A 55792-nucleotide genomic window follows, 5' to 3' on the forward strand; every position below is an offset into this window, starting at 1 on the left:
ACGGTGGCACGACGCACGGTGCAGGTCCGGGCCTATGCCGACCGCATTGTCGTCCGATGCGATGATGAGGTCGTTGCCGAACATCCCCGCTTCTTCGGGCGTAACCGCACGATCTATGATCCCTGGCACTATCTGCCGGTGCTGGCCCGCAAGCCCGGCGCTTTGCGCAACGGCGCCCCTTTCCAGGACTGGGAGCTGCCGCCAGCACTGGCTCGGTTGCGCCGCAAGCTGGGCAATGGCGATGATGCCGATCGGCGGTTCGTGCGCGTGCTGGCGGCCGTGCTGACCGACGGTCTGGAACTCGTCGAGGCCGCCGTGCGGGAGGCGCTGGCGACCGGCACGGCGAGCGATGATCTGATCCTCAATATCCTGGCGCGGCGCCGCGAACCGCCGCGACCGCTGACGATCGTCACTTCGGAGGACAACGCCCTGCGGCATCCGCCGATCGCAGACTGTGCCCGTTACGACCAACTGAGGAACTTCCATGCAGCGGCATGACATGATCGACGCGATGCGCGGGCTCGGTCTCAAGGGGATGGCCGGCGCGTTCGATGAGGCCGTCACCACCGGCCTTCAGCGGCAGCGCACGACGATGGAGATACTGACCGATCTGCTGCGCGCGGAGGCAACCCATCGCCACGCAGCCTCGATCCGATACCGGATGGCAGCCGCCAAGCTGCCGGTGGTGAAGGACATCGATGCCTTCCACTTCGAGGGGACGCCGATCAACGAGGCGCTGGTCCGTTCGCTACACAGCGGCGCGTTCCTGCCTGCACGGCGCAATGTCGTCCTGGTCGGCGGCACAGGCACCGGCAAAACCCATCTGGCCATCGCCATCACCGCCAATGTCGTCCGCGCCGGGGCGCGGGGGCGTTACTTCAACACCGTGGATCTGGTGACCCGCCTCGAAGAAGAGGCCCGGATCGGCAAGAGTGGCGCGCTTGCCGCCCAGCTCTCCCGGCTCGATCTCGTCGTTCTGGACGAGCTTGGCTATCTGCCGTTCGCCCGCTCAGGCGGGCAGTTGCTATTCCATCTGGTCAGCAAACTTTATGAGCAAACCAGCGTCGTCATCACCACCAATCTGGCGTTCGGGGAATGGCCCACCGTGTTCGGCGATCCCAAGATGACCACCGCGCTCCTCGATCGCGTCACTCATCATTGCGACATCATCGAGACCGGCAACGACAGCTGGCGCTTCAAGAACCGCAACTGATCCCACCGCATGCCGGGATTAAGATGCTTTGCGCTGCGCGCGTCTCCGGTCGGGCTCCGCCCTCCCTACGCCGCGCGCAGCGCAAGGAGCGTTCCTCGACCGTCGCCCCATCCTTGAGAGGGGGTCCCTTTTGCGCGCCGATCGGGGGTCCCGTTTGGACGCCGATTGACATTGATAAAGCTGCGCTCGACATTTGACCGCCATGGCATCGATCTGGCGATCGAGAAACCCGTGTTCGACACCTTGACCCCGATCGGTCCCTGCCGGCCGGATTTCCTGCTTGAGGCCCGATCGAGATCCACGGGTGAAATCCGCCAGATCGTGGTCGAAGCCATGGACTCAAACGATGAAACCTACCGGCTCTCGAAGGCCGCGACGCATCCGCGAATGGAACAGCTCGCTCCGCTCGTCTGTGTCTCGCCGCTCGATCTTGAGAGAGACCGGATTGCACTGACCGTCCTGCGCCGGTTCGGCCTCTAGCTCCAACTCATCGACGCGGCGAACAGGGTGACGATCGCGAGGGTCACGGGCATTGAGGTCAAATAGAGCTTCTGCCAACGCCACCAGGTCTGCGGCACAAACATCAGCGCCGAGCGCACCGAGTTGATCGCGGCCCAGCTCCGTTCACGATAAAGCTCGCATATGATCATCCCGCTGGAGAGCACCAGGGCCATCGCACAACAGATCCCAGCCGCAAGATACAAGGCCATCCAATTGGCCGCTTCGACTGTCGTCAGCTGTCCCATCTCGGCTCCACCGCACAGGATCCATCGTACAAGAGAAGCCTAGTGCAACGGGCAAATCCAGGCAATCGGCTCGGACCGATCGCAATCCTCCGGTATCCCGCACCATACTCGACCACCATGGCGGCGATGATCGAGCTGTAAAAACGCAGAAGTGGATGTCCCGCCGCAACACTGGGCGTCCCTGAGTTTGCTCAGTTGTGATGTCCCCGCTATCGCGATGGGCAGCAAGAAGGCGAGCGGTGCGCTCCTCAGGGTCTGTGAAGGGCGCACACTAGGGGTCCCGCCGCAACGCCTCCGGACCGAGTGGTCCCGTCTGAAGCCTACGAGGCGGCGACTGAAATCCTGCGGACCGCCGCCAAGCCATTCGCGCTGGCGCATGTGTTGGCTCTCTCTCCTCCATTACACCGTGTGGCCGTAAAGGCGTAGGCGTCGGACCGGTGTGGCCGGGCGGTCGGGTGTTGTGGTAGTTGGACTGCGTGAACTCCCAAGCCGACAACTTTGACGACGACCAGGAAGCGACCGCCGAGGGCATTGCCGACATTGAGGCAGGCCGGACTATCAGCCACGAGGCTGTGAAAGCCTGGCTATTGTCGTGGGGAACGCCGAACGAACTGCCGCCCCCCAAGGTTGGCGATTAGCTGACGGCAACATCGGAAGGCATGTCGCTGAGCTACCCTTTTGGCGGCCCCCAAGCACCTCATGCGACCCCTTTTGGCGTAGGCCGATGCGAGCGTCTCCTTGGAGGCATCGCATGCAGCAAGGCACATTATTCACCCGGCGGACGGTCGAGCGACATTTTCGCAAACATCAAGCTCGCTGCCCGCCGGAATACCGCGAGATCCTCATCGAACGGATTCTGGCCAAACGGTGGACAGAAGCCTCGCTAGGCAAGGTCGTCGGCATTGTGGCCTCAACCTTCGCCCGCCACCAACTTACCGACTACGATCGACTTTTGGCGATCTCCGGTATGGCTCGCGCCGAGGCGCGGTTAATTGTCAGCCGCGAAGTAAGCGACATTCTAGAAAGCTGGCGCAGCACCGCGCTCCCCTAGCCAAATCGGTGGAGCGAGCCGCGCGCACGCTTATCCGCCGGTGCATGGCTATGCACCCCCGCCCCGTCCCAGCGCCCAATGCGCTAGGAGTAGCTTAAGCACTCCGCTGGCATCGTCGAGACATGGATGCCGTCGCTGCAACTCGCGACTAGGAGCTCGGATCTCAGGACGAAGGTCTCCGCGAATGTCCGGTCGATCCGCGCGACGTCCCAGGCGGGCGTTCCCTTGGCGGACATCCACGCCGCAGCGTCGTGCATCAGCCGCACAACCTCGTCGATATCACCCGAGCAGGCGACCCGAACGTTCGGAGGCTCCTCGCTGTCCATTCGCTCCCCTGGCGCGGTATGAACCGCCGCCTCATAGTGCAGTTTGATCCTGACGAGCCCAGCATGTCTGCGCCCACCTTCGCGGAACCTGACCAGGTCCGCTAGCGGGCGGCCGGAAGGTGAATGCTAGGCATGATCTAACCCTCGGTCTCTGGCGTCGCGACTGCGAAATTTCGCGAGGGTTTCCGAGAAGGTGATTGCGCTTCGCAGATCTCCAGGCGCGTGGGTGCGGACGTAGTCAGCGCCATTGCCGATCGCGTGAAGTTCCGCCGCAAGGCTCGCTGGACCCAGATCCTTTACAGGAAGGCCAACGGTGGCGCCCAAGAAGGATTTCCGCGACACCGAGACCAATAGCGGAAGCCCCAACGCCGACTTCAGCTTTTGAAGGTTCGACAGCACGTGCAGCGATGTTTCCGGTGCGGGGCTCAAGAAAAATCCCATCCCCGGATCGAGGATGAGCCGGTCGGCAGCGACCCCGCTCCGTCGCAAGGCGGAAACCCGCGCCTCGAAGAACCGCACAATCTCGTCGAGCGCGTCTTCGGGTCGAAGGTGACCGGTGCGGGTGGCGATGCCATCCCGCTGCGCTGAGTGCATAACCACCAGCCTGCAGTCCGCCTCAGCAATATCGGGATAGAGCGCAGGGTCAGGAAATCCTTGGATATCGTTCAGGTAGCCCACGCCGCGCTTGAGCGCATAGCGCTGGGTTTCCGGTTGGAAGCTGTCGATTGAAACACGGTGCATCTGATCGGACAGGGCGTCTAAGAGCGGCGCAATACGTCTGATCTCATCGGCCGGCGATACAGGCCTCGCGTCCGGATGGCTGGCGGCCGGTCCGACATCCACGACGTCTGATCCGACTCGCAGCATTTCGATCGCCGCGGTGACAGCGCCGGCGGGGTCTAGCCGCCGGCTCTCATCGAAGAAGGAGTCCTCGGTGAGATTCAGAATGCCGAACACCGTCACCATGGCGTCGGCCTCCGCAGCGACTTCCACGATGGGGATCGGGCGAGCAAAAAGGCAGCAATGACGCCGTGGCACATTGGCGACTTCCACGTGGAAGTTTCACCGAGCTGACTCGGCTGGAGCATGGGCTTGGTCATGATGCGGTCCTTCGAGTCGAAAAGCCCGGCAACCGATAATGGCTTCCGGGCAACCTTATATGAAGAAATGTCGCATGAACGGCCGACTATGGCAAACATAAACGCCAATTTGGTAGCAAAAAGCCCGCGCGAGAGTAGCGTCGCAACTGTTTGAGATTCATGATGAAAGGCGTCGCGTTAATGAAGACTCACCGTGGCGCAGCGGCAACGCATCCAACACCCAGCGACGAACAGGCGACCGCCGTCAGGGCGTCAGGTAACGGATCACTGGATCGGCATAGGCGAACGGTGATCGGCCATAGCGCCGGTCCGCAAACGCCCAGGACTTCCAGACCCGGGCGTCGGCGCAGTGGCCCACAAACAGCCACGGCCACCCGCGCATCGCCCGGGCGGTGAGGCCTGATAGTCGATGTCGATCAGCGGCCGAAGCGGTCTCGATCTGCTTGGCGGCGTAGGGCGCGGGATCACCGCCCCAACTGCGCGCGACCTCGTCGCGCAGACCCTGCGACCGCTCGCCGCCGCTGAGCACGGTCATCACCTGACGAACCAGGCCGAAATAGGCCAGCGGGTGAATGGCCTCCAAGTCGGTCCGCGGGACGACGTCGGGCGCGAGCATTTCGCTGAGCCGAAACTCGAACTGTAGCGCCTGGCTCTCGGCCGCCATCACCGGGTGGTCGCGCCGATCGGCGGTGCAGATGTGGCACCAGGGATCGGCGCCCCGATGAGGGACCGCGGGCGCGCCGCAGTCATGGCAGCTGTCGGCCAGCACCAAGCCGTGGCGAGGACAGGTGCTGGCGATCGCCAGGCGCCAGCGACGCCGATAGTAGGGCTCGGCGTCCTCGGTCAGGCAGAGGGGGCACCACTGCTGGCCCGGCCGCCGGCGGGTGCGGTGATGAATGCCCACGGGCAGCAGCCACTGGGTCGCCCCCGTGACCCGGACCTCTTCGAACAACGTGCCGACCCAGGGCCGGAAGGTCGTCAACTCCGCGACCTGCGCATCGACCCCGGTATGCGCGACCAGCCCCTCCATGAGCCGAGGCGGCGCCAGCCCGTCGATGTCGCGATTCCAGATCTGCAGCCCGGGCCAGACGGCGTGACAAAAGCTATGCAGCTTGGCGGAGTTGCCGAGCGCGATCCGCCGCAGCCAACTAGAGAGCAGTTCGTCGGCCTGCGGGCGGGGACGCCAAGGCCACAGACGCAGGTCCGACATCTCAGAGCGGCGGCAGCGAGGCGGCTCTGAGGAGGACGTCCTCCCGCTGCCGCCGAACCGATGGCCTCACATGGTTCAGCGAGCGCAGCAGCGGAAGATCAATGCGCTCTTTCTCTGAGCGGATGGCCATCAGGGCGGCGCGGCGCACCAGATAGGCGATCTCGCGCGTGGTCCCCTCCGACTCGTTGATAATCCAGGTCGCGATCTTGTCATCGGAAAGCCCGGAAGCGTGGCGAAGCGGCAGACAGGTCTCCAGGCTGTTGAGCAGGCCATAGGTCTGTTCGTTATGACCCCAGACCTCGAGTCGATGCGGCTCGAACCGGCGCTCGATCTGCGGGTCCCACCGAAGCGTGCGCAGCGCGGCGATCGTGCCGCACCCGACGATGGTGATGCCGAGGTCATTGCCGAGCAGCTTGATTGTCGCCAGCGCCTCTTCGCGTTGTTTGCGATTGCCCTTCTCGATGTGATGCAATTCGTCGATGACCAGGATCTTGACCCCGCTGGTTCGGAGCAGTCTGAGGACGTCAGGATAAAGGGTGTCGGTGCTCGCGCTCTTGCCGTAGGGCGCGTTGAGTTGCCCAAGGATCCGCACCAGCAGCCCTCGGGCAGAACCGGTCGGCCCCATGCTCACGACCAGCACCGGGACGTTGGCCTTGGACGCCCTCGGATCGTCCGGGAGGTTCTGCAACTTGGCGAAGCGCTTGACGATTTGGCTTTTGCCGATGCCCGACGGCCCCCAGATCAGGATGTGGCTGTCGCCTTCGGTCGGATAATCCTCCAGCGCCTCCTGAAGCCGCTCGGTGATCGCATCGGCGGCGGCGTAGCGGATGAAGACTTTCTGCCGGATCAGGTTGAGCCGCTGGGCGGTGTTGTCCGCCTCAAGCGCCTCGCGGGCGGCCTTGGTGAGGCGGCGGTCCTGCGAGATGAGGATCATTCGTCGATCTCATAAAAGATGTCGCGACGAACCGGAGCCTGCGGCGCTGGCGGTGCGTCTTCGGAGATGGGCGCATGCGGCGTGAGTTCGGCGGTGACTTGTTCGCCGACCCGCCGACGCTCCTGCTTCAAGCGACTCCTGTGTCGCTTCTTCGCGTTCTGTGCGTCCTGCTCCAGCAGGCGTTGGCGCTCCATTGACGCCATGATGGTCGCCATGTCCGGCTTGTCGCCGATTTGGGCGACCAACCGCTTGCGGGTCTCGTTGAACTCCCACACCGACACGTTGGGAAGGGTAATCTGCTCGCAGCGCAGCTCGCAATAGGTCCCCTCGATTGGGTGGAGGAAGTAGATGCGTGAGGCGTCGTAGGGGTTTCGGCGGACGACGAACTTGCGTTGCTCTCCAGCGTCCAGGAACGGCCGCAACACCTCGTCCCAGTATTCGATATTGTCCCAGCGCATGCCGTAGCGCTCGATCGTCCGGTCTTCGATGTCGGCGAAGTCGAGATAGAGCTTCTGCTTGTCAGCGATGATCGGCGGGAGGCCGGCGCCTGCACGCTTCTCGGTGCCATAGATGCCGCGCTCCCAGGCCAGATCCGGGCGCTGCTTGGTCGTGCTGTGCGGCCGGACGTGATACTGGCCGCAGATGAACTCGAGCATCCAGACCTCTAGCTCATCGAGGGTCATCTCGGCCGCCTCGTTCGGATTGCGGGTCTTGACCTTGTCGAAGCCGCGATCACGGGCGGTTGCTGCGGGGAGCAGCCGCATCTGGTCCATCGCCGTGCCCATGAAGCGTTCAATGATGCCGCCGAAATGGACCAGCCCTGGCGGGCGATGCTCGGGCGGCGCGATGCCGTATTCCCTGCACCCATAGAACAGGGCGCGTGACCAAAACTCAGCTGCGTTGTCGAGATAGACGCTATTGGGCGTGCCATACATCGGCCATGGGAGTGGAACGCCGACGCGCTCCAGCCACTCATCCTTGGGCGTCATCACCCGCGTCATGCACTGAGCGACGGTCGAGGCGTTTGGATATTCCCAGGTCAGCACGAACGCGAGGACGGCTCGGGTGCATTCGTCGAGCGCGATAGTGATCCAGGGACGGCCGACATGCTCACGGTCGAAAGCGCTCGCGCAGACCACGTCGACGAGCGTGTGGTCGATCTGGATACGCTCAAGTGGAAACGTCGTTTCGGGCGTCTTGCCTCGGATATGCTCGTATCGCTCACGAGCCACCTTCTTTCCGTACTTCAGGCCGACGCGCTCACGCGCCGGAACGCCGGCGAAGCGGCTTCGCAACGTGTTGTGCGAGGGCGGTATCAAGCCCCGCCGCACGCAGCGGTTTCGAATCTCGGCGAATGCGTGATGGTTCTTGGCCTCCTTGCGATGACGGCTGAACTCCAGCCGCACCTCGGTGATGACTTCCTCGACGCGGAGGTCGAGCCGCAGCCGCCCCCGCCCGCCGCTCCGCCCGCGCGGCAACAGGCAGGTCAGCGCGCCGGTATTTCGGAGGCTTTTGCGGTAGCGGTTAAATTGCCGCTTGCTGGCTCCGAACTCGGCGGCGGCAGCCTCCACGGTCGCGCTGTCGAAACGACCGCCGGCTTCCAGGCGCGCGATGATGTCGCGCCGGCGCTCGGCTTCGGCGACCTGCGCCTCATCCATCGTCGAAATGTCGAGCGGCGCCCCTGGCCCGGGTAGTGCGCGCTTCGCCTCATAGTCGCTTCTGCGATCCAACAACGGCAACCCACGTCTGAGGTCCAATCGGCTGACCGCGGTCGAGGGAGAGTTGGCCTCGCGCGACCATACGGTAGAGCACGGGCAGTAGAGCTTGAGGATTAAGACCTCGTTGTTGCGCCAGCGCGAGAATCTCGCTGATGCGGTAGCTGTCACGTTGTTGCAGGAACGCGACGCAATCCTGCTCGAATTGCACATCGAAAGGCTTGTCGAGGTGGCCTGACAACAACCGGGTGCTGGACAACCATTCGCCGCTCATCATCCGGTCGGTCACCACTCGGAAGATCGTGCCTTCTTGCCCCGCCGCCCACGTTCGCGCGGCGGCATAGGGCGCGCGCATCAGCCTGCGGGAGCGCCAAAGATCGCGATGGGTCTTCACCTCAACGACCGCCCTTCGCCAGGAGAGCCCAGCATCGGCTGCGACCTCCACCACGAAATCAGGCGTGTATCGACGAGCGGCTCCGCGCTTCACATCCTGGAAATCAATCACCAGGCGTTGGGCGTGAACGGCGGTGACGCGATGGCTCGTCCTGCAAAACATCAGGAAGTCGCGCTCGATCGACGACTCGAAGGGTACTAGCGGGCCTCGAGGTGGAACTGAGATTGAGCCGCGGACGGCGCTCAGGGGTCGAGGCGCGAGCTGCTCGTCGGTCCACCTGGACGCCACTTCAGAAACCAGGGACGTCAACTGTCGCCGATTGCGAACTGGGGACGTCTTCTGTGGGTACGGGGTCATCTTCTTTTGCCTATTTCGAGCGCCGAAGAGCCCCGGAGGGACATCATCTTTTGCGCGTTCACACGAGCCGATCAGACACCGGGCCATTGGGATAGAGAGATAAGCTTCGATTCATAGAATATTATGAATATAAAATCAGAATTTCTAACAACATATTAACTATATGCTGAATACTATTTTCAGCGTTCTATCGCGGTAGGTCGAACTTTTCCCAATTCAAGATTGGGAACATTACTTATTGAGGATGGGATCGAGCCAAACTTAGCAGGCAAGGCATCCCTAGGCGCCGGATCGGCGCAGCCGACTGGACGCGCGCATGCAGGCAACGGTTCTCATCATCCTCTATCATGGGCAAGAGACCCTTGCCCTGTATGATACCGATTCCGCAGCCTGGAATGCCCTGCTGGAGTTTGTCGATCAGCATTGGCAGGACCGCTTCGGCCAAATTCCTCGCCCAGACAACGACGACGAGCGCGTGCAGGCCTTCTTCGACGGAGAAGATATTTACCTGCTTGCCTCAACCGACATCATCGATCCCGAACCGGTTCGGCGGAAGTTGTCCCACCGCGCTTCATCATCGGTGCGATAACGACCCTGGACGATGCTCGAGCGCCTCGCCCTCGGCGACAGACCCGGGCATGGAAGCACCCAGAGCCTCTTCCGTGAGCGCAGGAAGCCTTGCTATGCTCACCGTGATCTTCGTTCTCATATCTGCTCCAGACACCGTTCATACCAGCTAGTTCCAGCTTCAAAGTCAGTGTCGGCTACCTGCTGGCCTGATCACAGGCGCCAGACGCGCGCCGACCGCTTTGACCAGTTCGAAGGCCCCGAGCAGCGCAACACCTGTCAATATGATCAGGCCGGCCTCGACCCAGCCCAGTGGCGCAAAACCCAGACGCTGCTGAAGCGGCTCGACCCCGAAGATCAGAATCGTCCCGGCAAGGATGAACCCGAGGACATAGCGGAACGCCACATTGTGCCTGACTACCGCCTTGCTGATACGCGCGCTGAATGATCGATGGGCCAGAATCAGGGCGATCACCGAGGCGACAAGAGCAAAGAAAATGAATGTCCGCAGTTCTTCAACCGGCAATGATGTGCGGCCCGAGGCGATGAGGATCGCACCGAGCACCGCAAGCGCCAGCCCGCCCTGAAACACCGAACTTACCACCAGGGGCAGGTTGAACAAACGCTCCTGCGGCGCACGCGGCGGCCGCTGCATCAAATTCTCTTCTTCCGCCTCTGCTTCGAACACAAGAGCGCAGACCGGGTCGATGATCATCTCGAGAAGCGCGATCTGGATGGGCCCCAGCAAAATCGGCATGCCCAGGAGCAGCGGCAACAGTGCCAGCCCGGCGATCGGCACATGAACCGCGAAAATGAAGCCTGTCGCCTTGCGGATATTGTCATAGATTCGCCGCCCCAGCCGGATCGCCGAGACGATCGCGCCAAAATCATCCTCCACCAGCACGATCGATGACGCCTCCCGCGCAACGTCAGTGCCTCGCTTGCCCATGGCGACGCCAATATGTGCGGCCCGCAGTGCAGGCGCATCGTTGACGCCGTCACCTGTCATGGCGACGACGTCACCGCCAGCCTTGAGCGCCGAGACGATCCGCAATTTCTGATCGGGCATCGTCCGCGCGCAGATCGAGACGGTCTTGATCCGCTCCAACAATTCCTCATCGCTCAAGGTGCTGATAATCGGTCCTGTGAGCGTTTCACCGGCATCGAGACCCGCTTCCCCGCCAATCGCCTGTGCTGTCGCCGCATAGTCGCCCGTGATCATGATCACGCGGATTCCGGCCGTCTGGCATTGGGTGATCGCCTCTTTGACACCGGGACGAAGCGGATCCCTCAATCCGACAAGTCCAAGCAGTTCAAAGCTATGCTCGAGATGATCTTTCGGCGCCGCCTCGCGCGGAACGCGTCCGGTCGCTACACCTAGGACGCGCATGCCGCGCTCTGCCATTGCCGTGGCGGCCGCATCGAGCCGGGCCTCACCCTCCTTATCGAGCCGGCACAGGCGGCCAATCGCCTCGGGCGCGCCCTTGGCCGCCGCCACGAACATCATCTCCTTCCCGGGGCTCTCCCAGATATTCGACATCGCCAGCAAGTCAGGCCGCAGGACGTTGGTATGGACCAGTGTCCACCCGCGTACATCCTGGCAGGCCGCCGCTGTGGCGGCTTCGTGGAAGGCCACCTCCATCGGATCGACGGGGACCGGAGCGCTCGCCATCGCACCTGATCGCAAAAGCTCGTCGAAGCGGTCGCTGGCCATCCCGGCCCCGAGGTCGGCCGTTTCGCCGGAAGCCAACCAGAGACCGGCTACAACCATCCTGTTCTGGGTCAGCGTCCCGGTCTTGTCCGTGCAAAGGACCGTAGCCGCACCCATGGACTCGATTGCCGACGCCTTCCGGGTGAGCACGCCGACCTGCGCGATACGCCAGGCGCCCATGGCCATGAAAATCGCAAGGACGACCGGGAACTCTTCGGGCAACATCGACATGCCGATCGCGATCCCGGCGAGCAATGCATCGAGCCATCCGCCGCGCATCAACCCATAGAGAAGAAACACCAAAGCAGCGACCGCGAAGCCGCCAATCGCGCAGATCCGCACGATCCTGCCCATCTCTTGCTGCAACCGGGGCGCTTCGGTCTCGACGCCGGACAACGACCTGCCAATCTCGCCGATACGGCTGCGCGGGCCCGTGGCCATCACGCGCGCAAGACCGCCGCCGCGCGTGACGATCGCACCGCCAAAAACATATGGCAGATCATCCCCTCCGGGCTCGCACGCGGCCGCGTCCTCCTGGAGCGCGCTGCGCTTGCGCACCGGGACGGATTCCCCTGTCAGGAGCGATTCATCGCATTCGAGACCCTGCGTACGCAGCACCAGCGCGTCCGCCGCGATCCTGTCCCCTTCATCGAGAACGAGGATATCGTCGACAACGACCTCGCGGCCAGGCACCCGCACGGTCCCGCCATCGCGCACGACAAGCGCACGTGGCGCCGAAAGATCCTGCAGCGCTTCCAGCACATTCTCGGTCCGGGCTTCCTGCACGACGGTCAGCAGTATCGAGAAACACGCGAACAGAAGCAGGATCAACGCCTCTCCCTTGTCACCGAGCAGGAGGTAGGTGATTCCTGCGGCAAGCAGCAGCGCCAACATCGGCTCGCGAAGCACCTCGAGCGCAATCCGCCATGGCGAGCGCTTCTTCTGCCGCGGAAGTTCGTTCGGCCCGTCCCGATCCAGCCGCTCACGAACCTGTGTTGCGGACAAACCGTCCAGGGCGCTCTCATTCAGGGTTTCAGTGGCCATATGCTGTCCAGTTTTCGATGCCTGCAGTGTGTGGAGTACGGGCATGCAGTTTGGGCTCGGTACATTGCACATCGACGAAACCCGTGAGGCGCAGCGCCCTTCGGCCGTCGATCGCATCTAAGCGCGTGCTCCGTCCGGGTAATTAAGCAATATCCCCAGTGGAACGCTTGTCAGACACACAGCCAAGGGCCCTCAATGGAGCAGACAGAGTCCTCTTCCCATTGTGACGCCATTGGTCTGCCTTGGAAAAACTGGTCCAATTCTAGAGAGAGCCCATTGTGGCGAGAGAATTGGAGAAAGTTATGGGACGTCAACGTTTTACGCCGGAACAGATCATCGCGAAGCTGCGTGAGGCGGATGTGCTGGTCGGGCGGGGATCGACAGCGATCGAGGCTTGCCGGCAGATCGGGATATCGGAGCAGACGCTGTATCGGTGGCGCAAGGAATATGGCGGCTTGAAGGTCGATCAGGCGCGGCGGATGAAGGATTTGGAGCGAGAGAACGCGCGGTTGAAGCGGCTTGTCGCGGACCTCGCGTTGGACAAGGCGATCCTGCAAGAGGCGTCGAAGCTGACTTTTTAAGCCCCTCCCGCCGCCGCGAAGCGATCGAGCAGGTCCGTCGTGCGTTGCCGGTATCGGAACGACGGACCTGCCGCGTACTCGGCCAGCATCGCTCGACGCAGCGACATCCCCCGAAGGATGATGCCGACGAACGGCGCCTGACGGCCGACATCATCGTGCTGGCGAAGGATTATGGCCGTTACGGCTATCGCCGTATCCATGCGCTGCTCGGACATGCTGGCTGGCAGGTCAGCCTGTCGGTGGTCGAGCGCATCTGGCGGCGGGAGGGTTTAAAGGTGCCGAAGAAACAACCGAAGCGGCGCCGGCTCTGGCTTGGTGACGGGTCGTGCATCCGGCTGCGCCCGTTTCATCGCGGGCATGTGTGGTCCTATGACTTCGTCGAGGATCAGACGCACAACGGAAGGAAGTTCCGGATGCTCAACATCATCGACGAATACAGTCGCGAGTGCCTGGCAATGGTGCCGCTGCGGCGGTTCCGTTCGAACGATGTCATCGACGTGCTCGCCGATCTGTTCATCGAACATGGCCCGCCCGAGTATATCAGGTCCGATAACGGCCCCGAGTTCGTCGCCCATGCGGTGCGCGAATGGCTCGGCCGGCTTGGCGTCACGACCCTCTATATCGAGCCCGGCAGTCCGTGGGAGAATGGCTATATCGAGAGCTTCAATGCCCGCCTGCGGGACGAACTGCTCAACGGCGAAATCTTCTACAGCCTCGAGGAAGTCCGTTGCGTCACCGGCTGGTGGCGGGAGCACTACAATCGCGTCCGGCCTCATAGCAGCCTTGGGTACCGCCCACCGGCTCCGGAAACGATCAAGATGCCAGCCTGGCCGCTCGGCTCCGCTGCGCTCCGCCTCCCGCCCAGGCTGGCATCGGAGGCGATCTTCAACTAACTATGCAACCGGACCAGTCATCGCGGGCAGCCCAGACATTTGTGCATCACGAACCAGGGTGATGATGAGCGGCGCCATCAGATGGCCTGTCACGAAGATCGAAACGTAAGCCGGAAAATCGTCTGCTTGCTGGTGCCTCCAGTCCTGGCCGCAATGCGGACAATGCGGGATCGGTTTCAGGAACCGCATGAACAGGCGCGCCTCGCCGCACCGGGGGCATCGTCCGCGCAGGCCGCGCAGGATCGATGCCCAACCAGTGGCAGGCAAGGCAGGGTTCCCGGTTACCGATCCCGGTTCATGAGCGGGCATGGGCTTTGGCATCTCGTGTAACTTGTCAAAAGGAAACCGGATGAGATCAGGCATCGAATAGTCCGGGAGGGGCGGCTGCACGGATGCTTTCGTCGACATGGGCGACGAACTGCGTGAAGTTGCGCTTGAAACGGTCGACCAGGGAACGGGCAGTGCTGTCATAGGCGGCACCATCCGCCCAGGTTGAACGTGGATCGAGAATGCTCGAGTCCACACCCTCGACAGCGACGGGAACTGCAAAGCCGAAGTTGGGGTCGGTGCGGAATTGCGCGTCCTTCAGCGTCCCGGAAAGCGCTGCATTGAGCAGTGCGCGCGTAACCTTGATCGGCATCCGCGTACCCGTTCCATATTGTCCCCCGGTCCAGCCGGTGTTGACCAGCCAGCAATCCACGCCTCCTGCTGCGATCCGCCTGCGCAGCAGATTGCCGTAGATGCTCGGATGGCGCGGCATGAACGGTGCACCGAAACAGGTCGAGAAGGTCGCTTCAGGCTCGGTGACGCCCAGTTCGGTTCCCGCGACCTTGGCCGTATAGCCCGAAAGGAAGTGATACATCGCCTGCTCGGGCGTGAGTTTCGCAATTGGAGGAAGCACACCGAAGGCATCGGCCGTCAACATGATCACGTTCTTGGGCACCGGCCCCATGTTGTCGCGGGACGCATTGGGAATGAAGTGGATCGGGTACGCGCCCCGGCTGTTCTCGGCCAGGCTCGCATCGCCGAGATCGAGCGCGCGGGTCTCGGGATGCATCACCACGTTTTCGAGGATGGTGCCAAAGCGCCGCGTCGTCGCATGGATTTCCGGCTCGGCTTCCGCCGACAGACGGATCATCTTGGCGTAACAACCGCCCTCGAAGTTGAATATGGCCGTATCCGACCAGCCATGCTCATCGTCGCCGATCAGGGTGCGGGACGCATCCGCCGAAAGCGTGGTCTTGCCCGTGCCCGACAGGCCGAAAAAGATCGCGGTATCTCCTTCAGGACCGATGTTGGCCGAACAATGCATCGGCATCACCCCTAGCTGGGGCAGGACAAAGTTGAGGATGGTGAAGACCGCCTTCTTCATCTCGCCGGCGTAACCGGTGCCGCCGATCAGGATCAGGCGCTGCATGAAATCAATGGCGATCACGGTCTCGGAACGGCAGCCATGCCGTTCGGGATCGGCCTTGAAACTCGGCAGGTCGATGATCGTGTAGTCGGCGCTAAAGTGCCTGAGCTCGTCAGCGGTCGGACGCACCAGCATGGTGCGCACGAAGCTCGAATGCCAGGCGAGCTCGGTGATGATGCGAACGCCGACCCGGTGCTCAGCTTGCGACCCGCCGAACAGATCCTGCACAAATACATCGTCCAGCGTGGCAACGTGCTCGAGGAAGTCCGCGTGCAGGCTCTCGAATGCCGCGCCGTTCATCGGCTTGTTCGAAGGGCCCCACCAGACGTCGTCCTTGGTCAGAACGTCGCGGACGATGAACTTGTCCTGGGCTGAGCGGCCGGTGTGCTTGCCGGTTTCGACGACCAGTGCGCCATGTTCCGACATCCGGCCTTCGCCCCGTCTCAGGGCGAGTTCAACCAGATGCGGCGTATCAAGGCTCTCATGCAGCCGGCCGCCAGGTTTCAGGGTGATGTTCGGGAGAGTCTTCGAGGTCATAGGGACAACGGTCTTTCTCAGGTCAAAAGTGCGAGCAACACGGTTGCGTCAATGGTCGCTCGCGCGCCCTTGAGGGGCGTAGCGAAGCGAGAGCTTGGGACGCCGGACGCGGGCAAGGTGCGGGGCGACGCCGGTCGCGAACTGGCTGTCAGGCACGGGGTCCGCCTTGGCGGGATCCTCCTGCACATCGAAGCGCGCCCGGCGCGTCCGGTTCGCGCCTTCAGTCACAACGGGCACCCCGTTCCCGGCCCGATGCTGCATTCGGGGCGTTGGCGCCGCCATGATCCATGACATGCGCGATCTCGGTCAGCAGCCCGGAAGCTGCGATCGGCTTGGTCTTTTGCCTGGCACAGCCCTCCATCAGTGTGACGAAAGGCCATTACGACCCGAAAACCTCGGGGATTGCGGGAAAGCCGTCGAAAACGTGCCTTGATCCCACTGACGCTTGAACGGTCCCCGCTCACGTCGCCAGCGGGGCCTTCCTTCGCAGGAACTGATCCAATGATTGGCATAAGACATATATACAACCTCATTCTAAATTGATAAGACTCATATTTGATGTATTAAACATCATGGAGCCTTCATGATCACATCGCAGCAAATGCGGGCCGCGCGCGCCCTTCTGGGGATTGACCAGCGCCAGCTCGCAGCACTTGCCGGGCTGTCCTTGCCGACCATCCAGCGCATGGAATCATCTGATGGCCAGGTGCGCGGTGTTGTCGACACACTGGTCAAGGTGATCACCGCGCTTGAGTGTGCCGGCATCGAGCTGCTTGGCGAGAATGCCCCCAGTACGGGCGTAGGCCGCGGGGTGCGCCTGCGCGAAACGACATCGGGAAAGCCGGGCGGCCGGGGGCAGTCGATTCTCTATGACAAGGCGGCGAGCGGGGAACCGGTCCGGTGAACGCAAAAGCAGCCTTCACGCCCAAGCTCATCACGGCATTGCGCGAAGGCTATGATGCCCGCACCTTCCGGGCTGACGCGATCGCGGGGCTGACGGTCGCAATTGTCGCGCTGCCGCTGGCCATGGCGCTGGGTATCGCCAGCGGGGCTTCGCCCGACAAGGGGCTTGTCACGGCGGTGGTGGCAGGGTTCCTGATTTCAGCCCTTGGTGGATCGCGGGTTCAGATCGGCGGGCCGACCGGGGCCTTTGTTGTCGTCATTTTCAATGTCATTGCCCGGCACGGTTATGATGGCCTGCTGATAGCGACGCTCCTGGCCGGCCTGATCCTTATTGCGGCCGGGGTGTTTCGCCTCGGGCAGATGATCAAGTTCATCCCTCACCCGGTCGTAACCGGGTTTACGGCGGGGATTGCCGTTATCATCGCCTCGAGCCAGGTGAAGGATTTCCTCGGGCTTTCGATGGCTGAGGTTCCTGCCGAGTTCCTCCCGAAATGGCAGGCCTATCTGGCAGCCATGTCGAGCACCAGCTGGCCCACACTGGGCATTGGCATCTTCGCACTCACAATCATCATCGCGCTGCGCAAACTCGCACCCAAGCTGCCCGGATTCCTGATCGCCGTCGTCGTGAGTTCGGTCGCGGTGGCTGTGCTCAAGCTCCCGGTCGATACGATCGGTTCTCGTTTTCCCGATATTCCCGCCGGCCTGCCCATGCCCTCCTTCCCGGAGATTTCCCTCGCCAAGGTCAATGCCGTGTTGCCGTCGGCATTCACCATTGCATTTCTGGCCGGCATCGAAGCCCTGCTCTCAGCCGTCGTCGCCGATGGCATGATCGGGACACGACATCGTTCAAACCAGGAACTGATTGGCCAGGGCGTGGCCAATATCGGATCAGCTCTGTTCGGCGGCCTGCCCGCAACTGGCGCGATCGCCCGCACCGCCACCAACATCCGCTCCGGGGCCAAAACCCCGGTCGCCGGGATCATGCACGCGATCTTCCTGCTCCTGTTCATCCTGTTCGCCACCAGGCTCATGGCGTTCGTACCCATGGCCGCGCTTGCCGCGATCCTGTTCATGGTCGCCTGGGGGATGAGTGAATATGAACGGTTCATCGCCTTGCTGCGTATGCCCAACAGTGACCGGGCCGTCCTGCTTCTGACCTTCGGCCTGACAGTGCTCGTCGATCTCACGGTCGCGATCGGCGTCGGCGTGACCCTGGCGTCGCTCCTGTTCATGGCCCGCATGAGCGAGACCGTCGAAGTCGACAGCAGCGGCAGACAGGATACCGATCTCGATTCCGAAGACATTCACCAGCGCGACGCCTTGCCGCAAGGCGTCGAGGTATTCCGCATAACCGGACCGTTCTTCTTCGGCGTCGCGGGCGAACTGCTTGATACGCTGCGCCGCGTCGGACAGTCCCCCAAAGTCATCATTCTGCGCATGCGGCTCGTTCCATTGCTCGATGCCAGCGGTGTTCAGGCGCTCGAGGAGTTCGTTGAGCAGGCGCATGTCGCTGGCGCAACAGTCGTGCTGTCCGGCGTCCAGGCGCAACCGCGCTCGATGCTCGAGCGGGTTCATCTCGGGAGCGGTTCGGGCAAGGTCTTCTACGCAACAGACTTCGCCAGTGCACAGGCGCTGGCGGTTGGCTTGCTCGAGGCCCCCGAAGCTCAACTGCACTGATCGGCACGCTCTTGTCCGGTTCGGACGAGCCTATTGTTGAATGGAGGAATGCTTGAACGACGTCGTGATCTTGTCGGGTGTCCGCACCGCGATCGGCGATTTTGGGGGAAGCCTCAAGGATGTCGCGCCATGGGAGCTCGGGCGCGTCGTCATTGCCGAAGCCATCAAGCGGGCCGGAATCGAACCTGGCGATGTGGAGCATGTGGTCCTTGGCCAGGTTATCCAGAGCGAGCCGCGCGATGCCTATGTCTCCCGGATTGCCGCGATTGCAGCGGGGATTCCTGATCGAACCCCGGCGCTCACCCTGAACCGTCTGTGCGGATCGAGCGTTCAGGCCATTGTTTCTGCCGCCCAGATGATCGCCTTGGGCGAGTGCAGCATCGCCGTTGCCGGCGGTGTCGAGAGCATGAGCCAATCGCCACACGTCCTCAAAGGTCTGCGCTGGGGTCGCAGGATGGGCGATGAAATGATGATCGATGCGATGAACGCGACACTAAGCGATCCCTTCGGCGCAGGCCACATGGGGGTTACTGCCGAAAACGTTGCCGAGCGTCATGGCATCACCCGGGCCGAGCAGGACGCACTGGCGGCCGAAAGCCATCGCCGGGCGGCAAGAGCCCAGCAGGAAGGCCGCTTTCGCGAGCAGATCGTCCCCGTGGAGATCAAGGGCCGGGGCGGCGCCCATATGTTCGAAGTCGACGAGCATGTGCGCGCCGACGTTTCCAGTGAAGCGCTCGGCGTGCTCCAACCCATCTTCCGCAAGGACGGCGGGACCGTGACAGCGGGCAACGCCAGCGGGATCAACGACGCTGGCGCGGCCCTGGTGCTGGCCTCCGCCGCCACTGCCGAGACCTGTGGACTGACACCCCGCGCCCGGGTGGTCAGTTGGGGGCATGCCGGTGTCGCCCCCGAGGTCATGGGGCTGGGGCCGGTCGAAGCCGTGCCCATCGCCCTCAAGCGGGCCGGCTTGTCACTTGACGATATCGACGTGATCGAAGCGAACGAGGCTTTTGCCGCACAGGCTTGCGCGGTGGCCAAATTACTCGATTTGCCACCCGAAAAGGTCAATCCCAATGGCAGTGGCATTGGACTTGGGCACCCGGTCGGCGCAACCGGCGCCATCATCACCATCAAGGCGCTTTATGAACTCGAGCGCATTGGCGGCCGCTATGGGCTTGTGACCATGTGCATTGGCGGCGGACAGGGGATCGCGCTCGTGATCGAGCGATGGCCGGCCGGTGAGGCATGAGAGGCAAGCCATGAGCGAACCCGGCCGGATACGCAGACGTCGCAGTTCGCTGGATATCGGCAGGGCGGAACGCGCACTGGTGCAACTGGCCGCCATGCTGGCGCTGCTTGCAGGCTTTATCAATGCCGTTGGTTTTCTGGCTTTCGGTAATGTTTTCCTGGCATCGCCTGAGGCCAACACCACGGTGCTGGGCGTTAACCTTCCGGGTAGCGTGGCTATCGCGCAATTTGCCGCAGGCATGGTGGCCAGTTTCGTTGGAGGTGTCGTGCTTGCGACCCTGGTCGCACACGGCACGAGCCATTACCGGCGCACGGTGACGCTCGCCTGCACCACGGTTGCCCTGACTGGCGCCTATCTTGTGTTCCGGTTGAATGTCGCGATCGTCCCGGCCATCCTCCTCGCCATGGCGATGGGTGCCGCCCATTGCCTGTTCGAGAAGGACGATCCCGACCTGCGGGAGGCCATGTCGCCCTCAACGCAGATCGTCCGGTTCGGGGAGGCATTGGCCGGCGGACGACATGGCGTGAACCATCGCCAGCTTGGCCTGCATGCATCGTTTTGGCTGGCCTTCCTGATGGGCGGGCTTGCAGGCGCCGGCGCGTGGATGGCGTTCGACATTCGTTCCATTGCGTTGGCCGCCATCGTGGCTGGATTGCTGACAATGCGCACCTGGTTGATTGAACGCGATCTGTTCCGTGCCTGACGCACATTCCTGAGCAATGGAGAACCCGATGAGTAATGATGAATATGTCTACGATGAAGAATCCGGTGAATGGATGCCCGCATCCGAACTCGCGGAACGGCGCGCCACAGTGGACCGGGTCGAAGTCCGCGATGCCTTGGGCAACCTGCTTGCTGACGGCGACCAGGTCACGTTGGTCAAGGACCTGGTCGTCAAGGGCGCGGGCCAGACTCTGAGGCGCGGGACGCTGATAAAGTCGATCCGACTTACCGATGACCCGCAGGAAATCGACTGCCGATATGAAGGAATCAAAGGTTTGGTGCTTCGCGCGGAGTTTGTACGCAAGCGCAGCTGATTGGCAGGTCCGACATTTTCGGTTCCACCCGTTTTTCGGCGCAAAGGTGCTTGAGGAAGATCAAGGCATTTTGCTCGTCTCGACGGCAGCATGAAAGATGATGTGAGGTTCGCAATGAGTACAACCGATATCCGTCAGCGTTTCTCTTCCCTGTCGATCACTCTGCACTGGCTCATGGTGCTGCTGATCTCGGCGGTTTATGCGGCCATTCTCCTGCGGGAGAACTATCCCAAGGGAACCGACATGCGTGAAGGGCTGAAATCCTGGCATTTCATCCTCGGGCTCGCTGTTCTGGCATTGGTCATCATCCGCTTGGTAGCGCGCCTTAGCCAGCGCAAGCCGCCAGTCACGCCGGAACCGTCAGCATGGCAGGCGCTTCTGGCCAACGCGACGCATCTTGCGCTCTATGCGTTCATGTTGGCGATGCCCTTGGCGGGCTGGGTTATTCTGAGCGCGTCGGGCAAGCCGATTCCATTCTTTGGCCTCGAACTGCCGGCTCTTGTCGGCCAGAGCAAGACCTTGGCGGGACAGGTGAAGGATTGGCACGAGACCGTCGGGACCATCGGATATTTCCTGATCGGCTTCCATGCTCTTGCCGCTCTCTTCCATCATTACATCGTCAAGGACGATACCTTGCGCCGCATGCTGCCGGGCCGGCATTGATGTCGGCCTGTCGATCAGGCCGGATCCCGGTAATCCTCATTCTTCGTCAGCATTGCCCAGATGGTGCACGCCAGGACCGTCTACAAGCGACAGCGGGAAGGGGCATCGTGACCGAAGAGGTGAAGAAAGGTCGTGTCGGAAACCGGTTCGATGATTTCCTCAGCCGAACGCGGTGCTGGCGCACGCCAGGCGGCGATGCCCGCGTCCATGGCTTCCAGCGGATATTCGCTGGAATTCCTGCCGGAAGCTCAGTGCCGGATATCACCATAGGCTTTGGAAATGACTTATATAAACACCAAATAAACCTATAAGGCTTATATATAAGCCATATTCTTGACATTTGATCCCATTTTCGGCATCCTTGGATATAAAGGATGCAGCCATGCCGCGCGCAAAACACTCGACCATCGATCGGACCTATTCCCGCTATGGACGGGAAGCCATCGCCACGCTTGGACAGCTCATCCGGATAGGCCGGATCGAGCGGAAGCTGAGCATGGTCGAACTGGCCGAACGTGTCGGCATTTCCCGCGACATGCTGCGCCGGATCGAAAACGGCGATCCGCGCTGCGAGATCGGCGCGGTGTTCGAGGCCGCGACGATTGTCGGCGTATCCTTGTTCGAAGAGGATAGGGGGCGTCTGGCCACGCGCATGGCGGAGCAGGCCGAAAAACTCAGCCTGCTTCCCAAGAAGGTCCGCAAACCCAGGACCACGGCGGTGCGCGATGACTTCTGAACGCCGCCATGACGAGGCCTATGTCTGGATATGGCTGCCTGGCGCAGTGGAGCCGGTGGTCGCAGGTCTGTTGAGCCGCCAGCCGGACGGTCGTCTCGCCTTCAATTATGGCCAGAGCTATCTGGCCCGCAAGGACGCGGTTCCGATTTATGATCCCGAGCTTCCGCTCAAGGCCGGTATCCAGCCGCCGCACGACCGGATGCTGCTGCCAAGCTGCATCCGCGACGGCTCGCCCGATGCCTGGGGGCGGCGGGTCATCATCAACCGCATGCTCGGCACGAAGGGCAACGACGCAAACGCCGATCTCGACGAGCTGACCTATCTGCTGGAATCCGGTTCCGACCGGGTCGGCGCGCTCGATTTCCAGCTCTCGCCGACCGACTATGTTCCGCGCGCACGGCAGAACGCGTCGCTCGAAGAGCTGATGCAATCGGCGGAGCGGGTGGAAAAGGGCGTTTCGCTTTCGCCCGATCTCGATCAGGCGCTCCAACACGGCACGTCGCTGGGCGGCGCGCGCCCGAAGGCGCTGATTGACGCCAAGACCCGAAAATTCATCGCCAAATTTTCAGCGAGCAACGACCTTTACAATGTCGTGAAAGCGGAATTCATCGCCATGCGGATGGCCAGGCTGGTGGGCCTCGACGTGGCCCATGTCGAACTGACCACGGGGCTCGGCAAGGACGTGCTGCTGATCGAGCGCTTCGACCGGCAACAAGGCCCAAGGGGCTGGATGCGCCGCGCCATCGTCTCGACGCTGACCATGCTCGAACTCGACGAAACCGAAGCGCGCTATGCGAGCTATGAGGACTTGGCGGAGATCGTGCGCCATCGCTTCACCGGTCCCAAGGCGACGCTCGAAGAGTTGTTTGGCCGGATCGTGTTCAACATCCTCTCAGGCAATACCGACGATCATGCACGCAATCATGCCGCGTTCTGGGACGGCAAGTCGCTGACGCTGACGCCTGCTTATGACATCTGCCCGCAAGGCCGCACCGGCGGCGAGGCATCGCAGGCCATGCTGATCGTTGGCGGCAAGCGGCTGAGCCAGCTCACCGTCTGCCTCGAAGCCGCGCCGAACTTCCTGCTGAGTCAGGATCGTGCGCGGAAGATCATGGACGACCAGATTGCCGCGATCCACGCGAACTGGGACGCTGTTTGCGACGAAGCCGGACTATCTCAGGTTGACCGCGCCCTCCTGTGGGGGCGGCAATTCCTCAACCCGTTTGCCTTGCAGGGCTTCGCCGAAAGTTGAGGCTCTTAATTGTAGGCGCTTGCAATCATAGCGGCGTGTGCTCGCAAACAGCCTGATTTCCTGCTCACGCTTTCTGCCACTGGCGGGGAGCGTCCTGCTCGAATTATCTGCCAGTGTGCTCGCCATCATCCGGCGCTGCTTGCAAACGGGGCGTTGTGCTCACGCTCCGTGCCAATGGGCTCTCCAAACCCGTAGCCGGCAAGCGCTTTTGGGGGTGACTACACGAAAGTGACGTATCTGCACGGAAAGGGCGAACGGATAGCGAACGTCACGCGGCAAGTAGGGAGTTGACGGCGCGCAGCGGTCGCAAGGCGTCCGGATCGGGTTGATCTTCAACATTCCAGCTATAGTCACCGGTCAGCGAGATATGCTCCCAGCCCAATGGCGCGATGTGGCGTGCGATTTCGTCGGCTGTGCCGATGTCCGCCAGCGCCATTTCGAGATAGCGAGTGTTCCACAAGATGATGGCGGCGACGAGCAGGTTGAGGCCGGAGGCGCGATAGGTCTGGTTCTCGAACCGACGATCGCGCAGTTCGCCGAGCTGGTTGAAGAAGAGCGCGCGGGCGAGCGCGTTGCGGGCTTCGCCTTTGTTGAGGCCCGCCTGGGTGCGCCGGCGCAGGTCGATGTCGCGCAGCCAGTCGAGCATGAAAATGGAGCGTTCGAGGCGGCCCAGCTCGCGTAGTGCGAGGGCCAGTCCGTTCTGTCGCGGATAGGCGGACAAGCGGCGCAGCATTGCCGAAGCAGTGACGGTGCCGGTGCGGATCGACGTGGCGAACCGCAGCAGTTCGTCCCAATGCGCCGCGACATGACCCAATGCGATCGGTTCGGCCGTCATGCCGGCAAGCAAGGGGCCGGATTCTTGGCCGGGAAGGAGGTGTAAACGACGCTCCTTGATGTCGCGCAGGCGCGGCGCGAAGCGGTAGCCGAAGAAGGGCATGAGGCCGAACACATGGTCCGATGCCCCGCCCGTATCGGTGTAGTGCTCCTCGATCGTCAGGCCGGTCTGGTGATACAGCAAGCCATCCAGCACATAGGGCGCTTCGCCAGCGGTCGCCGCGATCACCCGACTTGCGAAGGGGTCATATCGATCCGAGACATGGGTGTAGAAGGCAACGCCTGGTTCGTTGCCGCTGCGCGCGTTGATGTCGCCGATCGCGGCCCCACGGCCCCCGGCATGAAATTGCTGTCCGTCGCTCGACGAAGTGGTGCCGTCTCCCCACAGCGCGGCGAGCGGCATGGCGCGATGGGCGTCGATCAGCCTTCCCAACGCTTCGCCATAGGCGGCTTCGCTGATGTGCCAGTCGTGAAGATGGGCGAGCTGACGCAGACTTGCGCCCCGGCAGGTTTCCGCCATGCGTGTGAGGCCGAGATTGATGCCATCGGCGAGGATGACCGTGAGCAGCGCATTGCGATCGTCGGCTTCCCGGCCCGAACGACGATGGATGAAGCATTCGCTGAACCCGGTCCAGGCATCGACCTCCAGCAGAAGATCGGTGATCTTCACGCGCGGCAGTCGATCATAGGCGGCGCGACGGGCAATCTCGGTGGCGGGCGGTGTTGCCGCCTTCAGCGGCGAGATGATGAGACCGTTTTCGTCAAGCTTAACCTGGGGCAGCTCCCCTTGCCGTGCAAGGACCGTTACCTGCTCGATCGCCGTGTCGAGCCTGGTGCGCCGTTCCTCGATATGGCGCTCGAAATCCGTTTCGATGGCGAGCGGCAACGGCCCCTTCTCGCGCAGCGCCGCAAAGGTCGCCGGCGGTATGAGATAGCTGTCGAAATCGCGAAACTGCCGGCTTCCCGCGACCCATATATCCCCGGCTCGCAACCGCTCGCGTAGTTGCGACAAGGCGCATAGTTCATAAGCGGCACGATCAACGATGCCATCCCGCAGGACGAACGGGCGCCATGCGGGCGGCACAAAGCGTAGCGGCACGCGATCAGGCAAGCGCCGTTTGCCGGTCCGATATAGCTCCGCGATGATGGCCAGCGCTGACAGGAGCCCCTGAACCGCGCCGGCGCCGCGAAACTCGAAGGCGTTGAGAAAAGCGCCGACAAAGAGCTTCACCGTCCGATGCCGCTCGATCAATTCGGCGGTGCGATCGACGGTTTCCGGTCGCCCGAGCACTTCGGCCTGCTCGACGGCCACGGCGAAGTGCTGCCAGTCCAGCGCCTCGATCTGCGCCAGAGAATCCACGCCCTTGCTGCGCGCGTCGATGAGGAGGCGGCAAGACCCCGTGAGCGTCCGGAGGTGGCCTTGCAACTCGCGCACCGTCTTGGCCTCCGTCAGCGCCGAGGGCCCAATGCCAAAAGCTCTCTCCACAAGGCCGCGCCATGCTGCCCAACAGCTTGTCGAACATCGTCAGGGTGGCGTCGGTCAGGCTTTCCTCAAGCCGGATGCCGGTTGCCGCCAGCGTCGCATGGCGGCGCAGGGCATTGAGTTCGCCAAGGTGCTGGGGTGTGATGCGGCTGCCTTCGTCCGCCAGCCTGTCAAAAGTCAAAGCCGGGATCATGTCGGCACGGGCGCGATCGAGGCCCAGCGCGCGGATATAGGCGAGCCGTTCGATCAGGCGCAGGATGTTGCGCGCTGCCGGCGATTGTGGCGCATTGCGCATCCAGGATAGCCATGTCGCGACCTGCCCCGGTCGTCGGGCCAGCAAATCGTCCAGGCCCTGAAGGGTGTCAGGCAGCAGGCCATTCGTGAGCACTTCATAGGTAAGCTGTTCGGCTTGCTGGCGCGCCCGCCGCAGCACCGCTTCGAGAATCGACGGAGAAGGCAGGAGGATCTGCAGGCGCCGGAGTTCATCGACGATGACGTCTGCCATCTGGCCGGGGTGTATGATGGTCTGCGCGATTGGGACCGAGAAGGCGACAACTTCACGGAAAGCGTTGCGGTCAAAAATCCTGAACCCGTGCGATCGTCGGATTTCGACGAGATGCTCGCGACGGGTCTGGTCCCGATGGGCATAATCCGCGAAGGCTGCCGGCGCGACGCCGAGTTGCTGCGCCACATAGGCGAGCACAGGAGCGGGCGGGACTTCGCCCGCTTCCAGCGCACGGCCAGGCCATCTCATATATAGCATGAGCATCGCATAGCCGAGCCGGGTGGCATCGCCGCGACGGCGGCCGACAATTTCCAGGTCGTCGCTGGTCAGCGTATAATGACGCGCGATCTCGCGCTCATCGAGCGGCGCGCCATAATGCCTCGCCCAGATTTCCAGGCTCACCAGTCGCCGTCTCGCCAAGCATCATCTCCTTCGCTTTGCGTGTCCGTCAGACGGTCCTCTGGCGGCCAGCAGGAATATGTCCGTTAACTCTGGACCTATAACGGCGATTCGGACAAGATCAGATAATGATGGGAAAACGGACAGGATTGGGCTGCATGTGGCGTTGATCGGCTATGCGCGCGTCTCGACGGCAGACCAGAAGCTCTCACTCCAGCTCGACGCGCTGAACGCGGCCGGGTGCGACCGGATATTCGACGATCACGCATCTGGTGCAAAAGCCGATCGGCCCGGCCTGGCCGAGGCGCTCGCCTATCTGCGCAGCGGCGACACGCTGGTGGTTTGGAAACTCGACCGTCTTGGGCGCTCGATGAGCCATCTGATTGAGAAGGTCGGCGAGCTAGCGACGCGAGGTATCGGGTTCCGCTCGCTCACCGAGAACATCGACACCACCACTTCGGGCGGGATGCTGGTGTTCAACATCTTCGGCTCGCTTGCCCAGTTTGAGCGCGATCTGATCCGGGAGCGCACCCATGCAGGCCTCAAGGCCGCTCGCGAGCGAGGTCGCCCCGGTGGGCGGCGGCCAGTGGTCACACCTGACAAGCTCCGCAAGGCGCGCGAACATATCGCTTCCGGCCTCACAGTTCGCGAGGCCGCCGCGCGCCTCAAGATCGGCAAAACCGCCCTCTACAAAGCCCTCGAAGCCACGGAGAAGAACACAAAGTCCCAGCGTTCCCGGTCCGTTCGCTCTTAGCGTGCAGATAAGTCACTTTCGTGCAGTCACCCCTTTTGCGAAGCAGGTTTCCAGAACAGTTCTGACAAGCGGCGGGCCGCAGAAATGCGTTGTCGTCATGGCCCGCCCGCGAGGTCGTCAGAAAGGAAGGTTTTCGCGAACAGGGCCGGCGCGTCGTGCTAGGCGATGGAACCCCGCAAGCGGACAGGATGCGATGACCAGGACCGAAATGCTGGAAACGATGAAGCGTCTCGACGCCCATGCGAACGCCCTGTTGCTTACCGGGGCCTCCGATATCGATCTGCTCGGCGGCATGTTCGACGTGATGCCCGACTTCAAGGCGTTGCTCGACGCCGGATACGGCGGTGAAATCGACAAGAACGCTGGTCGCTTCCCCGGTTTGCATCGCTACGCCGTCATGCTCTCCAATGTCGCCGAGGGGATCGCGGAAGGTTCCATCCGGGTGCCGCGCTGACGCCCTGTTTCGCTGGCAGGGGATGTGAGCAGACCTTTATGATTGCGAGCAGCGCAGGATGATGGCGAGCACATTGGCAGATAGCGCGAGCAGATCGCCGAGCCGGTTGTCAGATAATCCGAGCAAAAAAAGGCTCTGTTTGCAAGCAAACGCCGCTACGATTGCAAGCACCTACACTTAATCACTTCCGTATCAGCGAATTGAAAGCGGTCGGTGGCAGTGGCAGCATTGACGCTCAACCCATTGATTCAAAATCCGGAATAGTTCACTCTCCGAGCAGGACGTTGGTTTTTCTCGATAATGGATGCAACTTCCACATATCGAGCCCACTGGGTTCCTGGAACAGCCGCAAATCGAACTCGGGCAGGATCGCCAGCAAATGGTCGAAGATATCGGCCTGAATGCTTTCATATTCGGCCCAGGCGGTGGTGCTGGTGAAGCAATAGACTTCCAGCGGCAGGCCTTGCGGTGTCGGCTGGAGCTGGCGCACCAGTTGCGTCATGCCTTGCGCAATCCGGGCATGAGCGCGCAGATAGGCAATCACATAAGCGCGGAACGTCCCGATATTGGTGACGCGCCGTGTGTTGACAGGATCGCGCCCGGCTTCGGCCAGCCGGGCACGCTCGGCCGCTTCACGGCCGTCAAGGGCCCCGGCCTCATCCTGCTTGTTCCCTATGTCCAGCAGATGGTCCGGATGGATCTCAGAACGGTGGTGCTCGACGTGCCGACGCAGGACGTGATCTCACGCGACAATGTTTCGGTCCGGGTGAGCGCGGTGATCTATTTCCGCGTGATCGACCCCGAGCGGGCGACGATCCAGGTCGAGAACTTCATGCAGGCGACCAGCGAACTGGCCCAGACCACGCTGCGCTCGGTCCTCGGCAAGCATGAACTGGACGATATGCTGGCCGAGCGGGACAAGCTCAACGCCGACATCCAGAAGATCCTCGACGCGCAGACCGATGCCTGGGGGATCAAGGTCGCCAATGTCGAGATCAAGCATGTCGACATCGATGAATCGATGGTTCGGGCCATCGCGCGCCAGGCCGAAGCTGAACGCGAGCGGCGCGCCAAGATCATCAACGCCGAGGGCGAACAGCAGGCGGCGCAAAAGCTGCTCGAAGCCGCCGAAATCCTGGGCCTGAAACCCGAAGCGATGCAGCTTCGCTATCTCTCGACTCTCAACGTGATCGCCAACGAGCGCAGCTCGACGATTGTCTTTCCCTTCCCCATGGACCTCAACGATTTCCTGAAAGCGGTCCCGCGCGGCGGGCAGGAGGATTGAAAATCACGGTCGGTGCCGCGATTCCCAGGGCGGGGTCACGATTAGCCGAAGGCCGTGCCAATTGAACGGCGCACCTTCGCGATTCTGTTGAAACGGGCTACACATACACCGCACGAAAATCTGTGACCGGCCGATTCTGGATGAAGCCGATGCTGGGGCAGGCACGCCGCATCGCCGGCACTGTCCCGATGCGCGGCTGACGCTGGATAGCGCACCGCTCATCCATATCGCGGGAGCCGAGCGCGCATCCTTGCCAGCATCGTTCGACATAATCCTCCGATTATGATTGCTCAAATTCCGTGCAAGATGGCGGATGCGCTCTGCCACAGCATATAGGCGGCGACCACGAAGATCAGCAGGGCGAAGATCGTGTTGAGCGCACCCTTGTGGGCAGAGAGCCGTTGCGAGAGCGCGGCACCGACAAGGCCGCCGATCACGCCGCCGCCGATGAACGTCGCGGCAAGCAGCCAATCGACCAGGCCGGAAAAGGCGTAGTTGAGCGCGGCCGTGAGGCCGAAGGCGGTGACGGCAACCAGCGACGAGCCGACCGCATTGCGCATCGGCATCCCTGTCGAGGCCATAAGCCCGGGCACGATCAGGAAACCGCCGCCGATGCCAAAGAAACCCGAGAACAGACCCGTCGCGCCGCCATAGCCGATCACCTTGGGCGCGTTCTCGCGCTCGCACTGGACATCGGGATTGCCGGGATCGCCGCGGCTTTTCAACATCAGCGCGCCGACGAGGATCATCAGCAGCGCGAACAGGAAGAGCAGCTTCTGCCCGTCAAACGCCTTGCCGAGCGTCGACCCGGCATAGGCGCCCACGACGCCTGCGGCCGCGAACATGCCCGCGCAGCGCCATTTGATCGTGCGCTGGCGGGCATGGGGGACGAGGTTCGCGCCGGCATTGACGGCGACCGCGAGTGCGCTGGTCCCTATAGCGACATGAGGCGAGGCAACACCGACCAGATAGACCATGAGGGGGACGGCGAGGATTGACCCGCCGCCGCCCACGAGACCCAGGGTGAAGCCGACGAGCGAACCCGATCCGGCCCCCAGCAGATATTGGATGGGTTCGAGCGTCATGGCCTTACAGCGTGTTAACCGGGAGCTTCAGATAGCTGGTGCCGTTGCTCTCCGGCTCCGGCATATGGCCGCCGCGCATGTTGACCTGAATCGACGGCAGGATCAGCCGGGGCATGTCGAGCGTCGCGTCGCGCGCCTCGCGCATGGCGACAAACTGGTCCTCGCTCACCCCGTCGCGCACATGGACGTTATGTTCGCGCTCCTCGCCCACCGACGTCTCCCAGGCATAAGTGTCGCGCCCAGGGGCCTTGTAATCGTGGCAGAGATACACGCCCGTCTGATCGGGCAGCGAGAGCAGGCGCCGGATGGACCGATAGAGGGTGCGCGCATCACCGCCGGGAAAATCGGCGCGCGCGGTGCCATAGTCAGGCATGAACAGCGTGTCGCCGATGAAGGCCGCGTCGCCGATCACATAGGCCATGTCGGCTGGTGTGTGGCCCGGAACATGCAGCGCGATCGCCTCGATCGACCCGACCTGGAAGCGGTCGCCGTCATCGAACAGGCGGTCGAACTGCGAGCCGTCGCGGGCGAAGCGCGTGCCCTCATTGAAGATCTTGCCGAACACCTCCTGCACCGTGAGGATATGGCGACCGATCGCCAGCGTCCCACCCAGCTTTTCCTGCAGATAGGGCGCGGCCGAGAGATGGTCCGCATGGGCGTGCGTTTCGAGCAGCCATTCGACCTCCAGGCCTTCGCTCTGGATATAGTCGATCACCTTGTCGGCCGACGCGAAGGAAGTGCGCCCCGATGCCGGGTCGAAGTCGAGCACGCTGTCGATGATCGCGGCCCTGGCGGTCGCGGGATCGGAGATGACGTGGGTCACGGTGAACGTGTCCTCGTCGAAGAAACTGCGAATGACCGCGGGCCGCGCATTGCTCGCGGCCTCGACGATGCGGGTGGCTTCACGGATTTGCGGGTCGGCCATGGTCTTGTCCTTTCATTCGATAACCGGGTGTGCCGGCTCCGCGCTCAGGGGGAGAGGTGCTGCGCGGAGCCGGCCCGACCGGCTCAGAGTGCCTTCTTGCTGAAGTACCAGTCGGTGTAATCGTAGCCCTCGTCCTTGCGGGCCTTGGCGGCTTCAGCCGTGGCAGGCGGTGGCACGATCACCGGCTCACCGGGCTGCCAGTTTTCAGGCGTCGCGATCTTGTTGGCATCGGACGTCTGAAGCGCGGTGAGCAGGCGGACGAATTCATCGACCGAACGGCCGTTCGACATCGGGTAGTAGACCATCGCGCGGATGATGCCCTCGGGATCGATGATGAAAGTGGCCCGAACCGCCGAGGTGTCCGAGGCGCCGGGATGGATCATGCCGAAGGCCTTCGCGACGATCATCGACAGGTCGTCGATGATCGGAAACGGGATCTCGACCCCGAACTTCTCCTCGATACTGCGCATCCAGGCGATGTGCGAATGCACGGAGTCGATGGAGAGGCCCAGCAGTTCGCAGTTGAGCGCCTTGAAACGGTCCGCCGCCTTGGCGAAGCCCATGAACTCGGTCGTACAGACCGGGGTGAAGTCCGCGGGGTGGGAAAAGAGGACGAGCCACTTGCCCTTGTAATCGTCGAGCGAGCGTTCGCCGTGGGTGGTTTTGGCCTTGAAGGCGGGCGCCGGTTCGTTGATCCGGGGCATGGAGGGGGTGGCCTGATCTGTCATTTTATCGTCTCCTGTACCTGAGTATCTGACAGACATTGAATACATAATTCATTTAATCGTGAAAACACGATAAACTTAATACCTCTGACCGGATTTTTCAATCTTTTCCAAATTTGGCGGCTAAGGCCGGATTCGCGGCGCGCCAGAGCGGGCGTACAAACGCCACAAAGCATCATTTAGGCTAAGTGTAGGGGTGATAGAGACCCGAATCAGGCGCTGGCAAGAGTCTGCCTGACCCATGCGACGAGTCGCCCGCGGTCCATAGCGCCGGCCTGCCGCGCGACCTCTCGGCCGCCCTTGAAGAGTATCAGCGTCGGGATCGACTGGATGCGGTAACGCCCGGCTATGCCCTGCTCGGCCTCGGTGTCGACCTTCAGCAACCGGACATGCGGCTCCAGATCGGCGGCAGCGGCCTTGAACGCCGGCGCCATGGCGCGGCACGGCCCGCACCAACTCGCCCAGAAATCGACGAGCACAGGCAGGCTTCCGCGCCCGATGTGACGGTCGAATGCCGCCTGATCGACATCGACAGGCTGGCCCTGGAACAACGGCATCGAGCATCGTCCACAATTGGGCGCAGCACCGATCTTCGCACCGGGAACCCGGTTGATGCTCGCGCAAACCGGGCAAACCACCAGCTGGGAATCAGACATGCGGATGGCCCTCCTGTGAAACCGCAAGCACTGCTTAATCGTTTACCCGCATGATGTAACCGTGTAAAAAAGCCGGTTCAAGACTCGCCTCCCTTCAGGAGTAGGAAATTTGAATCCCAGCGCAAATGAGAGTGGCGTGTGTTCGCCGGTCCAGATCGGCGATGCCGCACCCAATTTCCAGGCGCGCACGACCATGGGCGAAATGAGCCTGTCAGATTATCGTGGCCGATGGGTGTTGCTGTTCTCGCATCCCGCGGACTTCACGCCGGTCTGCACCAGTGAATTCGTCGCGCTCTCACGCGCCGGAGAGCGGTTCAAGGCGCTGAATTGCGCTCTGGTCGCGATCTCGGTCGACAGCCTCTATTCGCACCTCGGATGGATACGGGCGATCCATGAGCATTTCGGTGTCACGGTCGGTTTTCCGATCGTCGAAGATCCCTCGATGGTCATCGGCCACGCTTACGGGATGATCGCGGACGATGCGCCTGACTCCGCCACGCTGCGCGCGACCTTCTTCATCGACCCCGACGGCATCATCCGCGCCAAGCTCTGCTACCCGGCCACTATCGGCCGATCAGTGGAGGAGCTGCTGCGCGTCGTCGCCGCGCTGCAAAGGGTCGACAGCGACAATGTGGTCACGCCCGAAGGCTGGCGCCCCGGCGATGACGTGCTGCTTCCACCCTATCAGGATCAAGACTCCGCGCTCGATGCGGCAGGCGACGCCTGCTGGTTCCACCGGACACGGCCCGACAAGCACAAAGAGGCAGGCAAGTGACGACCTTCACCGACACCGAACTCGATGCGATCACCGACATTCTCAAGGCGCTCGCGCATGAGGTGCGGCTGAAGCTCATGCGGACGCTGCTCGAGAATGGCGAGAAATCGGTCGGTGAACTCGAAGCCATGACCGGCATCGGCCAACCGGGGCTGTCGCAGCAGCTTGGCATCCTGCGCAAGGCCGAGCTGGTGCAGACGCGCCGCGAAGCCAAGCTCGTCTTCTACAGCCTGGCGCCGGAGACCCTGAAAAGCACCGCGACGCTGCTCTGCGCTCTGTCGGGCATTTCGTCTCAAGCAACGCCACCTGGAACCAGGAACACGCATGCGCGCGCACGGGGATCGGCCGCGACCTTCGCCAGGATCTTGTGATCGCGCCTTTGACGACGCTTCGATGATAAGCACGCCCGCGTCGTCACGCGCGAAGTTCGATGATGCGGCCTTCGCCTCCAAGCGCCAGCAATGCCCGCCTGTGGCTCACGACGACAAGGCCGGTTCCCGTCTCACGCAGCCAGGTGTCGAGCCGGCGTGCAAGCCGCGTTTCCGTCACAATATCGAGCCCTTCGCTCGGCTCATCGAGCAACAGCCAGGGCTTGCCTGCGAGAACGGCGCGGGCGATCGACAGCCGCTTGCATTGCCCGCCCGACAAACGCGCGCCGCCATCGCCGACCCAGTGATCCAGCCCATGCGGCATCGCGCGCACGTCGATCGCGAGGCAGGCCACTTCCAACGCCGCCCAAAGCTGATCGTCGCTGAGGCCGGGGCGCGCCACACGCAGATTGTCGCGAACCGTTCCCGACAAGAGCTGGGCATCCTGCGGCGATAGCGCGAACGCCGCCCGCACCGCTTCGGGCGGCAGCGCGCAAAGGGGCTGGCCGTCGAGGCGAATGCCGCAATCGGAATCAGCAGGCCGAATCCCGGCGAGCGTTTCGAGAAGGCTGGTCTTGCCGCTGCCGGATTGCCCCGCAATCCCCAAGCGCTCGCCAGCCTCGAGCCGGACATGCACGCCATCGCGATCCAGAGCGATGGTCCGCCCGACCGGCCCAAACGAGATTCCTGCCAGGGCAGGCATCGGATGTCGGCCCGCCATGTCGTCCAAACGCGCGAAGGCGGCCATGACGAGCGCGCCCCGCGATACACCGCGCACATAGCCGGACATGGCCTCGATCGCACCCGCGGCCGCCAGCACGGCCAGCACCGTCATGGGCAAGGGAGCGTTGGAGATCGCGAGGACAGCACCCATCGCGAGACCCCCGCCAAGGGTTAGCCCCGCGTCGATGATCGCTTCCCCGCGTGCGAAACGGCGACGCGCGCTGTCCAGTTCGGCCGTCTCGATCGCCAGGCTTCGCTCGATCGCGGGGGCCAGATCATAGGCCAGGATTTCAGGCGAAGCCGACGTATAGTCGATCATGCTCGCCTTCAGTCGCGCCAGCGCCACCGCGTTGTCGGTCGCGGCGATCGCGAGCATTCGGGGAGCCGCCAGGTGCGCCCACGCGGCGAGGCCAGCGAGGAGCACCAGCAAGGCAAGGCTGGCCCAAGGGCTTGCGAGCCCTACAAGGGCAAGGCCGATCACCGCACCGGCAAGGGCGGCGGGGAGCGCCGGCTTGCGAACCAGGCTGTCTTCGAGCGCACCGATGTCCTGAACGAGCCGGGTCACGGTATCGCCCGCCGATACGGCCCGCACGTCGCGAACCGACAGGATGCGGTCGAACAGGCGCGCGCGGACTATCGCGAGCGCCATCAAGGCCGCGCGATGACCATAGAGCCGCTCCCCATAGCGCGCCGTCGTCCTTATGATCGCGAGCAGCCGGATCATCGCGCTCGGCAGGAGATAGTTGAAGCCCTGCGCGGCCAGCACACCGCCAAGGCCGGCGAGCGCCGCACCGGTGATGAACCATCCCGACAGGCCCAGCAGAAGGACCGCAGCGATCGTCGCGGCAGCAGCGAGCGCCCCCGCGATACGGAAAGCGCGGCGTTCAGGGCCGATGGCTTCGCGCAGCAGCCGGTCCATGTCTGCGCGGCTCATGCCAGCATCATTTCGTTGTCGGCAATCGCAGCCAGCTCGGTACTGTGCGTCACCATGAAGACTGTGCGCCCCTTCGCGGCCGACGCCAATATCCGGGCGATGTCAGCCGCTGACCTTGCATCGAGATCCGCCGTCGGCTCATCGAGCAGCCAGAGCGGCGCGTCCTTCAGCAGCACGCGCGCAATGCCAACGCGGCGGCGTTCGCCGCCCGACAGGCCCGAACCGCGATGGTCGAGCGGTAGCCCCAAGCCTTCCCCGCGCGCCGCGATCATCGGTCCAAGGCCGGCAGAACGTGCGGCTGCTTCAACCTCGGCGTCACCAGCCTCCGGGCGTGCAAGGCGGATATTGTCGGCGAGCGTTCCGGGGATGAACGCGACCGATTGCCCCGCCCAGCCTATATGGCCGGGAAGCTCGACGTCGGCCGCGTCTCGCTCGTCGATCAGAATCCGTCCCCTGCCGATCGGCGCCAGTCCCAGCAGCGCATGAAGCAGGCTCGATTTTCCGCTTCCGGTGGCCCCGCGCAGCGCGAAACTGGTGCCTGCGGCTACGTCCAGCGTGAACGGACCAATCGCCGTCTCGCCATAGTCGATGACCACGTCGTTGAAGCGTAGCGCGGGCGGACCTTCGAGCGGGTGCCGCGATCGCGATGGAGCAGCGGGCGCGATGGCTTCCAGGCGTTCGACGGCCGCCTCTCCAACCTGCTTGTCGTGATAGGCCGCAGCAAGCCGGCGCATGGGGAGATAGAATTCGGGCGCGAGAATGAGAACGAAAAGGGCTTGGCCCAGGGTCAGCTTCTCAGGGGCCGGGAAAGGCAGGATGCCGAGCAGATTGAAGCCGCAATAGAGCGCGACCAGCGCCACCGACAGCGCCGCGAAGAATTCGATGATCGCGCTCGATACGAACGCGACCTTCAGCACGTCGATCGTTCGCACCGCGACCTCACGGGTAGCGTCGGCAAGGTGCCCCCCAATGCGATCCTGCGCGCCGAAGCCGACGATGACCGGCAAGGCCCGCACCCGGTCGACGAACAGGCCCGACAGGCGGCTGAGCGCGTCAAGCTGGCGCGCGGCGGCACGGGCGGCCGCCGTGCCCGCGAGCGCCATGCCCAAGGCAAAAGGCACGAGCGTCGCCAGCATGATCGCACCGGCGACCCAGCTTGCGAAGGTGGCGGCAACCGCGATGACGAGGGGAGAGAGGACCGCTGCGCGGCGGAGTGGCTGGAAGCGGGCATGGAAACCGCCCAGGTCCTCGATGCGGTCGACGGCATCGGCGACCGTTTCGCCCAGCATCCGGCGATCGCCCGGCGCCGCGACGAGGATGCAGGGATAGACGCGCTTTCGCCAGTTCGCCTTGGCGGCCATGGCCGCGGCTTCGCCGGCGTCGGTCGCACCGATCTGTATCGCGGCGCGAAGCAAGGCAGCGGCAATCAGTCCCCCCACGGCGAGCAGCAGATTTCCAGGAGCGCCCCGCGCGGCTGCCACGACACCAGCAGCGAGCGCGGCAGCCATGAGAATGGCCGCGCCGCTATCCGCGGTCCAGAAAAGCGCCGCGCCCGGTCGATCAATTTGGTTGCTCATATACTCGCTTACGCGTAATGGCTAACCATAATCTTTTCAACCGACTCATGGCGACCATGCAAAGCCGGGCCGGAATGCAAGGAGTCTTGCCATGGACATGGCCGTGATCGAACTCTCCCGGCTGCAATTCGCGCTGACAGCACTCTACCACTTTCTCTTCGTTCCGTTGACCCTTGGCCTCTCCTTCATACTGGTCATCATGGAGAGCATCTATGTGATGACGGGCCGGGAGATATGGCGGACCGTCACGCGCTTCTGGGGCAAGCTGTTCGGCATCAACTTTGTGCTCGGCGTCGCTACCGGGATCACCATGGAATTCCAGTTCGGCACCAACTGGTCCTACTATTCGCACTATGTCGGCGACATCTTCGGGGCGCCGCTCGCCATCGAAGGGTTGATGGCCTTCTTCCTCGAAGCGACCTTCGTGGGTCTCATGTTTTTCGGATGGGACAAATTGTCCAGGGTCGGGCATCTGCTGACCACCTTCATGGTCGCGCTCGGCTCCAACCTCTCGGCGCTGTGGATTCTGGTCGCCAATGGCTGGATGCAGAACCCGGTCGGATCGCGCTTCAATCCCGCGACGATGCGCATGGAAGTCTCCGACTTCATGGCGGTTCTGTTCAACCCGATCGCGCAGGCGAAATTCGTGCATACAGTGAGCGCGGGCTATGTCTGCGCCTCGGTCTTCGTGCTCGGCGTCTCGGCCTGGTATCTGCTCAAGGGCAAGTGGACGGCGGTGGCGAAACGCAGCTTCACCGTGGCGGCCGCTTTCGGCCTTGCTTCCTCGCTGTCGGTCGTCGTGCTGGGTGACGAAAGTGGTTACGCGCTTACCGATAACCAGAAGATGAAACTCGCCTCGCTCGAAGCCATGTGGCACACTGAGCCGGCACCTGCAGGCATCGCCGTCATTGGCTTTCCGAGCGTCGCGGACCGCGAGACCTATTTCGAGGTCAAGATCCCCTATGTGCTCGGCCTCATCTCGACCCGCAGCCTGACGGGCGAAGTTTCCGGTATCTTCGAACTGGTGGCCAAGGCGCAGGACCGTATCGAACATGGCATCAAGGCCTATGATGCGGTGGAACGGCTGAAGCTCAACCAGAACGACCTGGCCGCGCGCGAGCAATTCGAGCGGAGCAAGGCCGATCTCGGTTACGCCCTGCTTCTTAAGCGTTTCGTCGCCGATCCGCGGGCTGCGACACCCGAGCAGATCGAGAAGGCCGCATGGTCGACCGTGCCCAACGTGCCGGTCATGTTCTGGGTTTTCCGCGTGATGGCGGGCCTCGGCTTCTTCTTCATCGCCTTCTTCGGCGCGGCGTTCTGGATGGCATCGGTGCGGCGCTTCGGTTGCGACAACCGCTTTTGCCGCACCTTCCTGCGCGCTGCGGTCTGGATCATTCCCTTGCCGTGGATCGCGATCGAATTTGGCTGGATTCTCGCTGAGGTCGGCCGCCAGCCCTGGGCGATCGAAGGGGTCTTGCCGACATTCCTTGCCGCATCGAGCCTGACCGTCGGGCAACTCTGGACAACGATCATCGGTTTCACATTACTCTACGGCGCTCTTGCGGTCATCGAAGTGCGACTCATGCTGGCGGCGATCCGCAAGGGGCCTGACGAGCATCGCGCGACCGCGCCGACGCCGGCGAGCCCCAACGGCTACGCGCCCATTCCTGCCGAATAAGGAGAACAGGTCATGGCACCTCCCATCGACTATGAAACGCTCCGGCTGATCTGGTGGCTCCTGATGGGTGTCCTCCTGATCGGCTTCACCCTGACCGACGGCTTCGACCTCGGCACCGCCGCGCTGCTGCCCTTCGTCGCGAAGACCGATGCCGAACGCCGCCTCGTCATCAACTCGATCGGCGCGACGTGGGAGGGGAACCAGGTCTGGTTCATCCTCGGCGGCGGCGCGATCTTCGCGGCCTGGCCGTTCGTCTATGCGGTCAGCTTCTCGGGCTTCTACCTCGCGATGTTCCTCGTTCTCGCCGCACTCATCCTGCGGCCCGTGGGCTTCAAATATCGCTCGAAGAAGCCCGACGCGGCATGGCGGAGCCGCTGGGATTGGGCGCTGTTCATCGGCGGCTTCGTGCCAGCGCTGGTATTCGGTGTCGCGGTCGGCAACGTGCTGACCGGCATCCCCTTCCGGCTCGATAGCGACCTGCGCTCCTTCTATGAGGGGAGCCTGCTCGGCCTGTTCCATCCTTTCTCGCTGGTCGCAGGGCTGCTCTCGGTCGCGATGATCGTCCTGCACGGCGCGAGTTGGCTCGCGATCAAGATCGAACGCGGCGCGGTTCACGATCGGGCCCGCACCTTCGGCCAGATCGCGGCGGGTGCGTCGATCCTGCTGTTCGCGCTCGGCGGCGTGATGATTGCGACCATGGGCTATGGCTTCCGCCTGACGCACGGCGCTGATCCGCTCGGCCCCTCCAACCCGCTGCTGTCCGGCACCGTCGCGGCGCCGGGAGCCTGGCTCGACAATTACGGCGCGCATCCGTGGATGCTGGTCGCGCCGATTCTCGGCTTCGCGGGTCCGCTGCTGGCATGGATCGGTATCCGCAAGGGCCGGGAGGCGCTGGCGTTCGGTGGCTCGTCGATCGGGGCGGTGGGCATCATCGCTACCGTGGGCCTGTCGATGTTCCCGTTCATCCTGCCCAGCTCGATCGACCCGGCCTCCAGCCTGACCGTGTGGAACGCCTCGTCCAGCCATGTGACGCTGTTCATCATGCTGGCGGTGACGGCCGTCTTCCTGCCGATCGTGCTCATCTATACCGCCTGGGTCTACAAGGTGCTGTTCGGCCGCATCACGCTGCGGGACGTCGACACCAACCCCGACTTCTACTGAAAGGAACGACTTCGATGTGGTATTTCAGTTGGGTTCTGGGTGTCGGCCTCGCCGTCAGTTTCGGCATCCTCAACGGCATGTGGCATGAGTTCCACTCTGATCCCGATGATGACCCGGCTGCCTGAAGGGCGATCTGGTGATTAGCGTCGGTCCCCTGGCGCTTGCGTTGGAGCGGCTGTTCGCGGTCCTTGGGATCGTCTTCCATGGCCCGGACAGCGATAAGGCCGCATGGCGCGCGCTGCTCGTCGGCCTCGTCGCGGCGCGCCTGGGCTTCGTAGCACAGAACTGGCCCGCTTTCGCGGTCGAACCCCTGAGCATCCTCTACGTCTGGCAAGGAGGTTTCTCGCCACTGATCGGCCTTGTGTCCGCCGCGATCGTGCTGGTCATATCGTTACGACGATCGCGGGCGCTGCCGCCTCTGGGACTTGCGTTCATGGGCTGCGCCGGGGCTGCCCTCGCTGCCACCGCATTGTTCCTTGCCTCGGCGCAGCGACCTCTGCCGCAAGGCGTCGTTCTCCAGTCGCTCGATGGCGGAACAAGCTCCCTCGACGATCGCATGGGCAAGCCGTTTGTCATCAATCTCTGGGCGACGTGGTGTCCGCCGTGCCAGCGTGAAATGCCGATGATGGTTACAGAAGCGGCGCGCTCGCCCGTGCCGATCCTGCTTGTCAACCAGGGCGAGGACGCGGCGAAGGTGCGCGCATGGCTGGACGGCAAGCACCTTGGATCGACAGACGTCCATCTGGACCCAAACCAGAACGCGGCGGCGGCGATCGGATCTGCGGGTCTCCCCGCCACGCTGTTCGTTGATAGCAAGGGCGTCATCCGCGTGCTGCATGTCGGCGAGATCTCGCGTGCCGCCCTACTCGCGGGATTACGGGGTCTGGAATAGAATTTTGATCAAGGAGAAGACCATGGCCACGGCAGAGCTGACGAAGATCCTGCTCGATGCGCTCGACGATGAGCGCAAGGCTGAGGCGACCTATGCGGCGGTGATCGACAGGTTCGGCCCGGTCCGGCCCTTCTCCAACATCATCGAGGCCGAACAGCGTCACGCTGCGGCGCTCGAACGCCAGCTCGCACGATTGGGAATTGATGTGCCGCCCAACCCGTGGGCCGGGAAAGTGACGGCGCCAGCCGCGCTCGCACAGGCCTGCGAAAGCGCGGTCCAGGGCGAGATCGAGAACATCGCCCTTTATGACCGGCTGATTCCGATGATCGACGATCCGGCGGCGCGCCAGGTGATGGAAAATCTGCAAGCCGCCTCGCGCGAACGTCACCTACCCGCCTTCAGGCGATGCCTCGAACGCGAGCGCGGCGGTGGTCGTGGGCGCGGGTGAAATAGCTCCTCGCTGACTGCCGGTTGCTGACGCCGGACCGCGCGATCAGGGGATGAGGATGCTGGAGGCGTCGACGCCGGTCGCACCCGTCTTTGTATCGACGGCCGTCACGGTGATGACATGCGCCCCGGCCTTGTCGACCGGCAAAGTGCCGGTGAAATAGCCGGTGCGACCGCCATAGGACAGGCTGACCTCGCCGGCGGGCTGACCATCGCGCTTCGCGCTGGCCCTGACATCGTAGCGCGCCGCATCCCAGATACCGCCGGGCTCGATCGGGCAACCGCACATCAAGGCGACATTGGCCGCAAGCCGAATGGCGGCCCCTGCAGTGCCGCGCTGGTGCGCAGCCGGCTCGACAAGATCAACCACGAGGCCCGGCAGCTCGAGCAACCAGCCATCGCCCTGCGTCGCGCCGCGCCCCGGCAAGACCCATCGCTGCGAGGTGACGCGCACCGCCGCCTGCGGCTGCGCGAGCGGGCCATAGGCTTCGACCTCAACCAGCCTCGGTTCGTCGATGTCGATCGTCGTCCTGAAAGCGGCGGCTGTTTCATCGGCAAGCGGTGTCCCGCGCGGGCCGCCTTTCATGATCCGGGCGGTGTCGCCGGTCGATCCCGCCGTGCGGCCGTGCACCAGCACCTCTCCGCTGCGCACATCCCGCACGATGATCTCGGCTCCGCCCATCGACGTGCCAACGAACTTTCCACCCTCGCTGATGACGCGAATGACAAGATCGGTGGGTTCGGCCGCGGCCGCCACAGGAAGCCCGGCAAGGATAAGCGCCGGCAGGCGGACAAGAGCGCCTGATCTCATTGGGCCGTTTCTCCTTTCCGGATCGCGCGGGACAAGGCCGCCTCATCCCAGCGAATCGAGAAGGCCCCGCGAAGCTGGCCCGGCGCAAAGCCCGTCGCCTGATCCCCGGGATAATTCGCGCGGATCGCCGCCGTCACTTCGGGCGCGATATTCTCGCCATGACAGGCAAGGCACATCGGCATGGTGGGGATGGCGCGCATATAGCGATATTGATCGCCTTCATGCGCCGTCCAGCGCCGAGGCTTGCCGTCCTCGCCCAGCGGTGCGTTCGCCCAGCCTTCCATGACGCGCTGCTCGGTTGCGTCGGCCTTTGCTGCCCGATTGCGGGCGCGCAGCGCCGTGCGCCTGACGCTCGCACCGCTTTCCTCCGAGAGTTGCGCCGCGAGCGCCGGGGCGATGCTCGAACAGACGCCGATCGCCCCCTGCGGCCCTTCAGTCGCCATCGCGGTGGTGAGGGCGCTCAGCAACTCCTTCTGGAAGCGGTCAGCCAGGACCTCGGAACGGGCCTGCCCTTCCCTGACCATCATGCCCTGATCCGGGGCGGCCTTGTCCGACGCGCAGGCTCCGAGCAACAGCACGGCCAGAAACGGTAAGGAAGCGCGGGCGATCATGGGTTCAGGAGCCTTCACCGGATGGCCCGAAACGATCGCACAGCATGTCGATCAACTGGCGAACGCCATCGTCGGCCAGGCTGTAGTAGATGGTCGTGGCCTCGCGCCGGGTCTTGACCAGCCCACCTTCGCGCAGCTTGCCGAGATGTTGCGATACGCTGGACTGCGACTGACCGCACAGTTCCACCATGGCGTTCACCGAGAACTCACCCTGGGTCAGCCGGCAAAGGATCAGCAGGCGCTGTTCATTGGCGAGCAGCTTCAACACGCTCGCTGCATGGGCGGCATGCCTGGCGAGTTCGGCAAAGGGGGCAGCAAGAGGCGTATCGAGGGGCATCATCTGGTCGCAGGCTTCCCGTCATCTCGGAGCACAATGTAAATGGCCGGAATAACCAGCACGGTCAGCAGCGTCGAGGACGCAAGGCCGAACAGCAACGAAATCGCCAGGCCCTGGAAGATCGGATCGGTCAAGATCACCGCCGCGCCGATCATCGCCGCAGCCGCCGTGAGGACAATCGGCTTGAACCGGATCGTGCCGGCTTCCAGCAGCACGTCGCGCAGGGATTTGTCGGGCGAAGCCGCATGCCTGATGAAATCGACCAGCAGGATCGAATTGCGCACGATGATCCCGGCCAGCGCGATGAACCCGATCATCGACGTCGCCGTGAACGGCGCGCGGAACAGCATGTGCCCGATGACGATACCAACGAGGGTCAGCGGCACCGGCGTCAGGATGACCAGCGGCAGGCGGAAGCTCCTGAACTGCGCGACGACGAGAATATAGATCCCCAGCAGGGCCACCATGAAGGCCCCGCCCATGTCGCGGAACGTGACCCAGGTGATCTCCCATTCACCGTCCCACAGCACGGACGACACGCTCTCATCCTCGGGCTGACCGTTGAGGAGGATTTCCGGTTTCGTCAGCCCCTTGGCGGCCCAGTCATAGGCATCGACCGCGCGATTGACTTCGATCATGCCGTAGATCGGCGCCTCATAGGCTCCGGCAAGCTCGGCCGTCACCATGTCGGCATAGCGGCCGTCGCGACGGAAGATTGCCGGGCTGCCCGTCTCGGTGCGGGCTTCCACCACGGCGCCGAGGTCGATGAGCTGGCCACCCGGCGTCTGTCCGATGGGCGTGCTCGACAGGGCCTGCGTCCAGCTCCGGTCCTTCTGCTCAAGTGCGATCGTGATCGGGAGTGGCGTTCGGCCATCGCCGCGAGGCGCATAGCCAACCGTCTGGCTGCCCATCAGCATCCCGATGCCGTCGGCGACTTGCCGCTGTGACAGACCATAATAATCAAGCCGGTCGCGCTGCAGGTCGAGGCGGAGCTTGGGCCGAGCCGCGCCGAAGCTGTTGTCGACGTCGACGATGAAGGGGACGGATCGGAAGATCTTCTCAAGCTCCACAGCCGTCTTCTGCCGGGTTGCGGCATCCGGACCATAGACTTCGGCCAGCAGTGTCGCGAGCACCGGTGGTCCCGGCGGCGTCTCGACAACCTTGAGCGACGCACCGCCCGGCAGCGTGAGCGCCTTCAGTCGCTCACGCAGATCGAGCGCGATTTCGTGGCTGGAACGGTCGCGGTCGCCCTTGGGCAGCAGCGTCACCATCACGTCGCCCTGTTCGGGCTGCGAGCGCAGAAAATAATGGCGGACGAGGCCGTTGAAGTTGAACGGCGCCGATGTGCCGACATAGGCCTCCATCGACGTCGCTTCGGGCAGACCGCGCACGATACCGGCTACATCCTCCAGCACGCGGCCCGTATTTTCGAGGGCAGTCCCTTCGGGCATGTCGACCACGACTTGGACCTCCGACTTGTTGTCGAAGGGCAGCAGCTTCACGGTGACGGCCTTGAAGTAGAACATCGAGCAGGCGACCAGCGTTGCCACGCCGACCCCGATCAGGAAGTTTCGGGCCGACTTGCGCGTGTCGATCACGCGATGCGCGACGCGCGCATAGAGCTGGCCGAGCTTGCCGCCGCTTTCGTCATGGCCATGCCCCGCCGCCAGCGTCTTGCGCGCGAAGCGGATCATCAGCCACGGCGCGATCACGACCGCGACGAAGAAGGAAAAGATCATCGCCGCCGATGCGTTGACCGGGATCGGCGCCATATACGGCCCCATCAGGCCGGAGACGAACAGCATGGGGAGCAGCGCGGCGACCACGGTGAGCGTGGCGACGACGGTCGGATTGCCGACCTCGGCCACAGCCTCGATCGCGGCCTGCGTGCGCGTCCGTTCATCATCCATGGCCCAATGGCGGGCGATGTTCTCGATCATGACGATCGCGTCGTCCACGAGGATGCCGATGGAGAAGATCAGCGCGAACAGGCTGACGCGGTTGATCGTGTAGCCCATGAGGTTCGACGCGAACATGGTCAGCAGGATCGTCGTCGGGATGACCACGGCGGTCACGCCGGCCTCGCGCCAACCGATCGCGAAGCCGATCAGCACGACGATCGAGACGGTCGCCAGCGCGAGGTGGAACAGCAACTCGTTCGCCTTTTCGTTCGCCGTCTCGCCATAGTTGCGCGTCACGGCGACCGTGACGTCATCGGGGATCAGCTTGCCTTTCAGGCTTTCCACGCGCTCAAGAATGGCATCGGAGACGACCACGGCATTGGCCCCGGCACGCTTGGCGAACGCGATGCTGACGGCAGGCGCGCTATCCCACTTGCCGTTCTCCGCCCCATTGTCCGACTTTGCCCAGCGCCATGCGCGGGCCTGTTCCTCGCGCGGCCCCTGTGTGACGGCCGCGACGTCGCGAAGATAGACGGGCGACCCGGTGCCCGACCGGACCGTCAATAGTCCCACTTCCTGTGCCGAAGACAAGGTGCGGCCCGCGGTCACGCCGACGGCCTTTCCATCCTCGCGGATATTGCCCAGCGGGAAGCTGCGGTTGGCCTGGCTTGCGGCCTCGATCACGCTGCCCAGCGGCACGCCATATTGGCGCAGCTTCGCGGGGTCCGGCGCGATACGGATTTCCTCGGGGCGTCCGCCAACGAGGAAGGTGATGCCGACATCATCGACCTTGGCGATCTCGGTGCGCAGCTTTGAGGCCAGCTCGTAGAGGCTGGCATCGTTCCACTGGCCCGCCGCTCCTGGCTTGGGTGTGAGAGTCAGGACGACCGTGGGGACATCGTTGATGCCGCGCACCGTCACCATGGGATCGGGAATGCCGACCGGCTTCCTGTCCCAATTGGCGCGCAGCTTTTCCTCGATACGGATAGCGGCGTCCTCGGGATTCGACCCGACGAGGAAGCGCGCCGTCACCATCACCCCGTTGTCCTGTGCCTGGGTGTAGACGTGCTCCACGCCGTCGACGCTCTTGACGATGGTTTCGAGAGGGATGCCGACCAGCTCGGTCGCGTCGGCGGCGGAAAGGCCGGGCGCCATGACCTGAATATCCACCATCGGCACGCTGATCTGTGGCTCCTCCTCGCGGGGAATCGCGAAGAGGGCCAGCAGGCCGACGGCGATCGCCGCGAGCAGGAACAGCGGCGTCAGGGGCGAGGCAATGGTGGCCTTGGTGAGGCGACCGGAAATGCCGAGGTTCATTGGCCGGTAACCTTGGCGGGCGTGCGGGGCGCGAACAGCGTGTCGCCGGCGGACACACCGCTCAGGATCTCGACCTTGGCGGGATCGGCTGTCGGTGCGATCTGCACCGGCACCATGCTGAGGCGCTTGCCCCCACCTCTTGTTTCAACGCTTACGATCTGAATCTGATCCATGCCGTAGCGTGTGGTGACGAACGAGCGCGGCACGACCAGCGCCATGCGCGTGCCGATCTCGACCGATGTGCTCACGCGACGGCCGACGAATTGGGTAGTGAGGCCAGGCAGCGTCGCGTCAACGCGAACCTGGCCTCCGGTGATCGCGGGATAGATTTGCGTCACCTGCCCCACGCGGGACCCGTTGGAAATATCATCGCTTGTGATTGTCACGCGCGCGCCGGGGTGGACCTGCCCTGCGACCGATTCCGGCAACATCAGGCGCAGGACCGGGGGACCAGCCGTGACGGTCGCGATCGACATGCCCGGCGCAACCGGCGCGCCCGCCGGGATGTCGGCCCGCAGCACGCGCCCGCTTGCCGGTGCGATCACTGCGCCTTGCCCGGCAACGCTTGCGCTCGCGCCCTGCTGGGCACGGGCGGCGGCAACCTGCGCGTCGGCCGCGCGCGCGCCGGCCACGGCCTGATCAAGCCGTGCCTGCGCATAGACGCCGTTATTGTAGAGATCGCGGATACGCGCGAGGTCCGCATTGGCGCGCGCGGCTTCGGCCTCTGCCGCGGCGACCTGCGCGCCATAGGCGCTGGTCTCATAGCCAGTCCGCGAGTCGACGATCATGCCGATCCGCTGACCCTTCTGCACCATGTCGCCCTCGGTAACCGACAGGGAGGTCAGGATGCCGGGAATGCGCGCGAGCACTTCGGCCTGGTCGCGCGTGGCGATTTCCGCGCCGACCGCCTTCATGGCGGGGATTTCGGTCACGGTGAGCCGCAGGCTGTCCCCGGCGGGCAGCGTCGCCGCCGCAGAATCGCGCTCCGGCTGACTTCCGCATCCCGATAACGCCAGCGCAGCGCCCGCCAACCAGAGCCACTTGCTCATCCTGCTCACCCCTTTTGACCTGCTCTCAGCCGCCGACCACCGGCATTCCGGCATCCTTCCATGCGCCGATGCCGCCGGCGAGGTGGGTGTCGATCACGCTCTGCGCCGCCGCGCATTGGTCGAGCGCCTTGCCCGAACGCTTGCCGCCCGCGCATTGCAGCACGACGGTCCGACCCTCGGGATCAGGGATATTACGAGGTGAAAAGCCCGACAGCGGCAGGTTTATTGCGCCGGGAATATGCCCCGACCTGAACTCATCGACTTCGCGCACATCGATCAGCAGCGCCTTGCCGTCCTTCAGCATGGCGTCGAGCTCGGCGGGGCCGATCTCGCGGTGCGCGTCACGTTTCTTGAATCCGAACATGAGAACCCCTTTCAGTTTGTGGGTTGTATATAACGTGTAATGATTATATTAGTCAACGGCGTCGAGACAGGAAGGATCGCAGATGGGCAAGCCGTTGATCGTTGTGTTGGGTGCGGGACTGGGAGGCACCATCGCCTCCTACGAGATCAAGGACGCCGTAAAGGGCCGCGCCGAAGTGATGACTGTATCCGATACTGATACATACAGCTTCATTCCTTCCAATCCGTGGGTCGCCGTGCGTTGGCGCGAGCCGGAAGCGATTCAGGTCCATCTCCCCCCGGTGTTCGCGAAAAAGAAGATCGGCTTCACCTCAGTGGGCGCCAAGCGGGTCCATGCGAGCGAAAAGCGACTCGAACTCAATGACGGAACATCAATCAATTACGATTATCTTGTAATTGCGACTGGACCCGATCTGGCATTCGACGAGATCGAGGGCCTGGGTCCGCAAGGCCATACCGTCTCGGTCTGCCAGACGGCCCATGCCGCCGAGGCGGCCGATGCCTTCGACGCCTTCGTGGAAAATCCCGGTCCCATCATCGTCGGCGCAGTCCAGGGCGCGTCCTGCTACGGCCCGGCTTACGAATTCACGATGATCCTCGACACCGAACTGCGCCGCCGCAAGATCCGCGACAAGGTGCCGATGATCTATGTGACGCCCGAGCCCTATATCGGCCATCTCGGTCTCGACGGCGTTGGCGACACCAAGTCGCTGCTCGAGAGCGAGATGCGCGAGCGCCATATCAAATGGATTACCAATGCGCGCGTGACCAGGGTCGAACCAGGCCTGATGCATGTGGAAGAAGTGGGCGAGGACGGCGCGGTCACGAAAACGCACGATCTACCCTTTGCCTATTCGATGATGCTGCCCGCTTTTCGCGGCGTTCCCGCTGTCCGCGACATCGAAGGCCTCACCAACCCGCGCGGCTTCATCATCGTCGACAAGCACCAGCGCAATCCTGCCTTCCCGGAAATTTTCGCACTCGGTGTGTGTGTCGCGATCCCGCCCACGGGCCCGACCCCGGTACCCGTGGGCGTGCCCAAGACCGGCTTCATGATCGAGAGCATGGTTACAGCGATCGCAGCCAATCTCGCGTCGATCCTTGAAGGCAAGGCGCCGACCGCCGAAGCGACATGGAACGCGGTCTGCCTCGCCGATTTCGGCGATAGCGGCGTAGCCTTCGTCGCCCAACCCCAGCTCCCACCGCGCAACGTCAACTGGGCGTCGGAAGGCAAATGGGTCCATTTGGCCAAGATCGGCTTCGAGAAATATTTCCTGCGCAAGATCCGCAAGGGCGAGAGCGAGCCTTTCTACGAAAAGCTGGCCATGCACGCGATGGGTATCCGCAAGCTGCGTTTCTGATTTTTGACTGAAGGGGTGCACAAGATGACTCTCGATCGTGCCGTGATGGCGTTCGCCGGAAGTGTCGTGCTGCTGAGCGTCGTCCTCTCGCTCACCGTGCATCCCTGGTGGCTCGCGCTCACTGTTTTTGCCGGTCTCAATATGATCCAGGCGAGCTTCACCGGCTTCTGCCCCGCCGCGATGGTGTTCAAAGCGCTGGGCGTTCGTCCGGGGACCGCCTTCAAATGAGGCGATCCGCGCCGATCCCCTTGCCCCTGCTGGCCTGCCTGCTCGCGAGCGCCGCCGTGCCGGCGCAGGCGACGACGCTGGAAGAGGCGATCGCGGCCGCCATGACCCATGCGCCCGAGATCGAAGCGGCGCGCGCCGATGCCGATGCCGCCGATGCCCGGATCAAGGAAGCACGGGGCCAGGGTCTTCCCACCGCGACGCTCAGTGGAACGATCGGCTATGGCCGGCTCGATCCGCAGGGCTATTTCGGGCTTCCGGCGGCGAACGTCACCCCGCGCGCGGCACAGCTCACCATCGAACAGCCGCTATTCATGGGCGGCAGGGTCAGCGCAGGCGTCGCGCAGGCGAAAGCAGGCAGTGCGGCCGCGCACGCGGGCGAACACATGACGCGCAGCCAGATCATCGTCGCAACGGTCCAGGCCTATGGCGATGTGCTGACCACGCAGCGCATGGTCGCGCTCTACGAACAGATGGTCGGGCAGATGGAGGAGATCCAGCGCCAGGCCCGTCTTCGCTACAAAGCCGGGGAAAGTCCCAGCACCGATGTTGCGCAGGCTGCGGCGCGGCTCGCCGAAGCACAGGCTGCCCTTGAAGCGGCGCGGGGCGTTGCCGTCTCGGCCGATGCGCGGTTCACCAATCTGACCGGCCTTGCGCCGCAGGATTTGCAGCCTCTCCCGGCGAACCCGGCCATGCCGGGATCGCTCGATGAAGCGCTCAACATCGCCCGGGCTAACAATCCTGCTCTCGCCCAGGCCGAAGCAGCGTTGGAAGCGGCGCGCGCTGGCGCGAGAGGCGCACGGGCCGAACGACTGCCCACGGTCGGCGCCTTCGCCGAAGGCTCGACGATCCGCGATCAGTTCTTCCCCGATTATCGCGCCGACGGCGCGACAGTCGGCGTGCGCGCGCGCTGGCAGTTGTTCTCGGGCGGACGTGTCTCGGCTAAAATCACCGAATCCGACAGCGCGGTAAGAGCGGCCGACGCCCGCGTGCGCGCGGCGCGCTCCGCAGTCGATGAACAGACGATCAGTGTCTTTCAGGGCGTGCGGTCCGCCATGTTGGTCGAAACCGCCGCTGCCAGCCAGGCCCTTGCCGCCGCCCAGGCCCGCGACAGCGTTCGCCATGAGGTCCGTGTCGGCATGAAACCCCAGCTCGACCTGCTCGACGCGGAGCGGGAGGCAGCTGCGGCCGCCGTCAGCGAGGCCAGGGCGCAAAGTGATCGCATCGTAGCCGCCTACCGGCTGCTCGCCCTCATCGGGCGCTGAGCTTCAACAGGAGAGGGACACATGCACAAGGACTGGCCGAAAATGGCCGACGAATTGAACGTCGCCATCAAGGAAGTGCGGCTCGGCACACCCGAAGTGATGAAGGCCTTTTCCGCGATGGCGGCGGCGGCAACCCAGGCAGGAACGCTCGACGCCAAAACCAAGGAACTGATCGCGCTCGCCATCTCGGTCGCGATCCGCTGCGACGGCTGCGTGGCCTTCCATGCCAAGGCGGCAGTTAAGCAGGGCGCGACGCGCGACGAGGTCATGGAGACGATGGGCATGGCCCTCTACATGGGCGCCGGTCCCAGCCTCATGTATGCCGCGCAGGCTGTCGAAGCCTTCGATCAATTCTCAGATTAGCAATGTCCCATTCGGCACGGCTATCCCAGTAGAGATAGCGCGGCGTTCCTCCGGTCTCTACCTGCTGGCGAAACTGCCCGTCGCCGTGCTGCACAATATCCCCGCCGAAGGTGACGAACACCAGCTTCTTCTCGCCCTGCGTTTCCGCGAGAGACTGCATTTGTCGGGTGAAGATGTCTCCGCCGCAAGCCTGAAGCAAATCGATCGATCCGGAAAGTTACGGATTTCCGATGATCGCCTGAGATGCTTGGTGTGCGCCTCAACAACCGATTGCCTCACATGCGGCAATGGGAAGATTAGGATAAAGGGTCATGACGCCGCCGACGCCATCGAGCAGATCCAGTTCAAAATGGTTCTGGATTCTCGCACTCCTCGCGCTCTTCATCCTGACGATCGTCTGGTTTGCGAACCCTCTCGGCAAGGTCGAGCAGGCCCCGCCACCCGAGACGGCCGCCCAGTCTACCGAATGGGCTCCCGCCCCCGACGGACCCGCTGTCGATGTAAGACTGCCGGAAACGCCCATGAAAAACGTCGTAGTCGATCAGACGGAAGGTGCAGACAACTAAGCGCGCTGCCCCGCGAAGCAGCGCGCTTAGTGGACACACGTCGTCAATTATACCGATGGTCGCCATGACGAGCCGGAAATCATGGTCGATGCCATCGTGGATGCCTGTACTCACCGAGCGAGGAAATGCCGGTCGGAACAAAAGCGCACGCCTCCAACCTGTCACACCACCCCTTCCCCGATCTTACCGAGCGCCTGTCGATGAGCATCGCCGATCGAGGGAGGTCAAGAAGGCCGGCGCGCTGTCCGCTCCCATATTCTGAATTCGAACCCTCATTTCTAATTTCATTTGGACGACGCTATAATTTCAGATGGACGCCAATCTTCTTTCATCGAAGCGTTAGCGCATGTTTCGGTAGACATGCTGCTACCCTGCCATTCCACCCAGCGCCTCCAGCACCGGTGCCGTGCTTTACGACCATGGCCAGACGATCGATTTTGGAGATCATCTCGCCGCTTTACCCTTCTCCTGCCTCTGGGGATGAAACCGCCATCCGAGCTGCCATCCGCGCCCCTGCCCCACTCTTCGTCGCCAGTCTGGCGCCATAGCGCATGACAGTCCTGGGATCGCGCCAACGATAAGCCTGCATGATCGCGGGGAGACTCTCGCCAGCCGCAAAATTGTCCTGCGCCACCCCCACCCGGATCGAATGGCTCGACACCGCCGAAAGCCAGCGTTTGAGCTCAGCGTCGGTCAAAGGACCAAGGAGCTTCTTGTCGAAGGCGGACCTGATCAGTCGCTTGTAGATCAAGGTGATGCTGTTGGGATGCAGGCCGGCGCGCCCCACGCTTCGCACCGAACCGTCAAAATGGGTCTCCACCCTCCGGAACAGGGCACCGCGGTCGACATGGCCCGCGTCACGCCAGCGCGCAATCGCGTTCATTGTCGCGGGCGAAAGATAGGCCCAGGCCCCCTCCCCTTCCTGGTCGGTCTTGCTCGAAGGCACGAACAACGCCCCTGCACCATTTGCGTCCGGTCCGTCGACATGATCGACATGGATCGCGACGAGTTCCGAGCGGCGGCCCGCGCTGTCGTACGCCGTGCGCAGCAGCGCCTCGTCGCGCAGACCCAGCAGATCGCGACGGCAAGCCCGCAGCAGATGGGAAAGACACACGCCGGAAGCCGGACTGTCGAAATCAGAAATCTCACCCTTGAACCGGATCGCCCTCGCCTGCCGCTGGCGTACGCCAAGACTCTTGCGCGCAGCCTTCTTCTCCAGCTTGACCAGCGGAGCCGCGGTGGGATCGTCAAGACCGGCCATGCGGTACGCCCAGCCCACATTGACGAGATAGCGTTCGATCGTCGCCATGGCGCGAACCGCCTCGTCGGAGGCGTCGACGCCGGCCAGCGCGCGTATCCAGGCCGCCGCGAGTTCGGGCGTTGCCTGTGCCGCCGGAACGCGGCGCTTGCGGCACCAGGCGCCCCAGAGTGTCAGGTCCGAGCGGAACGCGCGCCGTGTATTGGCCGACCAACCCCGCAGCGCGGCATCGAGGAGGCTTTCATCGATCGACGCAGTCGTTCCGACCAATGCCCGCACGTCCTCGATCAGATCCGCGGTCTCGCTCGCAAGCGCCGGCAAGCCGCCTTGCAAGGCCGATGCCGGCGTCATGCGTCCAGCACCCGCACCATATGGACCGCGACCATCCCGTCGCCATGATCGACTTCGCGTTCGCGGACATAGCCGAGCCGTTCGTAGAGCGCGATGTTCGCGGTCATGCGTACGTTGGTATAGAGGCGCGTACCCTGAAGCCCGCTGGCCCGCGCGATGTCCTCGGCATGGCGCATCAGGCGCAGCCCCAACCCCTCGCGCTGGCGGCCGGGATCCACCGCGACATTGACGATCAGCAATTCCCTGCCTTCTGCGACCGTTTCGATCAGCGCGACCAGTTCGCCCTTGTGCACGAGCACGTCGAAACGGTGCGCACCGAAGGCCCGATCATAATCGGCAGCGAGCGGCTTGGGCGGCCGGGGCGTGACGCCGAGCCAGCGAGCATAGGCACGCTGGACGAGCGCCCGGATTTCGGGGACATCCTCGACAATGGCGCGGCGGAGGATGGGTTCAGCCATGCTCTCGCCTGCCTCCAAGGTTACCATGGAACACGCACCAGTTGACACGTCGGTCACCACGGCCGGCTCGCGTCATGGAGCGCGATGTCCGTCGCCGCGAAATCCTTGCCCGTGCACAGCAGCGGCTCTCCGCTGTCCTTGGCCACCGCATAGACCATGAGATCAAGCAGGTTGAGCGGACCACCATTGCCGTTGCCCGAGCCGTAACGCGGCTCGGCCTCGATAGCGATCTGTGCGTGGTCCGCAGTGAACGCCAGCGTCGTGCAGCCGCCGCGCTCGAAACTCGCGAGCATCTCCTTGGCTTTCTCCCGCAAGCCAAAGCGCTGATTGCTAGCGACCCGCAAGAACTCAACACAGGCGGGTGCCGGTATTCCACCTCGCTCGGCAATGATCGCATCTAGCAAGGCGTCCCTACCGTCCTCATCGGTGAGCACAGCGATCAATGCCGACGTGTCAATGATCATCGGGGCAAACCGTTCTCATCCCACATCTCCGCATCAATCTCGGCCATCGTCGGATATTTACGCTTGGGCACTCCCGCGAGAATGGCCTCCACTTCCGCACGAAAGGTCGCACCATCGCTCGCGGGTGGAAGCGGCATTCGATCGAGCGCCTCCTCGATGATTTCTACCTGGCTACGCCCGTCGCGCGCGAGCAGTTCCAGCCGCTTCAAGGCATGATCGGAGCGGATAGTGATGGCGCGCTGCTTACGACGCGGCGGTTGATGGGCGGCGGCGGCCACGACGGCACTCCTCTAGCTCGGATTCGGTCAATTCCTCACGTAGCAAATGTGCTGCTACTGTGCAAGCACGCCTTGCCTAGTGTTGATAACGATCCATTATCAACACTAGGCATCCGGGCATACTTTACTGAACTTTGCTTTCAGTTCACTATTGGGCATGGCTGACATGCCCTCGCCCGCCTCTTATGGCCCCGATTATACCCCACAAATGGCGGCAGCCATAGCGTCTTGCACCGCGTCCATTTCTCGCCTGGATGCCCGAATTTCCGTCAGTTCCGCCGCCTCGGCATGGAACCGGCGGGCTACCTGGTCAGGCTATGCGCGGGCGCTGCAACTGCAATCGGCCGAGGTCGACGAAATCGACGTATTTTCCTGGGGTTGCGGGCTCCAGATCCCCGGCCGGCCGCTGCGCTCGACCACCCTCGACCTGTTCGACCGCTTCGATGCGTGGGCCGCGGCGCTCGCCGATCCCGACCCGCTCGCCTGGCGCGATACGCTGCCCACCGCCATCAGCGCGCCGGCGGTTGCCACGCAGCACCCTGCCCTCGTCCGCGCGCTCGATCAGGTCCGCCAACACGCGCTGGCGGATGGCGGCATCCTGCCCTGGCTCGGCCTGCCGTTCGCGCTACGCGATAGCGGCCTCTCCGCGAGCACCCTCCCCTGCCTCGCCGGCGGCGCCAAGGCGTTCCGGCTGAAGCGCAAACCCGACGCCGATGATTGGCTGGCGGTGTTGCGGGCGCTCGAACGATCGGCGCGCGAGGGTCTGGAACGGCTTCACGATCTGGAGAAATTTCATCGCAACGCCCAACGCGCGATCGTCGAAGCATTCCGTCCGGGCGCCCTCCCCCGGCTGCTCGCGCTCACGCATCATCGCCCGCTGCTATCGCCCCAGGGAGTTGCCGATGCGCTGGCCCTCAGCGTCGCCGGAGCGAGCAAGCTGCTGGAGCGGGCCGTCGCCGCGGATCTTCTGGTCGAGATTACCCAGCGGCGCAGCTGGCGGCTGTTTCTGCCACCGGACCTTGCGGTCGAATTCGGTTATGCAGCACCGAAGCGCGGCCGTCCGGCGAAGGAGCCCCCTCCCCTGCCCGCGAGCCGCGACCTCACCGTGGCTTTCGATGCATTTGATCAGGAAATGGCCGCCATCGACAAGCTGCTTACAAGCGCGCGCGGGCCAAAGCTTTCGTCGCCATGACAGGTGTTGCGAATCAAATGCGAATTTGCGGTGGGAGCAAGTGGGGTTCACAATCATGTGCGCTCTGATTTTGATCACAAACTTGTGACAACTGGCCCAAAATACGGCCCAGCCAGACGCCCGCACAGAGCGATTTGACGCTATTCATGAGGCCGTGGATGCCAGAAGGCCCAAAAGCGCCTGGTAAGGCTCTGGCGGCGTTTTAGGACTATTTCTCGGTTTGTTCCGATTTTGAGGGGTGCGCTGGATATGAAGCACCCTGGCTTCGGCGGTATGTACCCTAACATTTCACAAGCTGATCGAACGAGGTGATGTCGCGTGAGCGCTACGCCAGCTGGATGCCCGTTCGATGGCAGACGTTCAGCATCGAGGTAGATCCAGGCTTCCAACAGGCCCTCGAGAGTTTGGACTTCGATCTGGGCTCGCCGACATTCGATTCTTTCGAAGGCGTCGAGGCAGACCCGGTGATGAGGTAGGTCAGGCGACAGGATGAGGTGAACCGGGATCTCGTCCGCCATCGTCCGCGGGAATCAAGGCAGGGTAGCCAAGATGATGGGACCAGCTTCGAGTGCGCATCGTCGAGTGTTGTCGCGCTGATTGATCGGGAGGCGGGCGATGCACGGTTCGGCAGCGGATGTTGAACGCCATCCTC

General features: G+C 63.3%; 56 protein-coding genes and 3 pseudogenes (1 of these 59 running past the window's edge). 30 read left to right on the top strand and 29 right to left on the bottom strand.

Annotated elements, in window-relative coordinates; all coding sequences use genetic code 11:
- From istA to G432_RS20770, 3 genes and pseudogenes are all read left to right on the top strand, one after another.
- Positions 1-498: the end of an IS21 family transposase gene (istA, locus tag G432_RS20760; protein WP_015460387.1), read on the top strand. Its footprint begins 1017 nt before the window's first position; only the last 498 of its 1515 coding nucleotides appear in the window; its start codon lies beyond the left edge, outside the window; the stop codon is at positions 496-498.
- The gene (gene istB, locus G432_RS20765; RefSeq protein ID WP_015459191.1) at positions 485-1213 is read left to right on the top strand and encodes an IS21-like element helper ATPase IstB; all 729 of its coding nucleotides are present in this window, start codon (positions 485-487) and stop codon (positions 1211-1213) included. The genes istA and istB overlap by 14 nt, the downstream gene beginning before the upstream one ends.
- Before the next feature lie 171 nt (positions 1214-1384).
- Positions 1385-1693: pseudogene (locus G432_RS20770) on the top strand (hypothetical protein); the annotation flags it as partial.
- Here the strand turns inward: G432_RS20770 and G432_RS20775 are convergent.
- Positions 1690-1959 (bottom strand): hypothetical protein, encoded by a 270-nt coding sequence (locus G432_RS20775; protein WP_015460529.1) that lies wholly within the window; start codon positions 1957-1959, stop codon positions 1690-1692. The pseudogene G432_RS20770 and the gene G432_RS20775 overlap by 4 nt on opposite strands.
- 751 nt (positions 1960-2710) lie before the next feature.
- Between G432_RS20775 and G432_RS20780 the strand changes: the two genes are divergently transcribed.
- Positions 2711-3010: a DUF2293 domain-containing protein gene (locus G432_RS20780; RefSeq protein ID WP_001183923.1), complete on the top strand. Its 300-nt coding sequence runs from the start codon at positions 2711-2713 to the stop codon at positions 3008-3010.
- 83 nt (positions 3011-3093) lie between these two features.
- On the opposite strand, the gene G432_RS20785 is transcribed toward G432_RS20780, so the two are convergent.
- From G432_RS20785 to G432_RS24380, 7 genes and pseudogenes are all read right to left on the bottom strand, one after another.
- A complete protein-coding gene (locus tag G432_RS20785; RefSeq protein ID WP_000376617.1) occupies positions 3094-3336 on the bottom strand; it encodes a hypothetical protein in 243 nt (80 codons plus the stop codon).
- Between the two features lie 126 nt (positions 3337-3462).
- Positions 3463-4302 carry a sulfonamide-resistant dihydropteroate synthase Sul1 gene (sul1, locus tag G432_RS20790; RefSeq protein WP_000259031.1) on the bottom strand — a complete coding sequence of 280 codons (840 nt, stop codon included), beginning with the start codon at positions 4300-4302 and terminating at the stop codon, positions 3463-3465.
- Positions 4296-4364 (bottom strand): annotated as a pseudogene (locus tag G432_RS22875) (hypothetical protein); the annotation flags it as partial. The pseudogene G432_RS22875 and the gene sul1, both read right to left, overlap by 7 nt.
- Before the next feature lie 316 nt (positions 4365-4680).
- Complete coding sequence (locus G432_RS20795; RefSeq protein ID WP_015460530.1) at positions 4681-5646, bottom strand: TniQ family protein; 966 nt, start codon at positions 5644-5646, stop codon at positions 4681-4683.
- Position 5647: 1 nt separating this feature from the next.
- Entirely contained in the window at positions 5648-6580 is a 933-nt protein-coding gene (locus G432_RS20800) for a TniB family NTP-binding protein (RefSeq protein ID WP_015460531.1), read from the bottom strand.
- Positions 6577-8238: a Mu transposase C-terminal domain-containing protein gene (locus G432_RS20805; protein WP_015460532.1), complete on the bottom strand. Its 1662-nt coding sequence runs from the start codon at positions 8236-8238 to the stop codon at positions 6577-6579. The genes G432_RS20800 and G432_RS20805 overlap by 4 nt, the downstream gene beginning before the upstream one ends.
- 49 nt (positions 8239-8287) lie before the next feature.
- The gene (locus G432_RS24380; protein ID WP_330218209.1) at positions 8288-9133 is read right to left on the bottom strand and encodes a TnsA endonuclease N-terminal domain-containing protein; all 846 of its coding nucleotides are present in this window, start codon (positions 9131-9133) and stop codon (positions 8288-8290) included.
- A gap of 229 nt (positions 9134-9362) precedes the next feature.
- Between G432_RS24380 and G432_RS20815 the strand changes: the two genes are divergently transcribed.
- Complete coding sequence (locus tag G432_RS20815; RefSeq protein WP_015460534.1) at positions 9363-9635, top strand: hypothetical protein; 273 nt, start codon at positions 9363-9365, stop codon at positions 9633-9635.
- A 165-nt stretch (positions 9636-9800) separates the two neighbouring features.
- On the opposite strand, the gene G432_RS20820 is transcribed toward G432_RS20815, so the two are convergent.
- Complete coding sequence (locus G432_RS20820) at positions 9801-12368, bottom strand: cation-translocating P-type ATPase (protein WP_015460535.1); 2568 nt, start codon at positions 12366-12368, stop codon at positions 9801-9803.
- A gap of 302 nt (positions 12369-12670) precedes the next feature.
- Here G432_RS20820 and G432_RS20830 point away from each other — a divergent pair.
- A protein-coding gene (locus tag G432_RS20830; protein WP_144062197.1) for an IS3 family transposase occupies positions 12671-13842 on the top strand; the annotation gives its coding sequence in 2 pieces (ribosomal slippage) (positions 12671-12938 and positions 12938-13842; 1173 coding nt in all).
- Here G432_RS20830 and G432_RS22880 read toward each other — a convergent pair.
- Genes G432_RS22880 through G432_RS20840 form a run of 3 tightly spaced genes read right to left on the bottom strand, consistent with a single transcriptional unit; the run spans position 13843 to position 16021 of the window.
- Positions 13843-14205 (bottom strand): DUF983 domain-containing protein, encoded by a 363-nt coding sequence (locus G432_RS22880; RefSeq protein ID WP_236626955.1) that lies wholly within the window; start codon positions 14203-14205, stop codon positions 13843-13845.
- Complete coding sequence (locus G432_RS20835) at positions 14198-15814, bottom strand: phosphoenolpyruvate carboxykinase (protein WP_374046587.1); 1617 nt, start codon at positions 15812-15814, stop codon at positions 14198-14200. Before G432_RS20835 ends, G432_RS22880 begins: the two co-directional genes overlap by 8 nt.
- A 27-nt stretch (positions 15815-15841) precedes the next feature.
- A complete protein-coding gene (locus tag G432_RS20840) occupies positions 15842-16021 on the bottom strand; it encodes a hypothetical protein (protein WP_144062198.1) in 180 nt (59 codons plus the stop codon).
- A gap of 355 nt (positions 16022-16376) precedes the next feature.
- Here G432_RS20840 and G432_RS20845 point away from each other — a divergent pair, with 355 nt between their 5' ends.
- The 8 genes from G432_RS20845 to G432_RS20880 all read left to right on the top strand — a co-directional run bounded on the left by G432_RS20845 (position 16377) and on the right by G432_RS20880 (position 23310).
- Positions 16377-16697 (top strand): helix-turn-helix domain-containing protein, encoded by a 321-nt coding sequence (locus tag G432_RS20845; RefSeq protein WP_015460540.1) that lies wholly within the window; start codon positions 16377-16379, stop codon positions 16695-16697.
- Entirely contained in the window at positions 16694-18373 is a 1680-nt protein-coding gene (locus G432_RS20850) for a SulP family inorganic anion transporter (RefSeq protein ID WP_015460541.1), read from the top strand. The genes G432_RS20845 and G432_RS20850 overlap by 4 nt, the downstream gene beginning before the upstream one ends.
- Positions 18374-18425: 52 nt before the next feature.
- Positions 18426-19622 (top strand): beta-ketothiolase BktB, encoded by a 1197-nt coding sequence (gene bktB / locus G432_RS20855; RefSeq protein ID WP_015460542.1) that lies wholly within the window; start codon positions 18426-18428, stop codon positions 19620-19622.
- 10 nt (positions 19623-19632) lie between these two features.
- Positions 19633-20325, top strand: coding sequence for a YoaK family protein (locus G432_RS22230; RefSeq protein ID WP_015460543.1), 693 nt, complete (start codon positions 19633-19635; stop codon positions 20323-20325).
- 28 nt (positions 20326-20353) lie between these two features.
- Positions 20354-20659, top strand: coding sequence for an alkylphosphonate utilization protein (locus G432_RS20865; RefSeq protein WP_015460544.1), 306 nt, complete (start codon positions 20354-20356; stop codon positions 20657-20659).
- 114 nt (positions 20660-20773) lie between these two features.
- Positions 20774-21322 carry a cytochrome b gene (locus tag G432_RS20870; protein WP_015460545.1) on the top strand — a complete coding sequence of 183 codons (549 nt, stop codon included), beginning with the start codon at positions 20774-20776 and terminating at the stop codon, positions 21320-21322.
- A gap of 496 nt (positions 21323-21818) precedes the next feature.
- Positions 21819-22058, top strand: a complete 240-nt coding sequence (locus G432_RS20875) for an XRE family transcriptional regulator (protein ID WP_443024296.1) — start codon at positions 21819-21821, stop codon at positions 22056-22058.
- Positions 22048-23310, top strand: coding sequence for a type II toxin-antitoxin system HipA family toxin (locus G432_RS20880; protein WP_015460547.1), 1263 nt, complete (start codon positions 22048-22050; stop codon positions 23308-23310). The genes G432_RS20875 and G432_RS20880 overlap by 11 nt, the downstream gene beginning before the upstream one ends.
- A 268-nt stretch (positions 23311-23578) precedes the next feature.
- On the opposite strand, the pseudogene G432_RS20885 reads toward G432_RS20880, so the two are convergent.
- A pseudogene (locus tag G432_RS20885) lies at positions 23579-26552 on the bottom strand (Tn3 family transposase).
- 139 nt (positions 26553-26691) lie between these two features.
- Between G432_RS20885 and G432_RS20890 the strand changes: the two are divergent.
- The 3 genes from G432_RS20890 (at position 26692) to G432_RS20905 (ending at position 29024) form a co-directional block, all read left to right on the top strand.
- Positions 26692-27285, top strand: a complete 594-nt coding sequence (locus G432_RS20890; RefSeq protein ID WP_013039114.1) for a recombinase family protein — start codon at positions 26692-26694, stop codon at positions 27283-27285.
- Positions 27286-27505: 220 nt separating this feature from the next.
- Complete coding sequence (locus G432_RS20895) at positions 27506-27739, top strand: arylsulfatase regulator (protein ID WP_236626754.1); 234 nt, start codon at positions 27506-27508, stop codon at positions 27737-27739.
- Between the two features lie 520 nt (positions 27740-28259).
- Positions 28260-29024 carry a slipin family protein gene (locus tag G432_RS20905; RefSeq protein ID WP_015460549.1) on the top strand — a complete coding sequence of 255 codons (765 nt, stop codon included), beginning with the start codon at positions 28260-28262 and terminating at the stop codon, positions 29022-29024.
- Positions 29025-29314: 290 nt separating this feature from the next.
- On the opposite strand, the gene G432_RS20910 is transcribed toward G432_RS20905, so the two are convergent.
- The 4 genes from G432_RS20910 to trxC form a co-directional block, all read right to left on the bottom strand.
- Positions 29315-30109 (bottom strand): sulfite exporter TauE/SafE family protein, encoded by a 795-nt coding sequence (locus tag G432_RS20910; protein WP_015460550.1) that lies wholly within the window; start codon positions 30107-30109, stop codon positions 29315-29317.
- 4 nt (positions 30110-30113) lie between these two features.
- A complete protein-coding gene (locus G432_RS20915) occupies positions 30114-31034 on the bottom strand; it encodes an MBL fold metallo-hydrolase (protein WP_015460551.1) in 921 nt (306 codons plus the stop codon).
- Between the two features lie 83 nt (positions 31035-31117).
- On the bottom strand, positions 31118-31762 hold the full coding sequence (locus G432_RS20920) for a peroxiredoxin (RefSeq protein ID WP_015460552.1): 645 nt from the start codon (positions 31760-31762) through the stop codon (positions 31118-31120).
- 209 nt (positions 31763-31971) lie between these two features.
- The gene (gene trxC, locus G432_RS20925) at positions 31972-32415 is read right to left on the bottom strand and encodes a thioredoxin TrxC (protein WP_041865631.1); all 444 of its coding nucleotides are present in this window, start codon (positions 32413-32415) and stop codon (positions 31972-31974) included.
- A gap of 109 nt (positions 32416-32524) precedes the next feature.
- Between trxC and G432_RS20930 the strand changes: the two genes are divergently transcribed.
- The gene (locus G432_RS20930) at positions 32525-33190 is read left to right on the top strand and encodes a peroxiredoxin (protein WP_041865632.1); all 666 of its coding nucleotides are present in this window, start codon (positions 32525-32527) and stop codon (positions 33188-33190) included.
- On the top strand, positions 33187-33561 hold the full coding sequence (locus tag G432_RS20935) for an ArsR/SmtB family transcription factor (protein WP_015460555.1): 375 nt from the start codon (positions 33187-33189) through the stop codon (positions 33559-33561). Before G432_RS20930 ends, G432_RS20935 begins: the two co-directional genes overlap by 4 nt.
- A 43-nt stretch (positions 33562-33604) precedes the next feature.
- Here G432_RS20935 and G432_RS20940 read toward each other — a convergent pair whose 3' ends face one another.
- Together G432_RS20940 and cydD are read right to left on the bottom strand one after the other, a co-directional pair.
- Positions 33605-35215: an amino acid ABC transporter ATP-binding/permease protein gene (locus tag G432_RS20940; protein WP_015460556.1), complete on the bottom strand. Its 1611-nt coding sequence runs from the start codon at positions 35213-35215 to the stop codon at positions 33605-33607.
- Positions 35212-36723 carry a thiol reductant ABC exporter subunit CydD gene (gene cydD, locus G432_RS20945; protein WP_236626948.1) on the bottom strand — a complete coding sequence of 504 codons (1512 nt, stop codon included), beginning with the start codon at positions 36721-36723 and terminating at the stop codon, positions 35212-35214. Before cydD ends, G432_RS20940 begins: the two co-directional genes overlap by 4 nt.
- 160 nt (positions 36724-36883) lie before the next feature.
- On the opposite strand from cydD, the gene G432_RS20950 reads away from it, so the two are divergent.
- From G432_RS20950 to G432_RS20965, 5 genes are read left to right on the top strand one after another with little or no spacing between them, the layout of a single operon-like run.
- A complete protein-coding gene (locus G432_RS20950; protein ID WP_015460558.1) occupies positions 36884-38470 on the top strand; it encodes a cytochrome ubiquinol oxidase subunit I in 1587 nt (528 codons plus the stop codon).
- A 12-nt stretch (positions 38471-38482) separates the two neighbouring features.
- The gene (gene cydB / locus G432_RS20955) at positions 38483-39631 is read left to right on the top strand and encodes a cytochrome d ubiquinol oxidase subunit II (RefSeq protein ID WP_015460559.1); all 1149 of its coding nucleotides are present in this window, start codon (positions 38483-38485) and stop codon (positions 39629-39631) included.
- 14 nt (positions 39632-39645) lie between these two features.
- On the top strand, positions 39646-39756 hold the full coding sequence (gene cydX / locus G432_RS22890; RefSeq protein ID WP_015460560.1) for a cytochrome bd-I oxidase subunit CydX: 111 nt from the start codon (positions 39646-39648) through the stop codon (positions 39754-39756).
- 41 nt (positions 39757-39797) lie between these two features.
- The gene (locus G432_RS20960; RefSeq protein WP_236626949.1) at positions 39798-40523 is read left to right on the top strand and encodes a TlpA disulfide reductase family protein; all 726 of its coding nucleotides are present in this window, start codon (positions 39798-39800) and stop codon (positions 40521-40523) included.
- A gap of 22 nt (positions 40524-40545) precedes the next feature.
- Positions 40546-40971: a ferritin-like domain-containing protein gene (locus G432_RS20965; protein ID WP_015460562.1), complete on the top strand. Its 426-nt coding sequence runs from the start codon at positions 40546-40548 to the stop codon at positions 40969-40971.
- A 45-nt stretch (positions 40972-41016) separates the two neighbouring features.
- Here G432_RS20965 and G432_RS20970 read toward each other — a convergent pair whose 3' ends face one another.
- From G432_RS20970 to G432_RS20995, 6 genes are read right to left on the bottom strand one after another with little or no spacing between them, the layout of a single operon-like run.
- Entirely contained in the window at positions 41017-41727 is a 711-nt protein-coding gene (locus G432_RS20970; protein WP_236626950.1) for a hypothetical protein, read from the bottom strand.
- 50 nt (positions 41728-41777) lie between these two features.
- Positions 41778-42392, bottom strand: a complete 615-nt coding sequence (locus tag G432_RS20975) for a Tll0287-like domain-containing protein (RefSeq protein ID WP_015460564.1) — start codon at positions 42390-42392, stop codon at positions 41778-41780.
- Positions 42393-42396: 4 nt separating this feature from the next.
- Positions 42397-42732 carry an ArsR/SmtB family transcription factor gene (locus G432_RS20980; RefSeq protein ID WP_015460565.1) on the bottom strand — a complete coding sequence of 112 codons (336 nt, stop codon included), beginning with the start codon at positions 42730-42732 and terminating at the stop codon, positions 42397-42399.
- The gene (locus tag G432_RS20985) at positions 42729-45947 is read right to left on the bottom strand and encodes an efflux RND transporter permease subunit (RefSeq protein ID WP_015460566.1); all 3219 of its coding nucleotides are present in this window, start codon (positions 45945-45947) and stop codon (positions 42729-42731) included. Before G432_RS20985 ends, G432_RS20980 begins: the two co-directional genes overlap by 4 nt.
- Positions 45944-46996, bottom strand: coding sequence for an efflux RND transporter periplasmic adaptor subunit (locus G432_RS20990; protein WP_015460567.1), 1053 nt, complete (start codon positions 46994-46996; stop codon positions 45944-45946). The genes G432_RS20985 and G432_RS20990 overlap by 4 nt, the downstream gene beginning before the upstream one ends.
- Positions 46997-47021: 25 nt before the next feature.
- On the bottom strand, positions 47022-47360 hold the full coding sequence (locus G432_RS20995; RefSeq protein ID WP_015460568.1) for a rhodanese-like domain-containing protein: 339 nt from the start codon (positions 47358-47360) through the stop codon (positions 47022-47024).
- 82 nt (positions 47361-47442) lie between these two features.
- On the opposite strand from G432_RS20995, the gene G432_RS21000 reads away from it, so the two are divergent.
- The 5 genes from G432_RS21000 to G432_RS22895 all read left to right on the top strand — a co-directional run bounded on the left by G432_RS21000 (position 47443) and on the right by G432_RS22895 (position 51139).
- A complete protein-coding gene (locus G432_RS21000; protein ID WP_015460569.1) occupies positions 47443-48720 on the top strand; it encodes an NAD(P)/FAD-dependent oxidoreductase in 1278 nt (425 codons plus the stop codon).
- Between the two features lie 24 nt (positions 48721-48744).
- Entirely contained in the window at positions 48745-48948 is a 204-nt protein-coding gene (locus G432_RS21005; RefSeq protein ID WP_015460570.1) for a YgaP family membrane protein, read from the top strand.
- Positions 48945-50210 (top strand): TolC family outer membrane protein, encoded by a 1266-nt coding sequence (locus G432_RS21010; RefSeq protein ID WP_041865633.1) that lies wholly within the window; start codon positions 48945-48947, stop codon positions 50208-50210. Before G432_RS21005 ends, G432_RS21010 begins: the two co-directional genes overlap by 4 nt.
- Positions 50211-50231: 21 nt before the next feature.
- The gene (locus G432_RS21015) at positions 50232-50573 is read left to right on the top strand and encodes a carboxymuconolactone decarboxylase family protein (protein WP_015460572.1); all 342 of its coding nucleotides are present in this window, start codon (positions 50232-50234) and stop codon (positions 50571-50573) included.
- Positions 50574-50884: 311 nt separating this feature from the next.
- A complete protein-coding gene (locus G432_RS22895; RefSeq protein ID WP_015460573.1) occupies positions 50885-51139 on the top strand; it encodes a hypothetical protein in 255 nt (84 codons plus the stop codon).
- Between the two features lie 457 nt (positions 51140-51596).
- Here G432_RS22895 and G432_RS21025 read toward each other — a convergent pair whose 3' ends face one another.
- From G432_RS21025 to G432_RS21040, 4 genes are read right to left on the bottom strand one after another with little or no spacing between them, the layout of a single operon-like run.
- Positions 51597-52748 (bottom strand): tyrosine-type recombinase/integrase, encoded by a 1152-nt coding sequence (locus tag G432_RS21025; protein WP_015460574.1) that lies wholly within the window; start codon positions 52746-52748, stop codon positions 51597-51599.
- Positions 52745-53206: a GNAT family N-acetyltransferase gene (locus G432_RS21030; RefSeq protein ID WP_015460575.1), complete on the bottom strand. Its 462-nt coding sequence runs from the start codon at positions 53204-53206 to the stop codon at positions 52745-52747. Before G432_RS21030 ends, G432_RS21025 begins: the two co-directional genes overlap by 4 nt.
- Positions 53207-53259: 53 nt before the next feature.
- Positions 53260-53670, bottom strand: a complete 411-nt coding sequence (locus G432_RS21035; protein ID WP_015460576.1) for a type II toxin-antitoxin system VapC family toxin — start codon at positions 53668-53670, stop codon at positions 53260-53262.
- Positions 53667-53948: a hypothetical protein gene (locus tag G432_RS21040; RefSeq protein ID WP_015460577.1), complete on the bottom strand. Its 282-nt coding sequence runs from the start codon at positions 53946-53948 to the stop codon at positions 53667-53669. Before G432_RS21040 ends, G432_RS21035 begins: the two co-directional genes overlap by 4 nt.
- Positions 53949-54156: 208 nt before the next feature.
- On the opposite strand from G432_RS21040, the gene G432_RS21045 reads away from it, so the two are divergent.
- Positions 54157-55140, top strand: coding sequence for a hypothetical protein (locus G432_RS21045; protein WP_015460578.1), 984 nt, complete (start codon positions 54157-54159; stop codon positions 55138-55140).
- The last annotated feature ends 652 nt before the right edge of the window (positions 55141-55792 follow it).

It is taken from the genome of Sphingomonas sp. MM-1 (assembly GCF_000347675.2).
Classification (GTDB): Bacteria; Pseudomonadota; Alphaproteobacteria; order Sphingomonadales; family Sphingomonadaceae; genus Sphingomonas_E; species Sphingomonas_E fennica.

Excerpts from the sequence above, each read along its gene's own strand:
- istB (WP_015459191.1), top strand. The coding sequence starts at position 485 with ATGCAGCGGCATGACATGATCGACGCGATGCGCGGGCTCGGTCTCAAG.
- G432_RS20775 (WP_015460529.1), bottom strand. The coding sequence starts at position 1,959 with ATGGGACAGCTGACGACAGTCGAAGCGGCCAATTGGATGGCCTTGTAT.
- G432_RS20780 (WP_001183923.1), top strand. The coding sequence starts at position 2,711 with ATGCAGCAAGGCACATTATTCACCCGGCGGACGGTCGAGCGACATTTT.
- G432_RS20785 (WP_000376617.1), bottom strand. The coding sequence starts at position 3,336 with ATGGACAGCGAGGAGCCTCCGAACGTTCGGGTCGCCTGCTCGGGTGAT.
- sul1 (WP_000259031.1), bottom strand. The coding sequence starts at position 4,302 with ATGGTGACGGTGTTCGGCATTCTGAATCTCACCGAGGACTCCTTCTTC.
- G432_RS20795 (WP_015460530.1), bottom strand. The coding sequence starts at position 5,646 with ATGTCGGACCTGCGTCTGTGGCCTTGGCGTCCCCGCCCGCAGGCCGAC.
- G432_RS20800 (WP_015460531.1), bottom strand. The coding sequence starts at position 6,580 with ATGATCCTCATCTCGCAGGACCGCCGCCTCACCAAGGCCGCCCGCGAG.
- G432_RS20805 (WP_015460532.1), bottom strand. The coding sequence starts at position 8,238 with ATGGATGAGGCGCAGGTCGCCGAAGCCGAGCGCCGGCGCGACATCATC.
- G432_RS24380 (WP_330218209.1), bottom strand. The coding sequence starts at position 9,133 with ATGGCCCGGTGTCTGATCGGCTCGTGTGAACGCGCAAAAGATGATGTC.
- G432_RS20815 (WP_015460534.1), top strand. The coding sequence starts at position 9,363 with ATGCAGGCAACGGTTCTCATCATCCTCTATCATGGGCAAGAGACCCTT.
- G432_RS20820 (WP_015460535.1), bottom strand. The coding sequence starts at position 12,368 with ATGGCCACTGAAACCCTGAATGAGAGCGCCCTGGACGGTTTGTCCGCA.
- G432_RS22880 (WP_236626955.1), bottom strand. The coding sequence starts at position 14,205 with ATGCCTGATCTCATCCGGTTTCCTTTTGACAAGTTACACGAGATGCCA.
- G432_RS20845 (WP_015460540.1), top strand. The coding sequence starts at position 16,377 with ATGATCACATCGCAGCAAATGCGGGCCGCGCGCGCCCTTCTGGGGATT.
- G432_RS22230 (WP_015460543.1), top strand. The coding sequence starts at position 19,633 with ATGAGCGAACCCGGCCGGATACGCAGACGTCGCAGTTCGCTGGATATC.
- G432_RS20865 (WP_015460544.1), top strand. The coding sequence starts at position 20,354 with ATGAGTAATGATGAATATGTCTACGATGAAGAATCCGGTGAATGGATG.
- G432_RS20870 (WP_015460545.1), top strand. The coding sequence starts at position 20,774 with ATGAGTACAACCGATATCCGTCAGCGTTTCTCTTCCCTGTCGATCACT.
- G432_RS20875 (WP_443024296.1), top strand. The coding sequence starts at position 21,819 with ATGGTCGAACTGGCCGAACGTGTCGGCATTTCCCGCGACATGCTGCGC.
- G432_RS20880 (WP_015460547.1), top strand. The coding sequence starts at position 22,048 with ATGACTTCTGAACGCCGCCATGACGAGGCCTATGTCTGGATATGGCTG.
- G432_RS20895 (WP_236626754.1), top strand. The coding sequence starts at position 27,506 with ATGAAGCGTCTCGACGCCCATGCGAACGCCCTGTTGCTTACCGGGGCC.
- G432_RS20905 (WP_015460549.1), top strand. The coding sequence starts at position 28,260 with ATGAGCGCGCAGATAGGCAATCACATAAGCGCGGAACGTCCCGATATT.
- G432_RS20910 (WP_015460550.1), bottom strand. The coding sequence starts at position 30,109 with ATGACGCTCGAACCCATCCAATATCTGCTGGGGGCCGGATCGGGTTCG.
- G432_RS20915 (WP_015460551.1), bottom strand. The coding sequence starts at position 31,034 with ATGGCCGACCCGCAAATCCGTGAAGCCACCCGCATCGTCGAGGCCGCG.
- G432_RS20920 (WP_015460552.1), bottom strand. The coding sequence starts at position 31,762 with ATGACAGATCAGGCCACCCCCTCCATGCCCCGGATCAACGAACCGGCG.
- trxC (WP_041865631.1), bottom strand. The coding sequence starts at position 32,415 with ATGTCTGATTCCCAGCTGGTGGTTTGCCCGGTTTGCGCGAGCATCAAC.
- G432_RS20940 (WP_015460556.1), bottom strand. The coding sequence starts at position 35,215 with ATGAGCCGCGCAGACATGGACCGGCTGCTGCGCGAAGCCATCGGCCCT.
- cydD (WP_236626948.1), bottom strand. The coding sequence starts at position 36,723 with ATGGCTGCCGCGCTCGCTGCTGGTGTCGTGGCAGCCGCGCGGGGCGCT.
- G432_RS20950 (WP_015460558.1), top strand. The coding sequence starts at position 36,884 with ATGGACATGGCCGTGATCGAACTCTCCCGGCTGCAATTCGCGCTGACA.
- cydB (WP_015460559.1), top strand. The coding sequence starts at position 38,483 with ATGGCACCTCCCATCGACTATGAAACGCTCCGGCTGATCTGGTGGCTC.
- cydX (WP_015460560.1), top strand. The coding sequence starts at position 39,646 with ATGTGGTATTTCAGTTGGGTTCTGGGTGTCGGCCTCGCCGTCAGTTTC.
- G432_RS20965 (WP_015460562.1), top strand. The coding sequence starts at position 40,546 with ATGGCCACGGCAGAGCTGACGAAGATCCTGCTCGATGCGCTCGACGAT.
- G432_RS20975 (WP_015460564.1), bottom strand. The coding sequence starts at position 42,392 with ATGATCGCCCGCGCTTCCTTACCGTTTCTGGCCGTGCTGTTGCTCGGA.
- G432_RS20980 (WP_015460565.1), bottom strand. The coding sequence starts at position 42,732 with ATGATGCCCCTCGATACGCCTCTTGCTGCCCCCTTTGCCGAACTCGCC.
- G432_RS20985 (WP_015460566.1), bottom strand. The coding sequence starts at position 45,947 with ATGAACCTCGGCATTTCCGGTCGCCTCACCAAGGCCACCATTGCCTCG.
- G432_RS20990 (WP_015460567.1), bottom strand. The coding sequence starts at position 46,996 with ATGAGCAAGTGGCTCTGGTTGGCGGGCGCTGCGCTGGCGTTATCGGGA.
- G432_RS20995 (WP_015460568.1), bottom strand. The coding sequence starts at position 47,360 with ATGTTCGGATTCAAGAAACGTGACGCGCACCGCGAGATCGGCCCCGCC.
- G432_RS21000 (WP_015460569.1), top strand. The coding sequence starts at position 47,443 with ATGGGCAAGCCGTTGATCGTTGTGTTGGGTGCGGGACTGGGAGGCACC.
- G432_RS21005 (WP_015460570.1), top strand. The coding sequence starts at position 48,745 with ATGACTCTCGATCGTGCCGTGATGGCGTTCGCCGGAAGTGTCGTGCTG.
- G432_RS21010 (WP_041865633.1), top strand. The coding sequence starts at position 48,945 with ATGAGGCGATCCGCGCCGATCCCCTTGCCCCTGCTGGCCTGCCTGCTC.
- G432_RS21015 (WP_015460572.1), top strand. The coding sequence starts at position 50,232 with ATGCACAAGGACTGGCCGAAAATGGCCGACGAATTGAACGTCGCCATC.
- G432_RS22895 (WP_015460573.1), top strand. The coding sequence starts at position 50,885 with ATGACGCCGCCGACGCCATCGAGCAGATCCAGTTCAAAATGGTTCTGG.
- G432_RS21025 (WP_015460574.1), bottom strand. The coding sequence starts at position 52,748 with ATGACGCCGGCATCGGCCTTGCAAGGCGGCTTGCCGGCGCTTGCGAGC.
- G432_RS21030 (WP_015460575.1), bottom strand. The coding sequence starts at position 53,206 with ATGGCTGAACCCATCCTCCGCCGCGCCATTGTCGAGGATGTCCCCGAA.
- G432_RS21035 (WP_015460576.1), bottom strand. The coding sequence starts at position 53,670 with ATGATCATTGACACGTCGGCATTGATCGCTGTGCTCACCGATGAGGAC.
- G432_RS21045 (WP_015460578.1), top strand. The coding sequence starts at position 54,157 with ATGGCGGCAGCCATAGCGTCTTGCACCGCGTCCATTTCTCGCCTGGAT.